Origin of the sequence: Paenibacillus alginolyticus DSM 5050 = NBRC 15375 (genome assembly GCF_000422905.1) — a bacterium.
GTDB classification, from domain to species: Bacteria; Bacillota; Bacilli; order Paenibacillales; family NBRC-103111; genus Paenibacillus_E; species Paenibacillus_E alginolyticus.
Genome location: NZ_AUGY01000071.1, coordinates 1 through 45,141, shown reverse-complemented (window position 1 = coordinate 45,141; position 45,141 = coordinate 1). Strand labels below are relative to the sequence as shown.

Annotated in this window: 30 protein-coding genes, 2 pseudogenes and 1 riboswitch; of the genes and pseudogenes, 23 read left to right on the top strand and 9 right to left on the bottom strand. The window is 42.2% G+C overall.

Going from position 1 to position 45,141, the window contains the following annotated elements; translation table 11 throughout:
- Together G519_RS51090 and uvrC are read left to right on the top strand one after the other, a co-directional pair.
- Positions 1-206, top strand: a pseudogene (locus G519_RS51090) (IS4 family transposase); the annotation flags it as partial.
- A gap of 230 nt (positions 207-436) precedes the next feature.
- Entirely contained in the window at positions 437-2,413 is a 1,977-nt protein-coding gene (gene uvrC / locus G519_RS0126980; protein ID WP_029197347.1) for an excinuclease ABC subunit UvrC, read from the top strand.
- Here uvrC and G519_RS44715 read toward each other — a convergent pair.
- The gene (locus tag G519_RS44715; protein ID WP_036633850.1) at positions 2,373-4,007 is read right to left on the bottom strand and encodes a CPBP family intramembrane glutamic endopeptidase; all 1,635 of its coding nucleotides are present in this window, start codon (positions 4,005-4,007) and stop codon (positions 2,373-2,375) included. The two genes, uvrC and G519_RS44715, sit on opposite strands and share 41 nt — an antisense overlap.
- A gap of 213 nt (positions 4,008-4,220) precedes the next feature.
- On the opposite strand from G519_RS44715, the gene G519_RS0126970 reads away from it, so the two are divergent.
- The 4 genes from G519_RS0126970 to G519_RS0126955 all read left to right on the top strand — a co-directional run bounded on the left by G519_RS0126970 (position 4,221) and on the right by G519_RS0126955 (position 8,331).
- Positions 4,221-5,573 (top strand): TrkH family potassium uptake protein, encoded by a 1,353-nt coding sequence (locus G519_RS0126970; RefSeq protein WP_029197346.1) that lies wholly within the window; start codon positions 4,221-4,223, stop codon positions 5,571-5,573.
- Between the two features lie 14 nt (positions 5,574-5,587).
- Positions 5,588-6,250, top strand: a complete 663-nt coding sequence (locus tag G519_RS0126965) for a potassium channel family protein (RefSeq protein ID WP_029197345.1) — start codon at positions 5,588-5,590, stop codon at positions 6,248-6,250.
- Positions 6,250-7,500, top strand: a complete 1,251-nt coding sequence (locus G519_RS0126960) for a cation:proton antiporter (RefSeq protein ID WP_029197344.1) — start codon at positions 6,250-6,252, stop codon at positions 7,498-7,500. The genes G519_RS0126965 and G519_RS0126960 overlap by 1 nt, the downstream gene beginning before the upstream one ends.
- Before the next feature lie 93 nt (positions 7,501-7,593).
- Positions 7,594-8,331, top strand: coding sequence for a response regulator transcription factor (locus G519_RS0126955; RefSeq protein ID WP_029197343.1), 738 nt, complete (start codon positions 7,594-7,596; stop codon positions 8,329-8,331).
- A 50-nt stretch (positions 8,332-8,381) separates the two neighbouring features.
- Here G519_RS0126955 and G519_RS0126950 read toward each other — a convergent pair whose 3' ends face one another.
- On the bottom strand, positions 8,382-9,278 hold the full coding sequence (locus G519_RS0126950) for a LysR family transcriptional regulator (protein ID WP_029197342.1): 897 nt from the start codon (positions 9,276-9,278) through the stop codon (positions 8,382-8,384).
- A gap of 288 nt (positions 9,279-9,566) precedes the next feature.
- Between G519_RS0126950 and G519_RS0126945 the strand changes: the two genes are divergently transcribed.
- The 3 genes from G519_RS0126945 to sdhB are packed head-to-tail and all read left to right on the top strand — an operon-like array spanning position 9,567 to position 12,767.
- Positions 9,567-10,220, top strand: a complete 654-nt coding sequence (locus tag G519_RS0126945; RefSeq protein WP_029197341.1) for a succinate dehydrogenase cytochrome b558 subunit — start codon at positions 9,567-9,569, stop codon at positions 10,218-10,220.
- Between the two features lie 16 nt (positions 10,221-10,236).
- Positions 10,237-12,000, top strand: a complete 1,764-nt coding sequence (gene sdhA / locus G519_RS0126940) for a succinate dehydrogenase flavoprotein subunit (RefSeq protein ID WP_029197340.1) — start codon at positions 10,237-10,239, stop codon at positions 11,998-12,000.
- Between the two features lie 2 nt (positions 12,001-12,002).
- On the top strand, positions 12,003-12,767 hold the full coding sequence (sdhB, locus tag G519_RS0126935) for a succinate dehydrogenase iron-sulfur subunit (RefSeq protein WP_029197339.1): 765 nt from the start codon (positions 12,003-12,005) through the stop codon (positions 12,765-12,767).
- Positions 12,768-12,975: 208 nt separating this feature from the next.
- Here the strand turns inward: sdhB and G519_RS0126930 are convergent, their stop codons facing one another.
- Complete coding sequence (locus tag G519_RS0126930) at positions 12,976-13,161, bottom strand: hypothetical protein (protein ID WP_029197338.1); 186 nt, start codon at positions 13,159-13,161, stop codon at positions 12,976-12,978.
- 159 nt (positions 13,162-13,320) lie between these two features.
- A riboswitch (guanidine-I (ykkC/yxkD leader) is annotated at positions 13,321-13,429 on the top strand.
- Between the two features lie 65 nt (positions 13,430-13,494).
- Here G519_RS0126930 and G519_RS0126925 point away from each other — a divergent pair.
- The 6 genes from G519_RS0126925 (at position 13,495) to G519_RS44705 (ending at position 24,545) form a co-directional block, all read left to right on the top strand.
- Positions 13,495-14,517: an ABC transporter substrate-binding protein gene (locus tag G519_RS0126925; RefSeq protein ID WP_029197337.1), complete on the top strand. Its 1,023-nt coding sequence runs from the start codon at positions 13,495-13,497 to the stop codon at positions 14,515-14,517.
- A 24-nt stretch (positions 14,518-14,541) separates the two neighbouring features.
- Positions 14,542-15,375, top strand: a complete 834-nt coding sequence (locus G519_RS44710) for an ABC transporter permease (RefSeq protein WP_307720118.1) — start codon at positions 14,542-14,544, stop codon at positions 15,373-15,375.
- A complete protein-coding gene (locus G519_RS0126915; RefSeq protein ID WP_029197336.1) occupies positions 15,360-16,169 on the top strand; it encodes an ABC transporter ATP-binding protein in 810 nt (269 codons plus the stop codon). The genes G519_RS44710 and G519_RS0126915 overlap by 16 nt, the downstream gene beginning before the upstream one ends.
- Before the next feature lie 225 nt (positions 16,170-16,394).
- Positions 16,395-18,419, top strand: coding sequence for an efflux RND transporter periplasmic adaptor subunit (locus G519_RS0126910; protein ID WP_029197335.1), 2,025 nt, complete (start codon positions 16,395-16,397; stop codon positions 18,417-18,419).
- Complete coding sequence (locus G519_RS0126905; protein ID WP_029197334.1) at positions 18,416-21,568, top strand: efflux RND transporter permease subunit; 3,153 nt, start codon at positions 18,416-18,418, stop codon at positions 21,566-21,568. The genes G519_RS0126910 and G519_RS0126905 overlap by 4 nt, the downstream gene beginning before the upstream one ends.
- 103 nt (positions 21,569-21,671) lie before the next feature.
- Positions 21,672-24,545, top strand: coding sequence for an RCC1 domain-containing protein (locus tag G519_RS44705; RefSeq protein WP_051253718.1), 2,874 nt, complete (start codon positions 21,672-21,674; stop codon positions 24,543-24,545).
- A 167-nt stretch (positions 24,546-24,712) separates the two neighbouring features.
- Here the strand turns inward: G519_RS44705 and G519_RS0126895 are convergent, their stop codons facing one another.
- A complete protein-coding gene (locus G519_RS0126895) occupies positions 24,713-25,483 on the bottom strand; it encodes a phosphodiester glycosidase family protein (protein ID WP_051253717.1) in 771 nt (256 codons plus the stop codon).
- A gap of 155 nt (positions 25,484-25,638) precedes the next feature.
- Positions 25,639-26,526: an EamA family transporter gene (locus tag G519_RS0126890; RefSeq protein ID WP_029197332.1), complete on the bottom strand. Its 888-nt coding sequence runs from the start codon at positions 26,524-26,526 to the stop codon at positions 25,639-25,641.
- Between the two features lie 185 nt (positions 26,527-26,711).
- Here G519_RS0126890 and G519_RS0126885 point away from each other — a divergent pair, with 185 nt between their 5' ends.
- The gene (locus tag G519_RS0126885) at positions 26,712-27,770 is read left to right on the top strand and encodes a LacI family DNA-binding transcriptional regulator (RefSeq protein WP_029197331.1); all 1,059 of its coding nucleotides are present in this window, start codon (positions 26,712-26,714) and stop codon (positions 27,768-27,770) included.
- A gap of 60 nt (positions 27,771-27,830) precedes the next feature.
- On the opposite strand, the gene G519_RS0126880 is transcribed toward G519_RS0126885, so the two are convergent.
- The 3 genes from G519_RS0126880 to radC form a co-directional block, all read right to left on the bottom strand.
- On the bottom strand, positions 27,831-28,796 hold the full coding sequence (locus G519_RS0126880; protein ID WP_029197330.1) for a cation diffusion facilitator family transporter: 966 nt from the start codon (positions 28,794-28,796) through the stop codon (positions 27,831-27,833).
- A 380-nt stretch (positions 28,797-29,176) separates the two neighbouring features.
- Entirely contained in the window at positions 29,177-29,362 is a 186-nt protein-coding gene (locus G519_RS50525) for a tyrosine-type recombinase/integrase (RefSeq protein ID WP_244280235.1), read from the bottom strand.
- Between the two features lie 40 nt (positions 29,363-29,402).
- Positions 29,403-29,942: a RadC family protein gene (gene radC / locus G519_RS44700; RefSeq protein WP_051253716.1), complete on the bottom strand. Its 540-nt coding sequence runs from the start codon at positions 29,940-29,942 to the stop codon at positions 29,403-29,405.
- A 595-nt stretch (positions 29,943-30,537) separates the two neighbouring features.
- On the opposite strand from radC, the gene G519_RS0126865 reads away from it, so the two are divergent.
- The 7 genes from G519_RS0126865 to G519_RS0126835 all read left to right on the top strand — a co-directional run bounded on the left by G519_RS0126865 (position 30,538) and on the right by G519_RS0126835 (position 44,359).
- A complete protein-coding gene (locus tag G519_RS0126865) occupies positions 30,538-32,238 on the top strand; it encodes a competence protein CoiA family protein (RefSeq protein WP_036633847.1) in 1,701 nt (566 codons plus the stop codon).
- A gap of 17 nt (positions 32,239-32,255) precedes the next feature.
- Entirely contained in the window at positions 32,256-34,184 is a 1,929-nt protein-coding gene (locus G519_RS0126860) for a hypothetical protein (protein ID WP_029197328.1), read from the top strand.
- Positions 34,181-35,311 (top strand): hypothetical protein, encoded by a 1,131-nt coding sequence (locus G519_RS0126855; RefSeq protein WP_029197327.1) that lies wholly within the window; start codon positions 34,181-34,183, stop codon positions 35,309-35,311. Before G519_RS0126860 ends, G519_RS0126855 begins: the two co-directional genes overlap by 4 nt.
- Positions 35,298-40,832, top strand: a complete 5,535-nt coding sequence (locus tag G519_RS0126850) for a DEAD/DEAH box helicase (RefSeq protein ID WP_036633844.1) — start codon at positions 35,298-35,300, stop codon at positions 40,830-40,832. Before G519_RS0126855 ends, G519_RS0126850 begins: the two co-directional genes overlap by 14 nt.
- Positions 40,833-40,904: 72 nt before the next feature.
- On the top strand, positions 40,905-42,806 hold the full coding sequence (locus tag G519_RS0126845) for a Druantia anti-phage system protein DruA (RefSeq protein ID WP_029197325.1): 1,902 nt from the start codon (positions 40,905-40,907) through the stop codon (positions 42,804-42,806).
- Between the two features lie 326 nt (positions 42,807-43,132).
- Entirely contained in the window at positions 43,133-43,726 is a 594-nt protein-coding gene (locus G519_RS0126840) for an endonuclease/exonuclease/phosphatase family protein (protein ID WP_029197324.1), read from the top strand.
- A 12-nt stretch (positions 43,727-43,738) separates the two neighbouring features.
- Positions 43,739-44,359: a hypothetical protein gene (locus G519_RS0126835; protein ID WP_029197323.1), complete on the top strand. Its 621-nt coding sequence runs from the start codon at positions 43,739-43,741 to the stop codon at positions 44,357-44,359.
- A gap of 555 nt (positions 44,360-44,914) precedes the next feature.
- Here G519_RS0126835 and G519_RS0126830 read toward each other — a convergent pair.
- Positions 44,915-45,141: pseudogene (locus tag G519_RS0126830) on the bottom strand (AAA family ATPase); the annotation flags it as partial.

The following is a 45,141-nucleotide window of genomic DNA, read 5'->3' as shown; positions in this document are numbered from 1 at the left end:
TTGGAACAAGCCCAAATGCCATATATGGCCAATTGTACACAGCTCTACTGGTATATGTGTTACTCAAATTTGTGTTCGATCAAGGAAACTCCGTAGTTCATCCAAGTGCCAAGTTAACTTTTGCCGAATTCGATCGGTTATTTAGCATGGACGTTATGCAGCCGGAATGGATCGTTTATTTGACGAGTAATTTAACCTTCCCTTGAATCCATTTATTGGTAGATCAACAGGCCTGTATTTTGTACAACAAAAATGGCTCTACTCCTCTTAAACTCGTATATTTCGGTTATATTGTTGTATGAAATGCAACATTATCAGCGGAATGGCTTGTTTTGAGGTGTAAATGTTGTATGTAGTACAACATGTGGCTTGGAATTAGGAGTTTGGGAATTTAGGAAATATGGAGTAAGTTTTTGTGTGAGAGGAGATTGGATGCATGACCGAGCATGAGCATGAGGACGCTGGAGTCCGCGAACAGAGTCTGGAAGTAATCAAGCATAAGCTGAGCTTATTACCGGATAAGCCGGGCTGCTATATCATGAAAAACCGCGAAGGTACCATTATTTATGTGGGAAAAGCAAAAGTACTGAAGAATCGTGTGCGCTCCTATTTCACAGGGAGCCACAGTGCGAAGACGCAAAAACTAGTCAGCGAAATCCGCGACTTTGAATATATAATTACCTCCTCGAACATGGAGGCTTTGATTCTTGAGTGTAATCTGATTAAGCAGCATCATCCGCGGTACAACGTACTCTTGAAGGATGATAAGACGTTCCCGTACATCAAGATTACACATGAAGAGCAGCCGCGCTTAGAAGTCACGCGGCGGGTGTTTAAGGATAAGGGCAAGTACTTCGGCCCTTATCCGAACGCCTTTGCGGCCCAGCAGACGAAGAAGCTGCTGGACCGGCTTTATCCGCTGCGCAAGTGCAAGACGATGCCCGAGAAAGTATGCCTATACTATCATATCGGGCAGTGTCTGGCGCCTTGCGAATTCGACGTATCCGCCGAGACGAACGAGCGGATGGTGCAAGAGATCAGTCGTTTCCTGAACGGGGGACACGACGTTATTAAGGAAGAGCTGACGGCCAAAATGCTGGCCGCGGCGGAGGAACTGAACTTCGAGCGCGCGAAGGAGCTGCGCGATCATATCATGAACATCGACGCCGTGATGGAGAAGCAGAAGATCACGACGGCAGATGCGCTAGACCGCGATGTCTTCGGGTACGCGGTTGACAAGGGCTGGATGGCTGTGCACATCCAGTACATGCGTCAGGGCAAGCTCATCGAGCGGCACGTCTCGCTGTTTCCGTATTACGGTGATGAGTACAATGACTTCATCACCTATGTGACTCAAGTCTACAGCGACAATCCGGCGCTGCCGAAGGAGATCTTCCTGCCGACGATTCCGGTACAGGCAGCAGTTGCCTCTACAACTGCTCCTACAGATGCTCTTGCTGAAGCTAATTCTGAAGCTCCCGCTGAACCGTCAATGGACACCCCTGTCGAAGTCCCGGCGGAAGTTGCGGCTCAAGTTGAGGCTGAAGAGAAGGATGTCCGCGAAGCGCTGGAATCCTGGCTCAAGGTCAAGGTGCATATCCCGCAGCGAGGGCTGAAGAAGCAAATGGTCGATATGGCTAAAGACAACGCCCGCAATGCACTGGATGAGAAATTCCGCTTGGTGGAGCGCGATGAGCGCCGCACGACCAAAGCAGTCGAGAATCTTGGAGAGTGGCTCGGCACGGGAACAATTCGCCGTATCGAAGCGTTCGATAACTCGAATATACAAGGGACGAACCCGGTTTCTGCGATGGTCGTCTTCGTAGACGGAAGGCCGGATCGTAAGGAGTACCGTAAGTACAAAGTCAAAACGGTCGTTGGTCCGGATGACTACGAAACGATGCGAGAGGTCATTCGTCGGAGATATGAGCGTGTACTTAAAGACAATCTCACAATGCCTGACCTGATCGTCGTGGACGGAGGGAAAGGACAGATTTCAGCCGCAGTCGACGTACTGGAGAATGAATTAGGCTTGTTCATTCCGATCTGTGGTCTTGTGAAGGATGCCAAGCACAAAACAGCGCAGCTCATGATCGGAGATCCTGCCGAAGTTGTGCCATTGCCGCGTGACAGCCAAGAGTTTTACCTGCTGCAGCGGATCCAAGACGAGGTTCACCGTTTCGCGATAACGTTCCACCGCGAAACAAGGGCGAAGTCGATGGTTGTTTCTCAGCTGGATGCCATTCCCGGCATCGGGGAGAAACGCCGTAAGGCATTGCTTAAGCATTTTGGCTCTGTACGCAAAATAAAAGAGGCTGAAGTCCAAGACTTCAAGCCTCTGGGTATTGGTGAGAAATTGGCTAGCGACATTCTCAAAGCGCTTCAAGGCGAGGCGGCGGCTCCCCAGGAATAAGGGGACCCCGCCTTTTTCCATGCAGCCAGGCCAGCAGCAAGCCGACCAAACCAGGCAGCAGGATATAGAAAATGCCGGCAAGTACATCGCTTACATGTCCGAGATAGAAGAGAGACATTCCCATGAGGATGCTGTCCATGCAGGCATGAGCGAAAATGGCGGTTATGAAACCATATTTTAGGAAGACGTAACCTAGAATAATGCCAATGATGGTGACCTCGATTAGCCGAGTGTAGACGGGATAAATGGGATACTGCGTATGACTAGCCGCCCAAATCACGCTGGGAATGACAATCGCAATAAAGTTTGAGCGAAACAGCTTCTTGAATAGAATGATGCCGAGCAGTCGGTAGGTCGCCTCTTCAGATATGGCAGCAACCCAGGCCATAAGCGGGAAAAAGTGAGGTTCTACCATATTTAGAACAGAATCGGATGGATCATTCACAGACCAAACATCAAAATTCACTTCACCTGTGTAAAAGAGCACCTGCTGAACGCCTAAGATGAAAAGAGCCAGCAAATAACCGCGCCCCATGCCGTTATAAACCTCAGTCCCAAATGAGAACTCCCTCCAAGCGGGCCATTTCCGCTGTCCAATTGAATTCCACAATCCATTACCTGCTACAAGAGCAAGGTAGAGAGATATGCCGAGCAGCAAAGTCACTATATTCATGAAAATAATAGCTGCCCATGTTGCGAAATCGTCGTTCAGAGCTCCACTCATAGCTCTAAAAGCAGGATACATATTGAAGTTGTTGGTGATATAAATGGCTAAGAAAATGGCTGTCAAAAGCAGGCCTCTATTGAATTTCATATGTTTTCTATAGATGATGGCGAATACAATCGCGGCAATTGTCATGATGAGTGTGAAGCCCATGGAAATCCAAGTCATGAGAGACGCAGAATGATCCTGCTGATCAATCCAGATTTGATGCGACGCAGGTAAGCTGAAGAGCACGTTAAAACCAGTCAGATTTTTGTCATCGAAATCAACTTGAACCTGTAACTTTGCTTCGCCCAGCGGTTTGGATTGCTTTTCATAAAATAAGGTTGTTCCATGTTTTGAATCGTCTTTGGCAGCCCGTTTATCTATGGGTGCAAAGTCATCCGGGTCAAATCCTTGCTGCCGAATTTCCTGCTTGGCCAAAATGTCTGCTTTCTGCTTGCTAATCATAGCCTGATCGGAGGGATTCTGCGTTTCACGCCATCCAATAACGGCAGCATTCGTGTAATTAATCTCCACTTCAAATTGACGGTTGGTCTTGGTGTCTTTTACGCTTACTTGATAATAATCAATGGGGTAACGCTCTCCATAGCCCTTCAAATAGGCTTCTAACAAATGCTCCTTCTGCAAATAACCGCTGCGGTCCTTCTTGGATTGATAAACAACATAGGTTTGCGGGTTATGCAAATCGTAGCGCTCCCTTACAAATTGAGCTGCGCGATCCGCAGCCTGCTGCTTCGTGATGGAAGGATTGTCTGCTGCCGACGGTTCTTCGGCCCGAAGTCCGTATAAGGCGGATATCCCCAAATAAAGAGCTGCTCCAATGCATGCAAGGAAGAGGAGAAAACGATTAAATTTTGGCCTGATCATAGTGAGTTCCCTTCTACATTCTCGATTCTGAAATCACATCTTTCACGTTATCATAGTTTAAAAAGAAAGCCAATTTAGTGGTAAAGAATTCAAAACAATTATATAATACCTATCAATTGGGTAATGTTCGGAATTTCTAATGAATAACGGGGGAACCCTACCGTTAAGGTGTTGGAAATATTTATGTCGTTTTTTGAACATACAGGAGGCACAATGATTAAAAAAATGAGTATTTGGCGACTAACGCCTCCGCAAATTCTCGTTCTCGGATTTGCTGCAATTATCTTCTTAGGAGCAGGGCTTTTGACACTTCCCTTTGCTTCAGCAACGGGGCATTCGATTGCTTTTATTGATGCGCTGTTTACAGCGACTTCGGCAACTTGTGTGACTGGTTTGGTCGTGGTGGATACTGGGAGTGCCTATACGATGTTTGGGCAGATCGTCATCGTGAGCTTGATTCAAATTGGTGGTTTGGGTTTCATGACCATGTCGACGTTAATCGCTTTTGCCTTCCGTAAAAAAATCACATTAAAAGAACGACTCGTTCTGCAAGAAGCCTTTAACCAAGGCAGTATGGAAGGTATTGTCCGACTTATCCGTAAAGTCATTATTTATTCGTTATCGATTGAAGCCATTGCAGCCGTGATTTTCACTATTCGTTGGACGTTTGATTTCGGTTTTACGAAAGCCTTATATTTTGGGATTTGGCATGCCATATCCATGTTTAATAACGCTGGTTTTGATTTATTTGGCACGGTCGATGCGCCATTCGTTTCCTTTACCGGCTATGTGAATGATTTCGTGGTAAACTTTGTTGCTATGGCGCTTATTGTGCTTGGGGGTATTGGTTTCATTGTTATGTCCGATTTGATGGATTTTAAGATCAAGAAGAGGCTTTCTCTGCATTCCAAAGTGGTGCTTAGCATGACTGGTTTTCTGATTGTGTTTGGAGCTATTATCATCTTTATATTCGAGTATACCAATATCAGAACCATGGGTTCTTTGGATTTGGGCGGGAAGATACTAGCCTCCTTCTTCCAATCCGTTGCCCCTCGTACAGCTGGGCCGAATACGGTTGATATTGGGGCTCTTCGCCAAGCCTCTCAATTTTTCATTGTCATTCTAATGTTTATCGGTGCTTCTCCTGGCTCAACAGGTGGGGGTATTAAAACAACTACCTTTACGATTCTAATTAGTGCGATAGTGACGATGATCCGTGGGAAAGAGGATATTGTTATTTTCCGTTATCGATTGGCTAAGGATCGTATTCTCAAGGCTATTACCTTAACGATGATGGCTCTGTTTTTAGTTATCATTGTTACGATGCTGTTATCGACGACAGAGGATGCACAGCTTTTGAAAATTTTGTTTGAAGTGACATCCGCCTTCGGAACCGTAGGTTTGACGATGGGATTGACTCCTGAATTAACAACATTTGGGAAGATTCTCATAAGTTTGACGATGTTTGCTGGGCGTCTAGGACCTATCACATTAGCCTATGCCTTGCAGCCGAAGCAAGAGAAAGAACTATATAGACACCCAGAGGGTAAAATCACGATTGGATAAGGGGAACAAGAAATATGAAGAAAAATCAATATGTTGTAATCGGGCTGGGTCGTTTTGGTTCCAGTATTTCCAAAGAACTCATAAAGCTTGGTTATGAAGTGTTGGGTATAGATAAAGATGAAGAAGTCGTTGATGAGATGAGTTCAGAGCTTACACATACGGTTGTTGCGGATGCGACGGATGAAGAGGTATTGAAGTCATTGGGCGTACGAAATTTCGACTGCGCTGTTGTAGCCATTGGGGATGATATTCAATCAAGTATCCTAGCGGCTATTGTGCTTAAAGATTTGGGCATTAAGAAGGTTGTAGCTAAAGCGTTGTCTGAACTGCATGGCAAGGTACTGAATAAGCTGGGTGTTGACCGCGTCATTTATCCGGAACGAGATATGGGTATCCGTGTTGCGCATCAACTCGTATCACCTAATCTTCTGGACTATATTGAAATTTCCAAAGAGTATACGATCGTGGAATTATCTGTCCCTAAGAATCTATGCGGCTTAGCTCTCAGGGAGCTGGATCCTCGTGCTAAGTATGGCTGCAGCATTGTAGCTATTAATAAACAAACAGGGATTATCATTGCACCAACGGCGGGTGATGTCGTGAATGAGAATGATGTGATGGTCATCATCGGAACCAACAATCAAATTGAAAAATTTGAAAGTGAAGTCATCAGCTGATGGAAAATACAACTTCGCTCTTAATTGAACATGTTATTATTTTACTTGTGTTAATTTTTGGATTGGGCATGATATCTGGAAAAGTGGCGCAGTGGTTGAAGCTTCCTGACGTAGCTCTGTTTCTCATCGCAGGTATGCTGGTGGGACAAGCCTTTCATTGGATTACAGAATCCAGCACATCTTTTACGAACCAATTCATTCTTGTCATAGGCTCAACCTTGATCCTCTTCGATGGAGGACGCAATATCAGACTTTCTGGTCTTCGCAAAGTATGGCTTACTGTAAGTTTACTCAGTGTGCCTGGCGTACTTATCACATGCGGCGCAGTGGCGGTAGCCGCTCATTTGCTGTTGGATTTACCTTGGATTTATGCTCTATTACTGGGAGCTATTATTGCTTCCACAGATCCCGCAACACTGATCCCAGTGTTTAAACAAGTGAAGATTCGTCCGAAAGTACGTGAAACGGTTGAAAGTGAATCTGCTTTTAATGACGCGACGGCTTCAATTCTAACATTTTCTTTATTAGCGATTATTCTTGGCACACAAGAGGTTTCTGTTGCTTCGGGTGTCTTTGACTTTGTGAAAACAGCACTGGGCGGGCTTCTTGTTGGAGCAGTTATAGGTTATGTAATGACGTTCCTGACAGCGCATTTGAAGCTGGGTCATCTCAGAGACTACGCAACGATAGCAATGGTTTCGACTTCACTTTGTGCTTATATCGTGGGAGAGGCGATTGGCGTTAGCGGTTTTATGGCGACCTTTACAGCAGGATTAATCTGGGGGAATGCAGGTACTTTTAAGCTGGAAATGAATGATAAACAGCTTGAAATGGAGCATTTTTCAGAAAATATTACGGTCATCATGCGCATGCTCATTTTCATCTTACTAGGCAGTCAAGTGAACTTTCCATTAATCCTTGAGCATTTCTGGACTAGCTTAGGTGTTATCTTTGTTTTTATGTTTATCGCGCGTCCGCTTACGGTTCTACTCTGTACATGGCCGGATCGAAAAGCGAAATGGAAGCGAAATGAAATTCTGTTCATGTTCTGGGTTCGAGAGACCGGGGTTATACCCGCGGCTTTATCTGGAATGGTAGCTGGGATGGGCGTTCAGCACAGTGATCTTATTGCTAGCGTTACGTTCATGGCTGTACTAATAACCATTCTGTTTCAAGCAAGCACAACGGCTTATGTGGCACGTAAACTGGGTCTTGAAATAAAGCCCAATGATCCCGATAATAATGATTAAAATAAACTTTTTTGATCACCAATCGACTATTCAATTAATCAATCTGCGAGTACATATACAACAAGAGAATTTCTAGCTGAAGGTGGACTCCCTATGTATAAGGTATTAATAATTGAAGACGATGCTATGATCGGCGATATGGTTACCATGTATTTAAGTGAAGAAGGATTTCATGTCATAAGGAAGGCGAATGGGGCAGAAGGCATTACATCTGTCTCCCAGTTTGATCCAGATGTTATTTTGCTTGATTTGATGCTGCCTGATATGGATGGTCTTGCCTTATGCAGACAAGTTAGGGAAACCTCGAAAATACCTATTATGATCGTCTCGATGAAAAATAAAGTCGTTGAACGCGTTAATGCACTCGGGGCAGGTGCGGATGACTATATGTGTAAACCGTTCAGTATGCATGAGATGAGTGCGAGAGTTCACGCTCTTATCCGGCGCTCCAACTTGTATTTGAAATCGAGTGCGAACACTCGTCAAGTATCGGAAAAAGCTGGAGGATCAACGACTGCGGTATTAGAGGCGGTCTTGGATATCGATAAGAAGATTACGCTCAATCCGAATACGCGTTCTATGCGTGTTCATGGTGTTTTAGTCGAGACGACTTATTCGGAATTTGAAATTATGAAATGCTTCGTCAATCATCCTAGTCGCGTATACAGCCGGGAAGATTTACTGCAAACGGTTCGCGGATTTGACAGTTTAGTTACGGATCGGGCCATTGATGTGCATATTGCTAACCTCCGTAAAAAGATCGAAGACAATCCCAAAGAACCTAAGTGGATTCGGACGGTTTGGGGTGTAGGTTACAAATTTGTCTATTAGAAAAAGAACCTCTGGCCTCTGCATCTTCTAAGATGAGCGGCATAGAGGTTTTATTTTTGCTTGGCGAAGTAATTGATCGCTTGCGTGATAAATTTCATAGACGCCATGTTATCCGCTGTGTGGTCGGAGTAAATGAGAGAAGTCGTTCGTTTCGTCTGTTCTAACTCGGCCAGATTGCGCAAAATCAATTCATTATTACGAATTAAATCTTCACGTAAATAGGATCTTGGAAGCAGGGTTGCCGTTTTACAGGTTGAAACGAGGCGGATGATGGCTTCGAAGGAGTCAATCTCCATCTGCACGTTGGGCAATATGGTAAATCGGTTGAACAGCTCATCCATCAGAATGCGATACCAAGTGCCTTTGGAGAAGAGAATCATCGGCAATTCATTTAAATCATTCATTGTGATGGTGGAGCGATCGATAAGAGGATGTCCTAGAGGAAGCACCAGACATAAATGATCATCGAATAAGGGCTCGCAATGGAGGCTGGAAGCATTGATCTGGGAAGCGACGATGCCGATATCTACTTTGTTTTCTTTCGCCATGGTAACAATTTCATGCGTCTTGCCGGTAAGCAGCTTAATTTCTGTCAGCGGGTAATCCTGCAAATAATCGGTAATGAGATCCGGGAGTGTTGTCTGCAGCGTTGTCAGGCTTGCTCCAATCGTAATCGAAGTGTGGCTGCCCGCTGCTTTGTAGGTCTGGATCGCTTGCTTGAACTTGCGCTCTAGGTGACGCAGTTCCAAGGCATGGTCATAGCAAATTTGACCGACTTTAGTCAGCTCAAGCCTTTTACCTTTGCGGACAAAAAGCTCTACGCCCAGCTCTTCCTCGAGCTTCATTATTTTGCGGGAAAGAGCCGGTTGCGAGATATTTAATAGCTGAGATGCTTTGTTGAGGCTTACTTGTTCGACAACAACTGCGAAAACATCCAAGAGTTCCATGCTTCTATCGTCTCCTTTTTCGTTATGTATATGTGATTTAGTTATAAGTATATATAAAAAAACGGCACTTCCATTATAAGTGCGAAAGAGGTACGATGTACATGTCACTTTTTATTCACATTTCTTGGACGAAGGTGTATAATCATCCACTGATTTGGCAAAATAGGCTTGGATGATTATGGGTTGACGCTCGTTTGCGGCGAGAGTACAATGGTATGTGGCTTGTCTTGTCTGATCATGTCGGATAAAAGATGAATGAATTTTTATGAGGGGGGAATTGGTTCAATTATGGGTAATTCGTATTACTTTCGAAAGATCCACTCTTTGCTTGGCGTAATTCCTGTGGGCTTCTTTCTTATTGAGCATTTGCTCACAAACTATGAAGCAACAAAAGGACCAGGCGCGTTCGTGGATCAAATTAACTGGTTAAATGGCTTGCCATTGGTGCTGTTTCTAGAAATCTTCGGAATCTGGATACCGCTTCTTTATCATGCTGTTTATGGTCTTTATGTAGCGTATCAAGCTCGTAACAACGTTTCGCAATACGGTTACTTCCGTAATCAAATGTTCATGCTCCAACGTGTTACTGGTGTCATCACATTCTTGTTCGTTGCTTGGCACTTCTTCGAGACCCGCTTGCAAGTTGCATTCGGTAACGTAGCGCACGAAGAGCTTGGCCGGACGATGCATGATATCGCGACGAATCCGGTTATGTTTACCATCTATGTGATCGGTACACTTTCCGCAGCCTTCCATTTCTGTAACGGCATGTGGTCGTTCTTGGTTAGCTGGGGAATTACAATTGGACCGCGCGCGCAGCGCTTTTCATCCATCATCTGGATGGCTTTGTTCGTTGTCATGGCCGTGATGTTTATTATGTCTTTGACTGCATTTACAGATACGCAATTTCAGCTTCCGGTAGAAGCGCATACGGGGCATTAAGGGAGGGTGAACAGAAGTGGCTAATTCAAAAATTATCGTCGTCGGCGGAGGCCTTGCGGGACTCATGGCGACAATTAAGGCAGCAGAGGCCGGGGTTCATGTGCAATTGTTCTCCTTGGTTCCTGTTAAACGTTCCCACTCCGTATGTGCGCAAGGCGGCATTAACGGTGCGGTGAATACCAAAGGCGAAGGCGACTCCACTTGGGAGCACTTTGATGATACAGTTTACGGGGGAGATTTCTTAGCGAATCAACCGCCAGTTAAAGCTTTGTGCGACGCGGCTCCAGGGATTATTCATTTAATGGACCGTATGGGCGTTATGTTCAACCGTACACCAGAGGGTCTTCTGGATTTCCGTCGTTTCGGCGGTACCAAATATCATCGTACGGCATTCGCAGGCGCTACTACAGGGCAGCAGCTCTTGTACGCACTTGACGAGCAAGTACGCCGCTGGGAAACAGCTGGTCTTGTAACGAAATTCGAGCATTGGGAGTTCTTGGGTTCTGTTCTTGATGACGATGGCGTATGCCGCGGTATTGCAGCTCAAGATTTGCGGAGCATGGAAATTCAAACCTTCCCATCCGACGCAGTCATCTTGGCAACAGGCGGTCCTGGTATCATTTTCGGCAAAACGACGAACTCGGTTATTAATACAGGTACGGCTGCAAGTGCAGTTTACCAACAAGGCGTTAAATATGCGAATGGCGAAATGATTCAAATTCATCCAACAGCGATTCCCGGAGATGACAAGCTTCGCTTGATGTCTGAATCTGCGCGTGGTGAAGGCGGACGTATTTGGACATACAAAGACGGGAAGCCTTGGTACTTCCTCGAAGAGAAATATCCGGCCTACGGTAACTTGGTGCCGCGTGATATTGCAACTCGCGAGATCTTCTCGGTGTGCGTAGACCAGAAGCTAGGTATTAACGGCGAGAACATGGTTTACCTTGATCTTTCTCATAAAGATCCGAAGGAGCTTGATATTAAGCTTGGCGGTATTATGGAAATTTACGAGAAATTCATGGGCGACGATCCGCGTAAAATTCCGATGAAGATTTTCCCTGCGGTTCACTATTCCATGGGCGGAATCTGGGTTGATTACAACATGATGACGAACATTCCCGGCTTATTCGCTGCTGGTGAGTGCGAGTATCAACATCATGGTGCGAACCGTCTTGGAGCGAACTCGCTCGTTTCGGCCATCTATGATGGTATGGTTTCCGGTCCTAAAGCGGTTGAGTATATCCGCGGCTTAGAGAAGCACGCTGACGATACTTCCTCAATCGTATACGATCGCGAGAAGAAACGTCATATAGACCGTTATGAGAACTTGCTCAAAATGAACAACGGTACAGAGAATGCCTACGTTCTGCATAAAGAGCTTGGCGACATGATGAATGCCAACATGACGGTTGTTCGTTACAATGATCGTCTCGAAGATACGATTGGTAAGATCAAGGATTTGAAAGAAAGATACAACAACATCAATATCACAGATACAGCTCGTTGGAACAATCAAGGGGTAGCGTTCACACGTCAGCTCTGGAACATGTTCGAGTTGGCTGAAGCGATGACACTTGGCGCCTTGCTGCGTAACGAGAGCCGTGGCGCGCATTACAAGCCAGAATTCACCGAGCGTGATGATGAGAACTTCATGAAAACAACAATTGCCGATTGGACGCCAGAAGGTCCGAAAATCAGCTATGAAGATATCGATGTATCTTTGATTGCACCGCGGAAACGTGACTACTCCACGGAGAAGAAAAAGGGAGGACATTAATCATGGCTGAGACACTAAGCGCACAAAAGACAGTGAAGTTTATCGTGACTCGTCAAGAGAGTCCAGATTCCAAGCCTTATACCGAGGAATTTGAAATTCCTTATCGCGCCAATATGAATGTCATCAGCGGTTTGATGGAAGTACAGCGTAATCCGAAGAATGCGAAGGGTGACAAGACGACACCTGTATGCTGGGAATCCAACTGTCTCGAGGAAGTTTGCGGAGCTTGTTCTATGGTTATCAACGGTAAGCCGCGTCAAGCTTGTTCGGCTCTTGTAGATAAGCTAGAGCAGCCGATTCGCGTAGCTCCAATGAGCACTTTCCCTGTTATGCGTGACCTTGTTATCGACCGTGGGCGCATGTTCACTGCTTTGAAGAAAGTAAAAGCATGGGTTCCGATCGACGGTACGTATGATCTTGGACCAGGACCTCGTATGGCGGAGTCGAAGCGTCAATGGGCCTATGAGCTTTCCAAATGTATGACATGCGGTGTTTGTCTTGAAGCGTGTCCTAACGTGAACGACAAGAACTCTTTTATCGGACCATCCGCACTTTCCCAAGTTCGTCTGTTCAATGCTCATCCAACGGGTGAAATGAACAAAGACGAGCGTCTGGATACGTTGATGACCGATGGCGGTATCGAAGGCTGCGGCAACTCGCAGAACTGCGTACGCTCTTGTCCGAAAGGCATTCCGCTGACGACTTCAATCGCAGCACTGAATGCAGATACAACGAAACATATGTTCAAAAAATGGTTAGGCGTGTAATTGAAATCGCCCGAGCCCGATACCCTGTGAAGGGTGTCGGGCTTTTTTTTCTGATACGCGCTCGATAGATGCTGCAGAGGACATGCTGATTGGTTAGTTGAAAAGTGAAGTCCATCGATCCCCAGGGAAATGGTGTTTTCGATGAAATCGCCGCACACAGAAAAAGACCATCAAGAGGATCACTCTGATGGTCTGTGCAGTTATGAGGCTAGTCAGCGGGCAGGCTATCAGCTTGAATGGCTGCTTGATTATCTATAGGGGAAATCAGGAGAGGATGCTCGGATAGGGAGTGCCCTTCATGAAGCTCAGAAACAGAAGGTCCCGCTAATGTAACAGTTTTAGGTGAAATAGGTTGATTATCTAACATAGTGATGTGGAAATGAATCGAGTACATCGTATACACCTCCGTTATAGTCGTTTATATGTTATATATTATTACACGTAATGCTATTTTGACAACCTATTATTTATTTGTGTTATATATATTGACATATAAGTCGGATGTAAGTATGATTAAGACAAATGTAAGACATCGAAGTACCAACCTCATAGCAAACTTGTTTTCTAGGGTTCCGCGACAGAATGAAGGCTGTTGGTCAGGTCCAAGAGAAGACACACGGTGAGCTTCATCGTGCACACGGAGGGATAAAAGCCCGGGAGGATATCAGAATATGATATCGTTCCGGGTTTTTCTTTTTACCAGTACAAATGGAGAGGGAGATTCGGAATGAGACAAAGAATGGTATTTCTGATGATGGCGTTGTTATTGACTTTTACAGTAATCAGCGGATGTACGAGCAAAGGGGCAACCAGCACGACAACAGGAAAAAGCGGAGAACCAATTAAATTGGCACTCAGTCCATGGCCGGGTTGGTTTGTGTGGTATTTAGTGAAGGAAAAGGGGTTCTTTGAGAAAAACGGGGTTAACGTTGATCTGGTTTGGTTCCCGGTGTATAGCGATTCCTTATCGGCATTGGCGTCGGGTAAAGTGGATGCGAACAGCCAAACTTTAAGCGATACGCTTGCTCCGGCAAGTAAAGGGATTAAGCTCAAAGCTGTAATGGTGAACGATAACTCCAATGGCGGAGACGGTGTTGTTGTGAAGCCAAGCATTAATTCACTGAAGGATTTGAAGGGCAAGAAAGTAGCGACTGAGCTAGGAACGGTAGATCACCTTCTGATGCTAACCGCACTTGAAAAAGCGGGTCTTGCAGAGAAAGATGTTGCGTATACGAATATGACGGTTAACGATGCTGGACCCGCTTTCATTTCAGGCAACCTGGATGCCGCGGTACTATGGGAGCCATTCCTCAGCAAGGCGATTCAAGAGGGCAAAGGCAAGCTGCTATTTTCCTCCAAAGATACACCTGGACTTATTCCAGATTTGCTAGTGTTCAAAGAAGAAATAACGAAGAACCGTCCGGAAGATGTGAAAAAAATCATCAACGCTTGGTTCGATGCTTTGGATTACTGGAAGGCCAATCCTGAGGAGTCTTTGAAAATTATGGCCAAAGCGGCAGAGACGCCGGTTGATGAATATAAAGCAGGCGTGGATAGCGTGAAAATTTTCCAACTGGAAGATAATGTGGAAGCTTTCCAAAAGGGTGATAACTTAGCATCCCTGCACTTCACTTCGCAGAAGACGGCCGAATTCTTGAAGGGATTAGATATGCTGACTTCTATTCCGAAGGCAGATAGCTTTTTAGATGGACACTTTGTAGATGAAGTAATGAAGGAGCGGAAGAAATAACAACAGGAGAGCGAGGGGCTCTACATGGACACCATGGTGAAAAAAAGACGCAAATCAACTTTGTTTGCCATACGGGGCGATATTAGCCGTAGAACATATACATCCGGTGTTGTGCTTGTTGTTGTGATAGCTATGCTCTTTTGGAGTGTGCTCAGCTATGGCGACTTTGTAAATCGCACGTTCTTGCCTACACCGGATCAAGTACTTCGTCAGTTTGCAATTCAGCTCCAGAGCTCTATCTTCTGGAACCATGTTGGTATTAGTATATTTCGAGTAGGGGCGGGCTTTCTGCTTGCCTGTTTACTGGGTATTCCGCTTGGCATTATGGCAGGTACGTTTCGCTTCGCTGAAGCGCTGCTCGTTCCTCCTACCGAGTTTATCCGGTATATGCCAGCGACGGCTTTCATCCCGCTTATTATGGTTTGGGCAGGGATTGGTGAGTGGGCGAAGGTGATCGTTATCTTCATTGGCTGTTTCTTCCAGCTCATGCTGATGGTTGCCGATAATACACGTTCGGTTTCTAATGATTTGCTTCAAACCTCTTACACCCTTGGTGCGAACCGTTGGCAAGTTATCGAAAGGGTGCTTATTCCTGCTCTATTGCCGGATTTAATGAACACCATGCGATTAATCATCGGTTGGGCTTGGACCTATCTTGTAGTAGCTGAGTTGGTTGCGGCTAGCAGTGGACTTGGGTTCTCCATTATGAAGGCGCAGCGGTTCCTCAATACGGATCAAATCTTCGTAGGAATTATCGCCATTGGCTTGCTTGGATTGTTAACGGATCGCAATTTGCTTATTGTCACCGCAGATTTTTCCCGTGGCTGGAAGGAGGGCGTTAAATGTTGCGTGCTTTGAATATGGAGCCCATTGATGATCAAGCTGTGGCTGTGAGTAAAATTACGGCAACGGATGTAAAGAAGGTGTATAGCACTAAGAAATCTCAATTTGTTGCGCTTGATCGTGTTTCATTCCATGTGGATGCGCATGAGTTTGTCAGTTTCGTAGGCCCGTCGGGCTGTGGCAAGTCCTCTCTCCTCCGAATTCTTGCGGGTTTAGAGACAATGACAACCGGTACGTTAAGCATTTCCGGACATGAGATTGATGGCCCTGGCGCTGACCGCGGGATGGTCTTCCAATCGTACACTTTGTTCCCTTGGCTTTCTGTGAGGGAGAATATCGAGTTCGGACTGACGCTTAAAGGCGTTCCTATATTCGAAAAGAGGGCTATTTCCGATCACTTCATGGAGCTTGTCGGGCTGCAGAAGTTCGCCAGATCGCTGCCGAAGGAGCTTTCCGGCGGTATGAAGCAGCGGGTCGCCATCGCTCGGGCACTCGCTAACAATCCGGAAGTTCTGCTGATGGATGAGCCATTCGGTGCGCTCGATCCGCAGACGAAGAATTCGATGCAGGAGCTGTTATTGCGTATTTGGGAAAAGGAAAAAACCACCGTCGTTTTCATTACCCATGATATCGAGGAGGCTATCTTCTTATCTCAACGCGTGTATGTGATGCAGGCGCATCCGGGAAGAATTCGCCAAGAAGTCGTGATTCCGCAAGGACTTCGTGAGAACTTGGACTGTAAAGATTCGGAGTCGTTTATTAAGCTGAAAAAGCAAATTATTTCGCTTATCGGGGCTCATGAGGAGTAGCAAGCAGTTAATTCGTAGGCTGAAAAGAAGGTGATGAGAATTTCTCATCACCTTCTTTGGCATGAATCGCAGGGTATCTCGCTTTGATCCATAAAGGAAAATCTCCTCACCCACAAATTTTTACTTTTAATTCACATTTGCATCACAGTTCTATCATGAAATTTTAGTATGGTGAAAAAGAACGATTTGCCCAAATGAATAGAATTTGACGGAGGTTTCAATCCAATGAGGAAGTACAATTCACTCAACAGCATCACAATCATCGCAGTCGTTACCGCAATAACCGTCACTATAACTGGTTGCAGTACAGCAGCAACGGGCACGGCTAAACCAGGGGCTAACGGTCGTTCGGGAACACGTCAAATGACGGTAGAAACACAGCAAGTCAAATTGTCAGACATTGGAGGCGGGCAAGTATTTACCGGCTCAATTACACCTGCTTTCACGACCAATCTCTCTTCGAAAGTCAACGGGCGCATTACATCTGTTGATGTGAATGTAGGGGATCGTGTAAAAGTAGGACAAGCCTTGGCGCATATTGACACCACAACGCTGCAGCAATCTGTTGAGCAGTCTAAGAGTGATGTCGCATTAAGCCAAGCGCAGTATAGTAAAGTGGTGAATGATCAATCCAATAGTGTAGCTTTGGCTCAAAAGGCTCTGGCTGTACAGCAAGCAGCTTACGAAAAAACGATCAATGATCAAAAAAACGCGGTTGCTTTGGCGCAAGCTCAACTTAATAACGCGATCGCCGCTCAGCAAAACTCCATCGAGAGTGCAAAACAAGGGGTTTCTAACGCCCAAGCTAGCTTTAGCAAAGCGCAGGCCGATGCGGCTACTGCCGTAACAGTTGCCCAAACAAACTTGAACTCGCAGTTGGATAGTCTACTTACAACACAGAATAATAATATAGTTACCTATCAACTTAATGTCCAGCAAGCAGTTGCTGCGTACAATACAGCAACAGACAAAGCTGGTGCGATGGCCAAGCTGCAGAGTGCGCAGCTTCAATTGCAGCAAGCACAGCAGGCTCAATATAAAGATACGCAGTCCGCTCAACAATCGTTGACGAACTTGCAAAATGCTCTCCTGACAGCTCAAAGCTCTCAGAGCGTGCAGGTAGCTCAAGAGTCTCTGAACGCTGCGCTTTTGTCTTTGGCAAACACTCAGGGAACGGCTGCGGCTCAGATTGAGCTTAGCCGGACACAGTTCGCACAGTCGCAGTCTTCGCAGGATATCGCGAAGAACAGTGCTGAAGCTACGCTTGATCAATCCAAACAATCCCTAATGACAGCGCAATCCACGGATTCTTTACAGGTAAGCGCCGCTCAACTGCAGCAATCTCAAACGAAATTAAAATTGCTGAGCGAGCAGCTTCAGGATGGTGTACTGACTAGTCCGCTAGACGGAATTGTTAGCAATATTCTAGTACCTGTTGGACAAAATACAGGCCAATCCGCGGTTATGTCTATTGCTTCCTTTGACCCGGTCATTGCAACCGTGAACGTATCTGAAGCATCCGTCGGTAAATTCAAAGCGGGATTATCGATGTCGGTTAATGTGCCTACACTGAATAAAACGTTTGAGGGAACGGTATATATTGTTCATCCGACGATGGATGCTACTTCCAAGTCGTATTTGATTGACATTAAGCTGAAGGACGACAAACATGAGCTGCTGCCGGGCATGTTCGCAACATCGTCTTTGAAAAGCGAAGGCAAACAATCTATCGTCGTACCAGCCGACGCTGTGCTTAGCCAACCAAGCGGCAACGCTGTTTTCATAGTCAAGGATGGCAAAGCGTCGAAGGTACTTGTGAAAATCGGCGTGATGACGAGCTCTTCTTTTGAAATTACAAGCGGTTTGAATGTTGGCGACGAGCTTGTCGTGAAAGGTCAGGAGCTTCTCTCGGATAATGTGCCTGTCCAAGTAGGTCAACCAGGGCAAGATGCAGGTGGTGCTGGTAAAGGAAATGGCCAAGGCGGCAAAGGTAGTCAAGGTGGACAAAATGGGCAGGGTAGTCAAGGCGGCCAAGGCCAAAACCAAGGCCAAGGCAGCCAAGGAGGAAAAGGTGGACAGGGCCAAGGTCAAGGCCAAAGCGGCCAAGGCCAAGGAGGACAAGGAAGATCCGGTGGTCAAGGCGGCCAAGGTAGATCTGGCGGGCAAGGTCAAGGCACTGATCAAGGCGGCGCAAAGCCGAGTCCAAACGGAGCTGATGCAGGCACTTCGAAGGCGGGGGCTGGACAGTGAAGTTAGCTAATTTCTCGGTTCATCGTCCAGTCACCATTTTCATGATGATGATCGCGCTGGTCATTGTGGGAGCCATTGCAATTCCACTCTTGCCAGTTGATCTTTATCCGAACCTAGAAATACCATCGGCCACGGTTTCTGTTTCATGGAGCGGCGCTTCACCAGGCCAGATTGAGCAGCAAATTACGAAGCCGATTGAGAATGCCATGGCGACAGTTGCTGGCGTAACGAGCATAAGCTCTAACTCTCGGACGGGTTCGGGCAATGTGACGCTGCAATTTAACTATGGAACGAATATTGACCAAGCGACATTAACGATGCGCGATAAATTGGACAGAGTGCGCAGGCAGCTTCCGTCCGATGCCGATGCGCCCGTTGTCTCCAGGGTCGATCCAAACAGTACGCCCATCATGACACTGGCACTCTATGGGAAAACCGATTTAGTGACGCTGCGTAATTTAGCTGATAACATCGTCAGTCCTGACGTTCAGCGTGCAGATGGCGTAGCATCCGTTGGTGTATCTGGCGGACGTGTGAGACAAATTCAAATTCTCGTCGAGCCGAGCCGACTGCAGCAATATAATATCTCTTTTAGCACACTTGTATCCGCTCTTGGAAATGATAATTCTTCCACAGATGCAGGACTCGTTAATAAAGGTAAACAATTAGTGCCTTTACATATCGATGGTGAATTTAAATCCACCGCAGATATTGGCAAAGTTCAGATACAGCTTGGCAAGGGTCAAACGATCGCGCTAAGCGAACTTGGACAAATCATCGACACGTATCAAGATGTCACGTTGGAAGCGCGTAAAGACGGGGAAGCCAGTGTCAGCCTTTCGGTGCTTAAACAATCCGACGGCAACACGGTTTCGGTTTCCAGTAATATCCAGAAGTCACTTCAATCGATTCAATCCAAGCTGCCGGAGGGCGTTCACGTCGCTGTACTGAACGATACGGCCAAATTTATTCGCGATTCATTGAATACGGTAATCCAGCATACTTTGCTGGGTGGTGTGTTTTCCGTCATCATTTTGTTATTTTTCTTACGCAGCATAAGAGCGACGCTCATTATTGGCGTGGTGATCCCGATTTCGATCATAAGTACGTTTAGTATGATGTATTTCGGACATCAAACGATTAATACCATCACCTTAGGTGGTTTGGCCCTTGGTCTCGGCTCACTTGTCGACTTTGCGGTCGTCGTACTGGAAAGTATTTTCCGCAAAAGGCACGAAGGACTTTCTCCGGAAGAAGCTGCAAAAGTAGGTACTGCAGAAGTAGGAACGGCGGTTATGGCTTCTGCGCTCGCTCAAATTGCTGTATTTCTGCCAACCGTATTTATTGGTGGCTTGGTTAAGCAATTTTTCTGGCCGATGGCGCTCGTGGTATGTTTTTCCCATATTGCGGCGTGGTTTGCTGCTGTAACGTTAGTACCCATGCTTGCCGCCAAACTTCTACGGGGGAAAGTCGATGAGGATCTGCCTAAAGGCAGGTCATTCAATCCATTTATTTGGTTCGGTCGGGCTTTAAACCGCACAACTCACTTATATGGTCGGTTGCTCCGTTGGTCAATGCTTCATCGGTGGGTCATTATCACCATTACAGTTCTGCTTTTTGCAGCCAGTGTGTACTCTGTTCGGTTTGTAGGAAATGAATTAACGCCTAAGACGGATCAAGGCCAAGTTAATTTAAATATCAACCTGCCGCAGGGGACAGATTTTGCAGTTACGAATCAAGTAGCGACGACGCTCGAAACGAGATTGAAAGATGTTCAGGAAATCGATTCCGTCTTTACTTCCGTTGGTTCTGCTGGGGGCGGTGCTTTTCAATCCTCAGCAACGAACACAGCGAGTATTCAGATTAGGCTGAAACCGCTAAGCGAAAGGAAGAAAAGTACAGATCAAGTCGCCGAACAAATTCGTGGACTCACGACTGGCTTTGCTGGTGCGCAAATTGGTGTCAATATACCTTCGGGCGTAAGGCTTCCAGGTCTTGGCGGCGGTGGGAATTTTGGCGGTGGAGACATTCAGGTGAATCTTTCCGGTCCCGACTTAACGATTTTGCAAAAATTGGGTGACTTGGTTGCCCAAGAAATCAGTTCTGTAGACGGTACACGAAATGTTCAAAATACACTGGATCGTTCGATCCCGCAATTCAATCTAACGATTGATCGCGATGCAGCTGCACACTACGGGGTTTCGCTGCGAGACGTCATGACTGCTTTGCGGACCGCTTATCAGGGTAGTGTTGCTACGCAATTTAAAACAGCCAGCTCACAAATCTCAGTTCTCGTGAAATATCCGAACGATTTTACGAATAAGCTTGAAAACTTCAATAATATTACCATTAATACGACTGCTGGGGCAGTTATTCCTGTCAGTCAGATTGCCAAGGTGGAGCCAGGCACAGGACCTGCGCAAATTCGCAGACAAGATCAGAATCGGGTAGCGACAGTTCAGGCATCTGTTTTTGGCGCTTCGGTTGGGGAAGTATCCGCCCTGGTGAAACAGAAGATCGATGCTATTCAACCGCCTGATGGTTATCAGTTAACGATGGGCGGTCAGCAGACGAGTCAGAATGATTCCTTTAAGAGCTTGTATCTGATCCTAATTCTTTCGGTCGTATTGGTTTACATGGTTATGGCGAGTCAATTTGAATCGTTATATGGTCCATTTATCATCATGTTTTCATTGCCGCCTACGTTCATTGGGGCGATCCTTGGACTTGTCGTGACAGGTCGGACCATCAATATGAATTCGATTATCGGGATGATTATGCTTGTTGGTATCGTCGTGAACAACGCGATTGTTTTGATCGACTACACGAATCAGCTGCGTGCCAAAGGAATGCCGCTCTTCGATGCCTTAATTGAAGCTGGTAAGGTACGTTTGCGTCCGATTCTCATGACGACGGCAACGACAGTGCTCGCGATGCTGCCTCTTGTAATCGGCTTTGGCGATGGGGCGGAGACACAAGCATCGATGGCGACAGTCGTCGCGTTCGGTTTAACCTTGTCCACACTTGTAACTTTAGTGTTGATTCCAGTTGTTTATACACTGCTTGACGGCTGGATGAACGGGATTAAAAAGAAATTCAAACGTAACCCTTCTGCACCGCAGGAGTCAGGAACGTCAGTTTCGTTGTGATAGTTAGAAAATATGCTTTCGAAGCCAGTTTTTCTGGCGAAAAACTCTAGTCAATGCTTACGAAGTTAGTTTTCCAAAAAGGAAAACTTTAAGGAGAAGGCTCATGAAAACAATGAAACGTAACGTTTCCTTTTGGTTGTTAGGCTTTATGCTGCTTAGTGCCTTTACGGTTTTCTCAGGAGTACCTGAGAAAGCTTTGGCTGATGCGAGCCTGCCAGCCACTGGGACATCCGATATCAAACCGTCTTCCATCCTTCAAATCAGTGGCGGAAAAGGCTTCACCGTCCTTCTCAAGAAAGACGGAACTGTGTGGACATGGGGAGACAATCTGCGGGGCAAGCTCGGATCGGGATTGAACAATCGCAATCAGCCGACCCCTATTAGCGGATTGTCGAATATTAAAGCAATTGCGGTTGGGCAGTCCCACTCGCTTGCGTTGAAAGCGGACGGCACTGTCTGGGCTTGGGGGGAAAATACCTTTGGTCAGCTTGGTGACGGAACCACCGTGGATCGAAATTCACCGGTTCAGGTTGCGGACTTGACCCATGTGACGGCGATCTCAGCGGGTAATTTTCACTCCGTAGTTGTCAAAGATGACGGTACAGCTTGGAGCTGGGGCGACAATACGTATGGACAGCTAGGGGACAGCACGAATACAGCCCAAAATAAGCCTGTTCAAGTCAAAGGAAACATCGTTTCTGTTAAAGCCATTGCCAGCGGTGCTTATCATACCTTGGCGATTGATCAAGATGGTGTCGTATGGGCGTGGGGAGACAACTATTTTGGAGAGCTTGGTTACGGATATGACCAAAATCGATTGAACACGCCTATCATGGTGACGAGCTCGTATTGGCACATTACTCAAATCGCGGCTGGTTTTGACTATTCCATGGCGCTCAAAGATGACGGTACCGTGTTGACATGGGGACTCATGACATCGGATCCGAGCTCGATGTATAATGCCGTCAATTCGGGTACGGAAGAACAGAAGCTTCCGCTTCTCGTAACTGGGCTGGAAAACGTAACCCAAATCTCAGCCGGCACCTCTCATGCCGTTGCATTGAAGAATGATGGCAGCGTGTATGCATGGGGGGACAATGCCTCAGGCCAATTAGGCGTAGGAACCGCTTATGATGGTAAAACGTGGAACCAAACGTTTCCTGATCACGTCGATGGGCTTCCAGAGATCGCTCGTATAGGGGCTGGTACCAATTTTACATTTGCCGTAGGGAAAGATGATAGTCTTTGGGCTTGGGGGAATAACAGTTACAGTCAGCTGGGTGACAAGACATTGAATAACCAACCTGCTCCCATACAAATCCAAGTGAATACTTGGATAAATCCACCTGTAATAAAGCCAGGCGAAGGCACGGTCATCATGAAGAGTCCTAAAGTACTCCCACTTGCGGCCGGAGAAAATGATACATTTGTCATTAAGAATAATCGTCTTTACGGTTGGGGAAGTAACACGTTCGGCCAACTAGGTGTGGGTTCGAATTCCTCTAAAATAGCACCAGAGCAACTGAAACTTGAGCAAGCAGTGGCCGTGGAAGCAGGAGACGCTCATACCGTGGCTGTCAAAGAAGATGGAACCTTGTGGACTTGGGGGCAAAATTTCTTCGGCCAGCTGGGTGATGGCACAACGACGGCTCGGACTACACCTGCACAAGTCAATGCATTGACTGGGGTTGTTGCAGCAGCTGCGGGAAGCAATCATACGATTGCGCTATTAAATAATGGTTCCGTGTGGAGCTTTGGCGACAATACCTATGGACAGCTGGGCCATGACCGTTCGGTAGAGTCTAATCAAATTGTACAGCTGTCGAATATCGTTGCAGTGGCGGCCGGCTCCAACTTCAATTTGGCTCTGCAAAATACAGGGAAGATTTGGGCTTGGGGAGATAATACGAGCGGACAGCTGGGAGACGGCACTTTGGCCGGTAAACAGCAGCCCGTTGAAATTAACGGTGTAACCGGAGTAGTCGCGATAGCCGCTGGGAAAAATTATGCCCTTGCGCTTAAAGAGGACGGAACCGTTTGGGCGTGGGGTTATAATGCTTTTGGTGAGCTAGGCGATGGGACAATAACGACACAAACCAAACCAGTTCAAGTCACCGGTTTAATGAATATCAAATCCATTGCCGCCGGTACGTATCACAGCATAGCGATTAAAAACGACGGCACAGTCTGGGTTTGGGGTCAGAACTTATTTGGTCAATTAGGTGATGGTTCAAAAACCAATCAGAACAAACCAGTGCTAGTGAAGAACTTAGGCTCTGCAGATGCAGCAGCCGCTGGCGGGACTCATAGTATTGTGAAGCTGAAAGATGGCACCATTTGGTCATGGGGAGGAAACTACACGGGGCAGCTCGGTGACAACACATTAACGAATCGAAGCCTGCCGACATTAATTAGTGGATTAAGTGCTAATTTCAATGATCTTGCTGGCCATTGGGCCAAAGATTCGATTCTTCAAGCAGCGGAGAAAGGTTTCGTTGAAGGGCATAGTGACGGAAGCTTCCTTCCCGATCACGCCATTACCAGAGCCGAATTTCTAAAACTTGCCGTTAAGGCCATGAACGTGCCCGTATCTTCAGCCCGTACAGATCAAGCATGGTATCAGCCTTATGTAGACGTTCTACAAAAAACGGGCATTTTACAAGCAGGGGATCTTCAAGCGGATTGGGATCTACCGATTACTCGTCAGGAGATTGCGACGTTGGCCCTGCGCTTCGTAAGCCCTGAGCTACAAAAAATGAATACGGTTGTAACCCCCAATTTTGTCATGCTTGGAGCAGTGAACAAAGGGATTCTTCAAGGCTTAAACGCTGGAAACCTCGCTCCGGCCGAGGCGACAACTAGAGCTCAAGCGGTTATTGTCATGGAGCGGATTTTGAAAGTTCAGCAGGGGATTAGTCTTCCTGTGGACCCCTTAGCTGTCGAGCAAGCTAAACAGAGTTCTGGAAACAGTCAGTAGGGATAGAGAAATAGAAAAGACCAAACTATGAAGAAGACCGTGCTTTAGAGAGTAGATTCTCTAAACACGGTCTTTATTGCTGCAACTTTACAAAGTAGAAATCACTCATATCGCCACTCTCCCCTTGTCTCAGGATGAATGGAGGTCTGACTAGAAGACTCTTTGTTTTATTTCATAATCTGCATGATTTGATACACTTCGCGACCATCGCCATGCAGCTTATTCTCTCGGCTCATAAGCTGAGAAGAGCCATCTCCATCGAGAAAAATACCGTCAACTAACTGACCATTTGCGATATTTTGCAAGATAGCGCTGCGAAACTGTTCTATGGTACAAGTAGTCGGCGTGACGATTAACCAGATGTTGCCTTGGGTGTCATAGGCTGCTGCGGAACGGAGACGATTTTCATCATAAGCGGGCATTTCTTCGGCTATCATTTGAGCTTCCCAGCCCATAGAATCCCCTAGTTTCATACTAACGCCGCCTTGCGCCCAATAGTGGTTGCGATCCGTGACTTTAAGCTCGCCCGCATGCTTGACGATCTGAACATTGAAGGCTCGCAGCGCTTCATCCCAGACGAGCGTCCCGCGCGACACATCTGTATTATACCAACCGGTTCCGTAATCGTTGGCTTCTCCTTTGGCTGGAAGGTCGTTGGTTACAGCAATGCTGAGCAAATCACCATTGTAAAAAAATCCGCCATTTATGCCATATAAGCCTGTTTTAGTGACATTTTTATCAATGGCTTTTAGTGCGATGTTCTCAGGCTTCGTTTTCAGCACATGAAGCTCAACACCATTGGTGGCGTGCAGTTTAGAGTAGGTATAGGCATGAGGTTTTTTACTATTTTCGATAGCCAAAGGGTATAACGCCATAGAAAGAAATAGGCCGAGAATGGGAAAAAAGAGCCATAACGTAACTGGACGATACTGTAACATTCTGCGAATTCCTCCATTTTGACTCTCAGATCAGTCACTTTATTCACCCAAGATTATAGCACGAAATAAAGGGGAATTTACCAAAAAATATGAAAGTGTATGGAGTGGGAAATAGATACTAGCTGATAAACGAAATTAAAGAAGTATTTGATCTTTTAAAGCTTCACGAATATGAGACCTGCAAATAGAAGAGCTAAGGCAAGACCTTGCAGAATGGTCAATTTTTCTTTGTAAACCAGAACAGAACCGACAACGACGACAAGTCCATAAGTGGAGAAAATGGGCGCGACAATGGAACCCGGCCCCATTTGCAGCGCGACAGAGTAAAGCTGAAGGCCGCCGTAAGAGAAGCAGCCGGAAAGCAGTACCCATAGAAGTCCTGTACGACTTGGTAACGCATCATAGGTAGTGATGAGTCCTTTATGGACAGGCTTTTGCTGCTTCTTGGTGTGGCTAGCTGCGGCTATGGCGAACCAAATGGCGGATAGCAAATAACTAATGAATAAAATAGGCGTGTTAGCTAACGCTAGCTCGGCAGTAACTTTTAAGCCGCCGTTGCGGAAGAAGAACAAAAGTCCGCCGAGCGCAACGAGTGCGAACCATTTCTTCTCTTTGATTGTGAGAGGCTCTTTGAGCTTAATGGATACTAGTACTGCTGAAGCAATGAGTAGGACGATACCGCCAGCTTCCGTGCTATGTATGTGTTCACCGTAAATGGTGACGGACATGAGAATAACTAGCAAAATATTTAAGTTCATTAGCGGCGCTGTTAAGCTTGCTGGACCGTTCTCGAGCGCCTTCATGAACACGACATTGCCCCAGCCTGATCCTACGCCAATGATGATGCCAGCTAACCAAACACGCCAATCATCTAAGAAGAGGGAGCCTTCCCATAGGCTGTTCACAGCGAAGCCAAGTGTTCCTGTGAGATAAAGCCCGAGCAATAGATGCGGTGTAGAGCCTTGGCGCATTTGACTCACTTTCATAAAAAAGCCGGTAAGACCAAATAGTACGGCACTGCCGACTGCTGCAATAAACCACATGATGTGTGAACTCCTTACGTTTTCTTTTCAAAGGCTGTATGCATCCCTAAGCAATTGCTTTTTCGAGTGCACGAATCTTTTTATTATAGCGAATTGTCATAGGAATGCACAGATTATCGAAATTTGACGAGCGATTTGCATATGGATAAAATGAGTTAAGGCATTACAAAAATGAGGGATTTCCTATGAAGAGAAGTAAACAGCCCACCATAGTCGATGTGGCTTCTGAAGCGGGCGTCTCCATCGCGACGGTATCCAATGTTTTGAATCGGAGAAAGGTGCCGATGTCGCCAGAGACGATACGCAAAGTGGAGGAAGCCGTAGTACGGCTAGGTTATCGCCGCAATGTGATGGCAACGAACCTGAGTCGGCGTCGATCCTATGAGTTAGGGCTTATCATACCGCATTTCGGCGGCTATTATGGCCGATTTGCAGAGAAGCTGGAGCAGAAAGTACATAGCTTCGGCTATCATTTATCCGTATTTTCAGCAGCGGGGATGGACCCAGTGATCGAGAAGCGTCATCTGGAGCACTTGCTGCAGCGAAGAGTAGACGGTTTAGTGAGCCATGGTTTAGCGATGAGTATGGAATCGACCCAGCAGTTAGTCGGTGAGGGCACGCCGCTGGTTATCTTTAATGGCTGGGGATGGCCTAGCGAAATCGTCAAGCTGGCGGTTAATTTGGATTTTGCGAAAGCTTCGACGGAAGCGGTCCAACATTTCCTCGCAAACGGCTGCCACTCCATTATTTATGCCGGCAGGCGTAAAGGGATGGGGGCTAATGAGCAGCGCATTCAAGGGTTTATGGCAGGCTTGAGAGATGATGCCAAGTCGACGGTGCATGCGCTTTTGGATGCGGGAGAGCTCGGTATCGAAGGAACACTGGAGGAAGCTCTGCGCATAAGCGGCGAGCAGCGGCCAATCGGCATCTACACCTTTAATGATGCGTTGGCGTTTGAGCTTCTAGCTGTTTGTCATGAGCGAGGCATTCGCGTGCCAGAGGATGTGCAGTTGATTGGCATGGACAATGAACTATTTTCTAAGGCTAGCTTTCCGTCTATCACAAGTTTCGAGATGCCTGTCGATCTGCAAACGAGCTTAGTTGCTGCTATTCTGATGCGGCAGATAGGTGAAGACTTGGACGTGGAGAATACTCAGCTGCTGGATGAGCACCTGCCGCGTATTCACGGACATGAGCTATTCATTGATTTGGAAATGATTGTAAGGAAGTCTTCAACAACATGAAAAGACCGTTATACTCTCTCTCAGAGGAGAAGTATAGCGGTCTTTTTGGCATAACGCTTATTAAATTTGAAGCTCACTTCTATTCGTTTGTCTTTGATGCTTCAGAAACTCCTTGCCATATTCCCCATGTGGATTAATGTCGGCATGTTCAATTTGGATGGTGGAGTGCTCAATGCCATATTTACTTTTCAGCGTTTCATTAATCGCAAGAATAACACAGAAGGGTTGAATGTTGGGATTTATGAACACATGCGCGGTTAGAGAGTAATGATCAGTCGAAACCGCCCACAGATGCATCTCATGCACATCTTCAACACCTTCAACACGCGCGATCTCGCTGCGAATTTCATCTAAGTTGAAGCGTTCAGGTACTGACTCCATCAGAATCAGGTAAGATTCTCGAATGATTTTGCTTCCACCAATGAAAATAATGCCTCCAATAACCATCGAAATCAGGGGATCGAAAAAGAGAAGACCTGTGTAATAAATGATAATAGAAGAGATAATGACACCTACCGAGCTGAGTAAATCGCCGAAAAAGTGCCACAGCGCGCTTTTCACATTCAGATTGTCCTCTTCTTTCACACTGTTATGGAGAACCAATGTAAGAACAAGATTGACAACGAAACCGATGGAGGCAATTCCGAGCATAAGGGCTAGTTTAATCGGCTGCGGGTCAATGATACGTTGAATCCCTTCGATGAAAATTCCCAAAGCAATGATACAGAGGGCTAACCCATTAAGAAATGAAGCGATAATCTCAAACCTCAGGAACCCAAAGGTGAACCGCGCGTTAGGCTGACGAGTAGCTAGCTTCAGAGCAACCATACTAAGTCCCAAAGCGATGACGTCGGAGATCATATGGGCGGAGTCGGAAAGCAAAGCAAGGGAATTAGAGAGCACACCACCTACAATTTCTACAATAGTGAAAAAGGCGGTCAGTATGAGAGTCACCCATAACGTTTTTCTGGATTTGCTCTGTTCTTTCACATGATGGAGATGGTGATAGTCGTATTCGATACTCATACGTTTCCTCCTTATTTATAATAATTCTAATTAATATCATTATATGCCAGACCTCCGTCAGGTGCAACTGATTTTGTGTAAAGAGTGTATGAAGAGCTTGAGACAGGTATAATGCGTTTAAAATAAAGCGCTTTCTAATTTGTAACATAATTGAAATGTTCCTGTTATGGTTTCATAATGTTGGAGAGGTATTATAATAACCAAGACCCCCTTTTTAATATAAACTTTTGAACCCGGCCCCGTTGGCTGGGTTCCTTTTTTTTGTGTAATGCAAATAACCCTTGTGGAGTAAGGGTTTACGGGGCACATGTGTATATTAATAAGGTAGTACAAGGTCATTTGAAATGATTTTGAAATGATTTAGTTTTTGAGATGGTTTTTTAGTCTTCTAAAAGGTCTTGCAGAGCATTTGCTGCGTCTTGTTGCATGTTCGGTGCTAAATGGGAATAAACGTCAAGAGTAATCTGGACCGAGCTGTGACCTAGCCTTTCTTGTACAATTTTAGGGTGTACCCCCAATCCCAATAGAAGGGATGCACAAGTATGTCGTAAATCATGAAATCGAATTTGTCTAATCCCTGTTTTCTTAATAAGTCTGATCCAAATATCACGAAAATTTTTCGCCAGCTTCTACAAGCCTTCTGGTCAAATTAATGTCTTCAGGTGAGGGGAGTGTACAACCGCTGGGGTGATTATGCGCGCATATTAATGATGCGCTAGAACGTTTAATGGCAGAACGGAAGACTTCGCGTGGATGGACAATAGCGGAGTTAAGTGATCCAATAGAGGTCACCTCTTTAAATATCAAATGATTCTTTGTATTTAAGAGCAGGCATACGAAATGCTCCTTCTGTAGGTGCTTGAGATCAGGTGCCAATAGTTCATATACGTCTTTCGGGCTTTTAATAATATAAGGGTTATGATTGGGAACAGAAATAGCTTTGGCAAGCTTCAACATAGCTGTGATTTGCCGAGCTTTTCCCATTCCAATACCTTTAATTTTTGTAAGTTCCTGTTCAGTTACTTCAATTAACTCTGAGGCAATGGGGAAACGATGGAAAATTTCTTCGATTAGATAGCTTCCTTGCTTTTCACATAGGGATTGTGTAAGTAAAGATTTCAATTCGGGATTTTGATGTTTTTGCATGAATCTGGCCTCCTTAAGTTTGTGTGGTTAGCACATGAACGTTACACAATGACTTGTGTAATCTACAGCAATGACTTTAGCGGTTATTATTGTAGTGGCTAAAATCCTAAGCTCCGTGTAGTATACAGGTTTTTACTGCAAGTAAATAATTTGTTGCTATTGTACACCGTTTACAATGATGCTGCTCAATACAACTAGCGGTGTGTCATACTTCTGGTTAGCCTCATGAATTTAAGCACCATAGAATGTTTTGAGTTTATTTAGGAACTACGTAATGAACTCGCTCTGTAAGATTTTAGGACTCATGAACATGAGAAGGCGTCACTTCCAATGGAATAAGTTAAATGCCAAGCACAGTGAATGTGCTTGGCATTTTGTTTGCGGTAGGGATATACCAATCGCATAGGTATTCAGGATTATAATATAGACTTGATATATATTAGTTTACGGTTTTATCGAAAGAGAAATAGCTAAAATATTACTTTAGTGCCCCCTTCACCAATAGGAATTAGTAAATTAAGAGGAAATTGGAAGAACTCTGTCGAATTTTTAGGGATAGTATAGATGAACTTTTAAATAAGTGATGTGATATTTTATGGACTGGGCAATTGATCTTATTAATAAAAAAGAAGTACATGCAACAGATATAGATGTATTTAGAGGCCGAGATTATTTTTGTCCAAGCTGTAATTCCCTTGTTCGATTACGAAGAGGGGAATGGAGAGTACCGTATTTTGCTCATGCCAATGGACAAGCAAAGCCCTACTGTGATAGATATGTTCCCGGAACTTACACGGATCGAACTTTAATGAAAATTATTGAAGGGGAAAGAATTCAAAGATCCCTTGGTCTCTTTTTAAGGTTATTTGATGATAATGCATCTAATAGTTCGTGGCATCTAGAATTGGGAATTCCAGAACCGGATCGTTCAATGGGGATTTTAAAAATTGCTTCAGCTTATGGTGGGGAACGATCAATATCATTACATAGAATAAAATCTGGTGGAATGCGTGTAAGAGTTAGAACTGATCAAAAGGAATACACTTTATTAGCTTATGACGTAGCTGATGGTGAATGGTTAAATAGAATAAAACAACCTATTGAAGGCTTATCAGATTATGCTGTTTTTAAATTCTCGCCGAATGGCGGGCGTAGATTATCATTAGAACGTCCTCTTTACTGGGGAAGATCTTACATATTGATTTGGAGTATGGGGAAAGAACCTGATTGGTTTCCACATTCAAATATTCTTAATACAAAACCGTTACGAAAGCAAGGGAATTGGAGTGGAGCAATAATAAATATGCCACTATTTTATGACCAACTTGTTGAATCATGGGTAAATAAGTGGTTAAGGCGTAAAGTTGAACATCCCACAGTTGAATTATTGCTAGTGAGCCCTTTACCTAGCGAACGATTACCAGATGGAAGCTTTACAATTGATACAAATTCCAATGTTGTACTCTCAATAATTGGAGAAGAGGGTAGTAAAACTTGGTCTGAGCTTAACTTAGTTACGTCTTATGAAGAACGTATTCATAGACATAAAGGAACTGGAATTGTACCTTATCATCTGAGTATTGGTAGTTTTGAACTAGGTAGAGTTGATATATGGATTGACGATGATTTTGAAAGTGGGCTTCAACTAATTATTAGTAAATTTCAGAAGTCTTTAGATACAAGGAGCCCAGCAGTAGTCTTTAATGGGACTGATAAGAATGACCAGAATGTTTCAACTACTTTACACAGTCCAGCAGCTAGAGAGTTTCTGGAGAAAGTTCATAATAGGGAGTTAATTTTTAAGGATATCTATTTACCTGATCGGGTTAATTTATCTATTAGATGGAGTAAAAAGGAAGCATATGGTTGGAATGAATATTTATTTTCGATTAAACCAGATTCGCAAGATACTACAATCTCCCAACTTCTAGAACTATTTAATCAAATATTAGATATGCAAAATGTTCATTTGAAAATTTCTGCTGACCAATTTGGAGAAGTCGATATGGTTTTTATCGGAAAGTCTCCAGAAGGTCAGATAATCATGAGTTATAACTGGCGTAATAGTGTTAAATGGTTAATTTCACAATCTTTTAATTTTCTTGTAACCAATAATAATGTGTCTCTATATCAATATATTGGTACATTGAATTTAGATTATTTTTGTGGAATGGATCGACTGTTATTAAATAAACTTTTTCAGTGTCAAATTTCTCATGGTTTAATACCGCAATTTAAAATCATTATAAAAGAATGTATAAGTGCTCAAAATGAATTTTTGGTAGAGAATATATAGCTACGGAGATGGTTTCTATGCAAATTGGGTTTACTGAAGAAAAAAAGAAAGCTTTTATAGAGTTTGATTTCGATGAGTTGAGAAATTTTGTGAAAGGTTTACCACAGTCAGACCTTGCTTTTATTTTAAAGAAATTTCCTAAGGTTAACGGATTTCGACCTGGAAAAGATGCCGACCAGAAATTAAGTAACTTTATTAGGCGGATATCGCGTTGGAATGGTACAGATTGGAATATAATGTGTGAAATATGGATATTATGGACTCTGAATAATTCTGAATTTCAACGATTCTTAAATTTCAAAACAAGAAAGGATTTGGAGATAGAATTACTAAAGTTTCAAGAGAATAATGATGTGCTAAAAGATGTTGTAAAAAAGCTTGTCCAAGTTTTCAATCTTGCATCATTGTCTCTGAATATATTAAGAGATTGGTTTGATTTTAGTCCATATTCTCCGAGTGAAGATATACAACAATTATTATTGGAAAGACCGAGTCAAGCAGATATTTATTTGCGTTCACGTTTGACTGATCTAGAGAAATCAATAAAAAATATAGAAAATAATTTGTATGAAACAAAATCGGAAACGAAGTCATTACTAGAAAATCTAAGCCATATTGAAAAAATATCTTTAGATTTAAATGAATTACAAAACGAAACGGTTTATTTTAAAAAAAATAATCAGGAGACAAGCAATCAACTAAAAGTACTAGAAAGTAGATTAGATAAAATAAGTCTAAGTGCAGAAACAAAGTTTGAGGAACATACTGATCTTATTAAACAATTGTCAAATAATGTAGAGTCATATTCATTGTCCTTAGGTGAAAAGCTCACAACTTTGCGTGAACTAAATGAGGAGTATCAAGATAAAATTTTGAATTTTGAAGAAACACTAAATAAAAATCAAAAAGAGAATGATTATATTAATGAAACTTTAAAAAATGTCGAGCAGCAAATTGCGTCGGCAATTTCGAGTTATTCTGTTGTTTCTGAAAACTCTACTAGTACAAGCAATCAAAATTCCAATACAGTTCATATTCAAACTAAATCATTGTTAGTTGATAATAGGCATGAGTGTGTATATTTGGAAACACTTGGTGAGACTATTGCTCATTTAGAAAGAAACTTGAATAAATTAGGTGTTAAATTACAAAGCGCAAGAAATATTGCTATAGATGTTATTTCAGCCGTTACTTCAGGACAGTTAATCACATTCACAGGTTCATTGGGCTTAGAGGTAGCGGAACGATGTGCAATAAGTTTAGCTGGGAATTCTTTGATTTATTGTAGAATTCCATCTGGGCTTATAAATTCAAATCATTTTGATAGTGTTCTTGATGATTGGCTCTACAAATCGAGAGAGAGACCTGTTGCTATCATTTTTGAAGGAATGAACAGATCAGCTTTGGAGGTGTATGGATTATCACTTCAAAGACTAATAAGAGAAAGAATTTTGCAAATTAGTGATGCAACACAATCTTTATTTTTATTTGCAACCATAGTCGAAGGACCATCTACTTTGCCTATTAGTAAAGAAATTGTTGAGCTAGGTCCAGTCCTGAATACAGACTCTTTGGGTTGGATGGATAAGTTTGCAATAAAAGGTGTACCTGGACTAATTTCAGAGGAAGTAATAGAAAGTATCTCTTCACTTGATAATAAAGATCAAGTTGATATCGAAGAAATGAATTTGCCTGAATGGATATTTTCTTCTAGCGGGGTTTTATGGCGTAAAACAGTTATTACATCTGCATTGTTTTGTAATGAAGTCTACACTATTTTAGGAGTTCCAACTAAAAAGGATCATATAGTTTTCGGATGGATTATTCCTATGGTTGCCTTATTAAAGAGAGAGAGAATCTCAGAATTTATTGATAGCATTGAAGAAGTTGACGATCGTTCAAAGGCTTTAATATCACTGTTAGTATCAGAAGTGGGGCCATTATGACGCAATTTCAACAATTAACCGAATCTGAATCAATTAGGAAGATAATTACAGGTATAGGATTTACATATAATACAAATGAGTTAATCCAAAAGCACGTGATTTATTCTGAATACATAAGGAGTGCATTAAACCAACTTTCATCTTCTGTATCAAACGGTTCAAAAAAATTCGAACCAATTTATATTACTCGATTAATAAATACTGTTAGCAACCACTTAGAGGGAGTTTTTCCTGATATAAAAAAGCATACTTCAACAATTCAGCTTAACGATGATTACAGTGAAATTGAGAAAGAGAAACATGGGTTAATAAGATTGATCTTGGCAAACTTACAATTGATTGGCGATTGTTCGAGTTTAGGAAAAGGTTACTGGTTGCCAAGTCCTATTAGATTAGTTCAAATCCCCAGAAGTGAGGTGTGTGCCATCATTGGAAGCCTTAGTTACAAAGAAATTAAACGATTGTTTCCTGACGCTGAAGTTACAGGATTGGGAAGGATAGTTACAAAGGAATATATTCCCGAAAATATTAAATCAGACTATAATATGTGGCAAGAATTTGATGCATGGCTAGGTTGGGTTCCGAATGACATAATAAAATGGATTAAGGATGAATGTAATAACGTATCTAAGAGCGGTAGTGTTAGTTCATCAACATTCAGAGATTTTGAGGTTTACATCTCAAATGACTGTTTTCTCTACAACACGAGGCAGAATTGGATTCAATACGAGAGTTTTAGCGCTTTTGGAATATCTGAATCTGTTATGCTGTGCCGGACCTTAAGTAAACCCAGACGATATTTTTTAGGAGTCTTTAATCGAGGAGTTTTAAAAAAGGAGAAATCAGTAGAAAATTTCGAGAAAATCAGGTGGATTGCAAACGCTTTGAAAATGCTGCACAATTCCTTACTTTCCGCTGAGTGGAAAGGTAATATATTGAAGGTGTATCCTGCCTTGCCAGCTTCTTTGGATAGGTATGTATCTTTATTTTCATATAGAATTCCAATGAAAAATCGTTTTCCCCAATATTTTATAGCTAAGAAGTACAGGACCTATATCGATTCTTTCTTGAGCAAGTATGGTTACTCGATTTTGGATAGAGGAGATATTTTACATGAAGCAAAATGATTCATATGGAGTATTTAGTATAACGGATGCATTACATGATAATTTAAGATCTTATTTAGAATCATCCTATCATATAAGAAATTTATCACTTATCAGTGAACGGAGGGAGCTACTAAAGAGCGTTGGCTATATTCATCAGGAGCCATATGTTGAATCCACTCCTAGTTATGAATTCGGAAAAGAGTACTCAAAATTAAATATTCCTAACCCCGCGAAAGAACTTCTTTCACAATTAGCTTCTTTAACTCCTAGTGTAGGAGTATTTCCCAGGCCATATCAACATCAATCAGAAGCACTAGAAGTATTTTTAGGTGAAGGCGACGATATTATTGTTGCTACTGGAACAGGTTCAGGAAAAACAGAAAGTTTCCTAATGCCAATTCTTGGCGAACTAGCTATTGAAAGCTCTAACAGACCTGATTCAGCTAATATGTCTGGATGTCGTGCAATATTACTTTATCCCATGAACGCTCTTGTTAATGACCAACTGGGAAGGATAAGGCGTCTATTTGGAAATGAGGAAGTTGCAGATATTTTAAAAAAGGGGAGAAATAGACCAATAAGATTTGGATCTTATACATCAAGAACTCCTTACCCAGGTGATTTTAGTGGTGCTAAAAATAGTACTCATCTTGCACCTTTATTTGATGATTTTTACTTAAAATATGTAAATGATACTAAATTAACTTCAGTTTTGAAAGAAAAGGGGAAGTGGCCAAGCAAGGATTTAGTCAGTTTCTATGCTAAAGACAAAGAAGAAAAAGCAGTTTATCAATCTGGAAAAAAGAGTGGAAAAGCATACATTAAAAAACATTGGGAGATGAGACTTAAAACTCAACTTAATGACAGAGAGTTATTAACTCGACATGAGATGCATACTTCATGTCCAGACATATTAATAACGAACTATTCAATGTTAGAATATATGTTAATGAGGCCGATCGAAAGACCTATTTTTTATCAGACAAAAGAATGGCTCGATTCTAATCCAGAGAATAAGTTAATTCTTGTTTTAGATGAGGCTCATATGTATCGTGGGACTGGTGGTGCTGAAATTGCTCTTCTAATAAGAAGATTAATGGCGAGATTAGGCATTGAAAGAGATAGATTAAGGTGCATTCTAACAAGTGCGAGTTTAGGTGATGGGAAAGAAGCTGAGCTGGCAGTAGAAAAATTTGCAATGGAACTAACAGGGCTAAATGATAGCCATACAAAAAAAATAAAGCTAGTTAAAGGTGTTAAGGAAAAAAGGCTGGGTGCTTCAAGTGGTAGTTTGTCTGATGCAAACTCATTAGCAAAGTTTAATCTTAGTTCTTTTCAAAAAATGAATATCAACCCAACTGAGGGCATGAACCAGGTCAGAAATTTAGCTGGGTTATTGGAGTGGCCTGAAGTACCTGAAAGTGTTGAAGCATTAACAGATTACTTGTTTTCAAGATTGACTGGTTGGGGGCCTGCTGAGTTAATGATAGATACACTCAGTGGAAAAGCAATTCCACTAAAAGATCTAGGGGGCATTTTGTTCCAAGACACTCCAGAAAACATAGCAAAGTCTGCCACAGAAGTATTAATTGCATTAGGAGCTTTTGCTAGGAGAGAATCAGACAAAAGAGTATTTTTACCTACAAGATTACATCTTTTTTACCGAGGTCTCCCAGGATTATACGCATGTACTAATCCAAGATGTACTATTAGATTTGATATTCAGTCTTTTGAAAAACCCATTTTGGGGCGGCTATATACTATACCTCAATTACATTGTAATTGTAAAGAGAGAGCAAGAATATTTGAACTATTAACTCATCGTGATTGCGGAGCTGCATTTATTAGAGCATACGTCCGTGGCGGTCAAGATAACTTTCTGTTGAATGAACCAACAACTGATGTTGGTATGATTGCTGATGAATCAGATACATTAAAGGAAGTTGAACTATTAGTTGATGGTGAGCCACACATTAATGCGATAAGTGATTGCACACCGGCATGGTTAGATATTACCACTGGACATCTATTAACTCATGAGCCAGTTAATATTACGGGTTTTATTAAAGTTTACAAACCGGTACCTCAAGTTGGAACCGAAAATAGTATGTTTCGCTATTGCCCAATATGTTTAAAGAAATGGCGTGGGCGCAGTAAAATAATGGATTTAGTAACTAAAGGTGAGGCACCATTTGCGAATTTAGTAAAATCTCAGTTGTTCTTACAACCACCAAGATTTGATGAGACACTTGATAATCCAAACGGTGGTCGCAAGGTTCTATTATTCTCCGATGGACGACAAAAAGCAGCTAGGTTAGCTAGGGATATTCCTAGAGAAGTCGAGTGGGATACTTTTAGACAAGCTATAGCATTAGCTGCAGTAAGATTTCGGCAACTTAAGAAAAAAGATCCGAAACTGAATTCACTACTGTACAGTTCTTTTATTTCGGTTGTCTCCCAGTATAATTTGCAATTCTTCGATGGGGAAGACAGAGATAAATTAATTAAAGATGTAAATGAGTTTCGTATTGATTACTACGGTGTCTTAGAAGAAGCCTTAGAAAATGATTGGCAACCTGCATCAAATTCAAGTTTCTATAGAGCTTTGCTTAGACAGCTTTGTAGTCGGGAATTTTCACTAAAAGCGGCTGTTATTGGTTACCTTAAAGCATCGCAACCACAAAATATTATACGAGAGATTAGCTCAATAACAAACACGTTGACAAATGAGAATATTGAGGCATTAATTTTTACATTTCTAGATGATATGCTTGAGTATTTCGCTTTTGAAACTGAAAATACAATTTCTTCCTCAATACGTCGTGAAGCAGCAGGACATCCACAAGAAAGTTGGGTTAGCGAGGGAGTAATAAATGATACGTTAAGAAGTATTCTTGAAGAAAAATTAGCTTGTACTATTGATCAAATAATTTCAATTCAAGATATCCTTAGAAAAAGATTGTGCCATGCAGAGGGTGATGCTTATACAATAAAGAGTGATGCAGTAGTACTTTCGATCGATACGGAATCTTTTTGGCTTAGATGTAACTCATGTACACAACTTAATCCAGTTTCTCTGCAAAACTGTTGTGTGAACTGTGGGTCTGAAAACCTCGAAATAATTGATCCTAACAACAATGAATATATTAGTTCAAGAAAAGGATTTTTACGTAATTCAGTAGTAAGTACTATAAAGGGTGATACGCGTCCTCAACATGTCACGGCTGAAGAGCATACAGCCCAATTGTCAAATCGTGACACGGGAGTTGTGTTTGCAACGACAGAAAAGTATGAGCTTCGTTTTCAAGATGTATCAATTGATAAAGTAACTGGTCCAGTAGATATCTTAAGTTGTACCACAACGATGGAGGTTGGAATTGATATCGGCTCATTAGTTGCAGTTGGATTACGAAATGTACCGCCACAACGTGAAAATTACCAACAGAGGGCAGGACGAGCTGGTCGCCGGGGTTCATCTGTATCAACAGTAATAACGTTTGCTCAAGGTGGACCGCACGATAGCCATTACTTTCATTTTCCACAAGCTATTGTTGCAGGTACACCACGAATACCAATGGTTAAGACTGATAATGCTAAAATAGCGAGAAGACATGTCAATGCGTTTTTAATTCAAACCTTCTTTCATCAGATGTTGGATGAAGGATTACTTGGTTCGTTTACAAGTAGCAAAAGCTTGTTTTCCACTCTTGGCGCTACTTCTGAATTTTTTAGTAATGATCTCAATAATCCATTTAGATTGAGTTTATTTAAAGCATGGATTTATAATCGGATTATTAATAATAGAAAAGATTTACTTAATTCAATTGTAAAATGGTTACCTGAAGGTGTCTCGAAAGAAGGGGAAGAATGGGTAATTCAAGTGTCAGAAGAATTAGTTTATAGTTTAGAAAGACTTTCGGAATCTTATACCCTACCAAAAGTTGATGATCAGGAAGATTACGAAGAAGAATATGAAGATTTGATAAATGGGGATATTCGGGATGAATTTCTTGCTTATTTATTTGATCAAGGATTATTACCAAGCTATGCTTTTCCAACTAATCTATGTAGCTTTAACATAGAGGAAAGGAAACGTAGAAAGGGGGGATTTAAGGTAGTTGTCAAAGAAAAACCCCAACAATCCATTGATAAAGCATTAAGTGAGTACGCGCCTGGCCGCCAAATAGTAGTTGATAAGATTACATATCGTTCTGGTGGAATTACTGCAAATGATTCTCTTGTAACTGATCCTGATAGAGCAGCACCTTTATTTAGAAAAAGTTTACATCCTTACGTAACATGTAGTGTATGCACCTTTGTACAGGATACGAAAGTTACTGATGCACAGATTATAACTATATGTCCAATATGTGGAGGAGCATTAGATAAAGCAGATTTATTAGTACCAGAGGTATTTCATCCTGAAGAGGGGCAACCCTTAACAGAAGGTGATAAAGATCAAGATTATACATACGCCACCTCGGCCCAATTTCCTGTTCCATTATCTGAGGATGATTTGCAAGATTGGAATGTTTTGAGCGATCATATTATTTTCACTTATGCTAAAGATAGAAGACTAGTAATGGTGAATAAAGGGAATGATGAGTCGAACGAAGGTTTTTCAGTTTGTGTAAAATGTGGAGCAGCGTCTGTATATAAGCCAGATAAACCACGTAAAGGGCAGCATTATCGTCCATACGATATAGAACCAAGACAAGGTGTTATAGTTCCACAAAAATGTGATGGAATATTCCGCCGCGTTTATCTTGGCTATCAATTTCAAACTGATTTATTATTACTCCGTTTAAATATAGGGACCCCAATAGTAAGAAATGCTGATACGAATCTGTCTATGAGTATTATTAATGATGCTTTAAGGACTATATCAGAAGCGTTATTACTCGCATCTAGTCAAGAATTAGATGTTGATCCAGCTGAGTTTCAAGCTGGTTACCGCTTAATTGAAACTGGGACAGATTCAAATCCCCTTCGAGCTGATATTTATCTATTCGATACTTTGTCAGGGGGAGCTGGATATGCTGAACAAGCTGGACAACAGCTTCGCCAAATAATTCAAAAGACACTCGATATATTAGAACATTGTCCTGGAAATTGCGATAGATCATGTACCAACTGTTTACGACATTATAAAAATCAATTTTGGCACCAAAACCTTGATCGTTTTTTAGGCTCTTCTTTATTAAGACACATGTTATATGGGGAAAATCCAATAGTTAAGTGTAATACTAAGCAAGCCGAGGATTTGATCGCATTAAAACGACTCTTTGTGCTTGATGGGTTTTCTTGTGATAATGAGGTTACACAAAACGGAGTTATTTATCCATTAGTGATTAAAGGAAAGAAGAAATCACTAATAATGGGTACTTACCCAGCATTATTTGATGAAACTGATATAATCAATTTTCATCCACTTACAAGTGAGTCGTGCGAATTAAGTGTTTATATCGAGAATGAGTACCTCTTGACTAGGAATCTACCTTTAGTGTACAACAAAGTTAAGACATTGCTAGAATCGTAAAAGAGGGCACCACCTACCTTCGTATGGTGGTGCTCTTATTATTAAAAAATATAGTTATAAGGTGAAAATTTAATGACCATTAGTGATTCAACTAGCAGTGGTGCACCTTTTTATCCAAACATACCGGAAAAGATGCTATCAGAATTAAATAATATTCTGCATAATGCCTCAAATATCTTATTGAGTTATAACAGAGCGGAATATATTACTGGAATTTTAAAAAAGTATATTGGTTTCGAAGTAGATAAAGATAATAAACAAATGTATTCGATACTACTCCTTATTCGAGATCTTTACTTTCAAGGATGGAGCTCTAATTTTGTTAATGGAGTTCCATATTTTAGCCAACCTAAAACTACTCAAGATACAACAACAAAAGATTATCTTAGAAAAGCTTTATTAAATGAGAGAGACAAGTACCTTGAGGCTACATCAGTTAAAGCTTTTGTTCATCAAATGCTAAAAGGTCGCAAACATAATGGGAAAAAGAAAACAATCAAGAATTTAATTGCTGATCCCATAAAATTAATGAGTAGTTTAAGTACTTTGGGACCTAATGCTGTAAAGCCATATTTACAAATAATTCAATCACCCTTAGAGCGAGATACTTTCACAGGATATCGATTACTTGATATTTGGAGGTTTTTTCGATTAACATGGTCGCTTCCTCATAAATCAACGCCTGGTAGAAAAATTTTTATTTTAGTAAGAGACGCTGGACAAGAAAATCATCCTATCTTAGGAATAGCAGCATTGGGAAACAGCATTGTTCAGATATCTTCTCGAGATGATGTAATAGGATGGAGCTTTGATGGCTTTATCAAAAGGTTCCCACATTGTGATGATAAATCTGCTGAATTAATCATTTTAAAACTTAGAAAGACATTAGAAAGGGCTATCTCAGAAATTGCAACTGACGATTTGCCAATACAAGACTTAACGAGATTAGAGAAAATAAAAATACTTGAAAGTTTTTCAAAAGAAAATGATGAAAATGATCCACCCAAGAGAGTGAAAAATGATCTAGATCCTTTAGAATGGTTTACCTTTAGTCGGAGTGCTCTTTATAGACAAAAGAGAGCTCGTACGTTGCTAGGATTGTTAAAAGCAGAAGAACAATTCAGTCAAGTGCTTTCGGAGAAGCCCCTCAGCGCTCTAAAAAAATTACTCTCAACCAATCTTGGTAAGTCTGCAATAAAAACTGCTGTCTCTGCTAATAAAAACGAAAAAGTTGGAACCAACATCATGGATATTATTGTTTGTGGTGCTATTCCACCTTATAATGAATTACTTGCTGGTAAATTGATAGCTCTATTGATGATGAGTCCTGAGATATACGATTTCTACGAAAGACGTTATAAAGGACAAGTATCTATAATAGCTTCCGGTTTAAAGGGGGCACCAATAATCCGAAATTCTAGTTTAGTTTTTCTTGGGACTACTAGTTTATACGAGACAGGGAGTAGTCAATACAATCGTGTATATTTACCTAAGAATGCAATAGGTGAAAGTACCCCTAGTAAAAGGATTGGTTATGAAAAAATAGGAACTACGAAGGGGTTTGGAACTGTTTATATATCGGATGAAACTGTTGAAGCTTTTTCTAATCTATTAATTGAACACCATGGTAGGAAGATGATTACGAATAGCTTTGGTGAGGGAACAAGCCCTCGTCTTCGATTAATACGTGCAGGACTAAACCTTCTGGGATTACCGTCTGATTATATTTTGACACACAATTTTAAAAGAATTGTATATGGCGTGGCCTTAGCTGAAAATACATTTGAATTTCTCAGAGGAGAGGATGATGTACCAAGATATTGTTTTAACTCAAGTTTTCCACGGCAGACAAGTGAAGCAATTTGTGAATTTTGGCGCCAACGTTGGTTGTCTATGCGTATAAAAAACGATGATGTCATGGATAGAGTAAAGAATTTTGATAGTGAAAATTTAATTCGAATCTTGTTAAAATGAATAAATATAATTAAATTTAAAAATCAACAATCTTTTAGATCAAAACGATATTTGAGAGGACTTTAAAGTGCTGACATGACTAATCAATTAAGTGAATTAAATTTATTGTTTTGGAATATTGACTCATCGTTTACAGATAGAAATTATCTGCAACAAGATATTCTAAACCTAGTCAAGGCACATAATATACACATTGTTTTGTTATGTGAATATGATAAAATTATTATAAGCGATTTTTTGGGGGACATAATTCCCAATTTCAGATGACATCTGTACGTGATTCAAGAGTATGTATTTTTCATGTTTTAAGTGGTGTAGCTCCTGCGGTGAGCAGTGAATATTTTAGCAGCATTGTCTGTAATATAAATAACCAGAGTTTTTTAGTTACAGGTGTTCATTTAATAAGTCACCTAAACAGCAACGAAAGTAAGCGTCGTTTAGCTGCTAGTATGTGCAAAGATGAACTGAATGTGTTTGCTAATAAAAACAATGTAGAACATAAAATTATTATGGGCGACTTCAATATGAATCCATTCGAATTAGGGATGGTGGAATTGGATGGGTTCAACGCTGTTATTTCTAAGGATGTAGCTATAGGTGGAAAAAAAACCTTTTTAGGAAAACAATACCCATATCTATATAATCCTTCTTGGCATTTACATGGTAATATAAATAATGCTGAAAGTGTTCCTGGAACATATTACTATAATGGAGAAGATTCAATTTACTGGTATTTGTTTGATCAGGTAGTAATCTCGCCTAGTATAATAAGTCGATTTGATTATTCTAACTTCAAAATAATTACTGAAATTCCCAATTTAGCTGGTGTATCTAAGCAACTTTTAGGTGGTCGCAAAAGGCGTCCAAACAGAAGATTATATTCCGATCATTTACCAATTCGATGTAAAATTCTATTCTAAGGGGTGAGGGTATTGCCAAACAAACAAAAAAGTAAAAATATTATCACTAGAAATGGTAATGACCCAGATAAAGCTTCCTCAGAGTTAAATAACGTTTTATCGAACCAGGATTTAATAAATAAAATTAATAAATCAGGGTGGGTAGTTGCTAACCAGATAATAAAGAAGACCCAACAACATTCACCTATTATTTTGGAAAGCCAAGTATTCACAAATAAGCATCCATCTATACGTGCTGAAATTGCAATGGTAAAGGAAAAAAAATCAGCAAATGAAAAGCAATTAGGAAACGAAAAGGATATTCTTGAGATTGTAGATAGATTGGTTCATTACTACACAGATAAATGCAAAAATGAGATTGTAAGAATTGAAAACAGTTTAGTACAAAAGTTATATGAAGACCGTCATTACAATAGAATGATAAAATTTAGGGTTTTCTTAGAGAAAGATGGAGAGAACTTTTCTGTTTTTTCAATATTATACTCAACTGAAAGGACATTCCCAGTTGTAATTGTCACATCAGATAATATTTTATCGTGTAGAACAAAGATTAATTTATATACTATGCTTTTAGAAATTCTGAAGAGGCAAACAAATAAAATAAAAAACATTAAAGTTCAACCAAGCAATTAGTGGGTTTTGAAAAATTGTAAATCAACATTTAAAGCCTTTATTTTATTCAAATTTGTATATATGCAGCATTTTATGAAATAAACTACCTATAGAGTAAAATTGAAATGATTTTTGAAATGATTTGAGCGATTGGGCTTTCCGCGGCGCATTGAAAATGAAATGGTATCTTTTTCAGAAAAATGTGTAAATCCTTGACACACCAGGCTTTGCGCATTAGTTTTCTTTATCGCTCAAACCTTAAAAAACCACTAAATTCATGGAACCCACGCCCCGTTGGCTGGGTTCCTTTTTTTTGCTCGAGATCAGAATCAGCAGCACATAATGTTCTTTTAGGAAATGGAATTAATCGTACAAAGCCAATAGACGGGCCGACAATCCAACGAATATCTCTGGAAAGTCGGCCCTTTACTTTGTATATTCCCTTCCATCGTTGTTTTCGATAAAAAATCATTTCTTACTGTTACTGCTAAACCATACTGTCCGCCAATTGACGGCGTATGCTGTCCTAAACCTGACGGACAAGCTGTCCAGTCGATGGTTTAAAAAAAGGGAGAATCAAGAACATTCTCCCTGGATGACGCGTTTGACCATATGATCGTCGATGATGCGATGCCCATTCTGGGCGCCGTAGATTAAACTGTGTGTACAAACTTTATTGACGAGTCTAGCTGAGCCGCTAGAAAACCGATAAATATCCTCAATCGCTCCATCCGAGAAGATCTCATTCTCAGCCCCAGCATACGTCAAATGACGCTTTATATAATCCCCAACCTGTGCCCGAT

Coding starts and splice junctions, on each gene's coding strand:
- uvrC (WP_029197347.1), top strand. CDS start 437: ATGACCGAGCATGAGCATGAGGACGCTGGAGTCCGCGAACAGAGTCTG.
- G519_RS44715 (WP_036633850.1), bottom strand. CDS start 4,007: ATGATCAGGCCAAAATTTAATCGTTTTCTCCTCTTCCTTGCATGCATT.
- G519_RS0126970 (WP_029197346.1), top strand. CDS start 4,221: ATGATTAAAAAAATGAGTATTTGGCGACTAACGCCTCCGCAAATTCTC.
- G519_RS0126965 (WP_029197345.1), top strand. CDS start 5,588: ATGAAGAAAAATCAATATGTTGTAATCGGGCTGGGTCGTTTTGGTTCC.
- G519_RS0126960 (WP_029197344.1), top strand. CDS start 6,250: ATGGAAAATACAACTTCGCTCTTAATTGAACATGTTATTATTTTACTT.
- G519_RS0126955 (WP_029197343.1), top strand. CDS start 7,594: ATGTATAAGGTATTAATAATTGAAGACGATGCTATGATCGGCGATATG.
- G519_RS0126950 (WP_029197342.1), bottom strand. CDS start 9,278: ATGGAACTCTTGGATGTTTTCGCAGTTGTTGTCGAACAAGTAAGCCTC.
- G519_RS0126945 (WP_029197341.1), top strand. CDS start 9,567: ATGGGTAATTCGTATTACTTTCGAAAGATCCACTCTTTGCTTGGCGTA.
- sdhB (WP_029197339.1), top strand. CDS start 12,003: ATGGCTGAGACACTAAGCGCACAAAAGACAGTGAAGTTTATCGTGACT.
- G519_RS0126930 (WP_029197338.1), bottom strand. CDS start 13,161: ATGTACTCGATTCATTTCCACATCACTATGTTAGATAATCAACCTATT.
- G519_RS0126925 (WP_029197337.1), top strand. CDS start 13,495: ATGAGACAAAGAATGGTATTTCTGATGATGGCGTTGTTATTGACTTTT.
- G519_RS44710 (WP_307720118.1), top strand. CDS start 14,542: ATGGACACCATGGTGAAAAAAAGACGCAAATCAACTTTGTTTGCCATA.
- G519_RS0126915 (WP_029197336.1), top strand. CDS start 15,360: ATGTTGCGTGCTTTGAATATGGAGCCCATTGATGATCAAGCTGTGGCT.
- G519_RS0126910 (WP_029197335.1), top strand. CDS start 16,395: ATGAGGAAGTACAATTCACTCAACAGCATCACAATCATCGCAGTCGTT.
- G519_RS44705 (WP_051253718.1), top strand. CDS start 21,672: ATGAAAACAATGAAACGTAACGTTTCCTTTTGGTTGTTAGGCTTTATG.
- G519_RS0126895 (WP_051253717.1), bottom strand. CDS start 25,483: ATGTTACAGTATCGTCCAGTTACGTTATGGCTCTTTTTTCCCATTCTC.
- G519_RS0126890 (WP_029197332.1), bottom strand. CDS start 26,526: ATGTGGTTTATTGCAGCAGTCGGCAGTGCCGTACTATTTGGTCTTACC.
- G519_RS0126885 (WP_029197331.1), top strand. CDS start 26,712: ATGAAGAGAAGTAAACAGCCCACCATAGTCGATGTGGCTTCTGAAGCG.
- G519_RS0126880 (WP_029197330.1), bottom strand. CDS start 28,796: ATGAGTATCGAATACGACTATCACCATCTCCATCATGTGAAAGAACAG.
- radC (WP_051253716.1), bottom strand. CDS start 29,942: ATGCAAAAACATCAAAATCCCGAATTGAAATCTTTACTTACACAATCC.
- G519_RS0126865 (WP_036633847.1), top strand. CDS start 30,538: ATGGACTGGGCAATTGATCTTATTAATAAAAAAGAAGTACATGCAACA.
- G519_RS0126860 (WP_029197328.1), top strand. CDS start 32,256: ATGCAAATTGGGTTTACTGAAGAAAAAAAGAAAGCTTTTATAGAGTTT.
- G519_RS0126855 (WP_029197327.1), top strand. CDS start 34,181: ATGACGCAATTTCAACAATTAACCGAATCTGAATCAATTAGGAAGATA.
- G519_RS0126850 (WP_036633844.1), top strand. CDS start 35,298: ATGAAGCAAAATGATTCATATGGAGTATTTAGTATAACGGATGCATTA.
- G519_RS0126845 (WP_029197325.1), top strand. CDS start 40,905: ATGACCATTAGTGATTCAACTAGCAGTGGTGCACCTTTTTATCCAAAC.